Source organism: Nocardia sp. NPDC051750 (assembly GCF_044453135.1).
Lineage (GTDB): Bacteria > Actinomycetota > Actinomycetes > Mycobacteriales > Mycobacteriaceae > Nocardia.
Genome location: NZ_JBITCK010000003.1, coordinates 1,028,956 through 1,085,853 on the forward strand (window position 1 = coordinate 1,028,956; position 56,898 = coordinate 1,085,853).

At 67.8% G+C, this 56,898-nt stretch carries 47 protein-coding genes, 1 tRNA gene and 3 pseudogenes (2 of these 51 cut by a window edge); 20 read left to right on the plus strand and 31 right to left on the minus strand.

Going from position 1 to position 56,898, the window contains the following annotated elements:
- The 3 genes in view from scnC to ACIA75_RS17945 are tightly spaced (at most 7 nt apart) and all read right to left on the minus strand, a layout consistent with a single transcriptional unit that may run on beyond the window.
- On the minus strand, positions 1–156 hold the start of the coding sequence (scnC, locus tag ACIA75_RS17935) for a thiocyanate hydrolase subunit gamma (protein WP_397105109.1). 549 nt of this gene lie to the left of the window's left edge; only the first 156 of its 705 coding nucleotides appear in the window; the start codon lies at positions 154–156; the stop codon falls past the left edge of the window.
- Between the two features lie 7 nt (positions 157–163).
- Positions 164–448, minus strand: coding sequence for an SH3-like domain-containing protein (locus ACIA75_RS17940; RefSeq protein ID WP_397105111.1), 285 nt, complete (start codon positions 446–448; stop codon positions 164–166).
- Positions 445–873 (minus strand): hypothetical protein, encoded by a 429-nt coding sequence (locus ACIA75_RS17945; RefSeq protein WP_397105113.1) that lies wholly within the window; start codon positions 871–873, stop codon positions 445–447. The genes ACIA75_RS17940 and ACIA75_RS17945 overlap by 4 nt, the downstream gene beginning before the upstream one ends.
- A gap of 232 nt (positions 874–1,105) precedes the next feature.
- Between ACIA75_RS17945 and ACIA75_RS17950 the strand changes: the two genes are divergently transcribed.
- Positions 1,106–1,780 (plus strand): hypothetical protein, encoded by a 675-nt coding sequence (locus ACIA75_RS17950; protein ID WP_397105115.1) that lies wholly within the window; start codon positions 1,106–1,108, stop codon positions 1,778–1,780.
- 65 nt (positions 1,781–1,845) lie between these two features.
- On the opposite strand, the gene hrpB is transcribed toward ACIA75_RS17950, so the two are convergent.
- Positions 1,846–4,305, minus strand: coding sequence for an ATP-dependent helicase HrpB (gene hrpB / locus ACIA75_RS17955; RefSeq protein WP_397105117.1), 2,460 nt, complete (start codon positions 4,303–4,305; stop codon positions 1,846–1,848).
- Between the two features lie 290 nt (positions 4,306–4,595).
- On the opposite strand from hrpB, the gene ligA reads away from it, so the two are divergent.
- Positions 4,596–6,587, plus strand: coding sequence for an NAD-dependent DNA ligase LigA (gene ligA / locus ACIA75_RS17960; protein ID WP_397105119.1), 1,992 nt, complete (start codon positions 4,596–4,598; stop codon positions 6,585–6,587).
- 109 nt (positions 6,588–6,696) lie between these two features.
- Here the strand turns inward: ligA and ACIA75_RS17965 are convergent.
- The 3 genes from ACIA75_RS17965 to ACIA75_RS17975 form a co-directional block, all read right to left on the minus strand.
- Positions 6,697–6,770, minus strand: a tRNA-Lys gene (locus ACIA75_RS17965).
- 278 nt (positions 6,771–7,048) lie between these two features.
- Positions 7,049–7,783 (minus strand): hypothetical protein, encoded by a 735-nt coding sequence (locus ACIA75_RS17970; protein WP_397105121.1) that lies wholly within the window; start codon positions 7,781–7,783, stop codon positions 7,049–7,051.
- A gap of 117 nt (positions 7,784–7,900) precedes the next feature.
- Positions 7,901–8,479: a TetR/AcrR family transcriptional regulator gene (locus ACIA75_RS17975; protein WP_397105123.1), complete on the minus strand. Its 579-nt coding sequence runs from the start codon at positions 8,477–8,479 to the stop codon at positions 7,901–7,903.
- 98 nt (positions 8,480–8,577) lie between these two features.
- Here ACIA75_RS17975 and ACIA75_RS17980 point away from each other — a divergent pair, with 98 nt between their 5' ends.
- Positions 8,578–9,717 carry an acyl-CoA dehydrogenase family protein gene (locus ACIA75_RS17980; protein ID WP_397105125.1) on the plus strand — a complete coding sequence of 380 codons (1,140 nt, stop codon included), beginning with the start codon at positions 8,578–8,580 and terminating at the stop codon, positions 9,715–9,717.
- A gap of 219 nt (positions 9,718–9,936) precedes the next feature.
- Here ACIA75_RS17980 and ACIA75_RS17985 read toward each other — a convergent pair whose 3' ends face one another.
- Positions 9,937–10,464, minus strand: a complete 528-nt coding sequence (locus tag ACIA75_RS17985; protein ID WP_397105127.1) for a CGNR zinc finger domain-containing protein — start codon at positions 10,462–10,464, stop codon at positions 9,937–9,939.
- 25 nt (positions 10,465–10,489) lie between these two features.
- On the opposite strand from ACIA75_RS17985, the gene ACIA75_RS17990 reads away from it, so the two are divergent.
- The gene (locus tag ACIA75_RS17990; protein WP_397105419.1) at positions 10,490–10,654 is read left to right on the plus strand and encodes a hypothetical protein; all 165 of its coding nucleotides are present in this window, start codon (positions 10,490–10,492) and stop codon (positions 10,652–10,654) included.
- A gap of 38 nt (positions 10,655–10,692) precedes the next feature.
- Here ACIA75_RS17990 and ACIA75_RS17995 read toward each other — a convergent pair whose 3' ends face one another.
- The 3 genes and pseudogenes from ACIA75_RS17995 to ACIA75_RS18005 form a co-directional block, all read right to left on the minus strand.
- Positions 10,693–10,857, minus strand: a complete 165-nt coding sequence (locus ACIA75_RS17995) for a hypothetical protein (RefSeq protein ID WP_397105421.1) — start codon at positions 10,855–10,857, stop codon at positions 10,693–10,695.
- A gap of 151 nt (positions 10,858–11,008) precedes the next feature.
- Positions 11,009–11,827 (minus strand): annotated as a pseudogene (locus ACIA75_RS18000) (hypothetical protein); the annotation flags it as partial.
- Entirely contained in the window at positions 11,824–12,228 is a 405-nt protein-coding gene (locus tag ACIA75_RS18005) for an ABC transporter permease (protein ID WP_397105129.1), read from the minus strand. The pseudogene ACIA75_RS18000 and the gene ACIA75_RS18005, both read right to left, overlap by 4 nt.
- Between ACIA75_RS18005 and ACIA75_RS18010 the strand changes: the two are divergent.
- Positions 12,182–12,436, plus strand: a pseudogene (locus ACIA75_RS18010) (LLM class flavin-dependent oxidoreductase); the annotation flags it as partial. The gene ACIA75_RS18005 and the pseudogene ACIA75_RS18010 sit on opposite strands and share 47 nt — an antisense overlap.
- Before the next feature lie 333 nt (positions 12,437–12,769).
- Complete coding sequence (locus ACIA75_RS18015; RefSeq protein WP_397105131.1) at positions 12,770–13,966, plus strand: GNAT family N-acetyltransferase; 1,197 nt, start codon at positions 12,770–12,772, stop codon at positions 13,964–13,966.
- Between the two features lie 107 nt (positions 13,967–14,073).
- Here ACIA75_RS18015 and ACIA75_RS18020 read toward each other — a convergent pair whose 3' ends face one another.
- Positions 14,074–14,919 (minus strand): aldo/keto reductase, encoded by an 846-nt coding sequence (locus ACIA75_RS18020; RefSeq protein WP_397105393.1) that lies wholly within the window; start codon positions 14,917–14,919, stop codon positions 14,074–14,076.
- A gap of 616 nt (positions 14,920–15,535) precedes the next feature.
- Here ACIA75_RS18020 and ACIA75_RS18025 point away from each other — a divergent pair.
- The 3 genes from ACIA75_RS18025 (at position 15,536) to ACIA75_RS18035 (ending at position 21,135) form a co-directional block, all read left to right on the plus strand.
- Positions 15,536–16,567 (plus strand): NAD-dependent epimerase/dehydratase family protein, encoded by a 1,032-nt coding sequence (locus ACIA75_RS18025; RefSeq protein ID WP_397105395.1) that lies wholly within the window; start codon positions 15,536–15,538, stop codon positions 16,565–16,567.
- Between the two features lie 69 nt (positions 16,568–16,636).
- Positions 16,637–19,921 (plus strand): protein kinase, encoded by a 3,285-nt coding sequence (locus ACIA75_RS18030; RefSeq protein WP_397105133.1) that lies wholly within the window; start codon positions 16,637–16,639, stop codon positions 19,919–19,921.
- Positions 19,922–20,094: 173 nt separating this feature from the next.
- Positions 20,095–21,135 carry a phosphotransferase family protein gene (locus tag ACIA75_RS18035; protein WP_397105135.1) on the plus strand — a complete coding sequence of 347 codons (1,041 nt, stop codon included), beginning with the start codon at positions 20,095–20,097 and terminating at the stop codon, positions 21,133–21,135.
- 389 nt (positions 21,136–21,524) lie between these two features.
- Here the strand turns inward: ACIA75_RS18035 and ACIA75_RS18040 are convergent, their stop codons facing one another.
- Positions 21,525–22,094: a helix-turn-helix domain-containing protein gene (locus tag ACIA75_RS18040; RefSeq protein WP_397105137.1), complete on the minus strand. Its 570-nt coding sequence runs from the start codon at positions 22,092–22,094 to the stop codon at positions 21,525–21,527.
- Positions 22,095–22,173: 79 nt separating this feature from the next.
- On the opposite strand from ACIA75_RS18040, the gene ACIA75_RS18045 reads away from it, so the two are divergent.
- The gene (locus ACIA75_RS18045) at positions 22,174–23,091 is read left to right on the plus strand and encodes an NADP-dependent oxidoreductase (protein WP_397105139.1); all 918 of its coding nucleotides are present in this window, start codon (positions 22,174–22,176) and stop codon (positions 23,089–23,091) included.
- Positions 23,092–23,252: 161 nt separating this feature from the next.
- Here the strand turns inward: ACIA75_RS18045 and ACIA75_RS18050 are convergent, their stop codons facing one another.
- Both ACIA75_RS18050 and ACIA75_RS18055 read right to left on the minus strand, forming a co-directional pair.
- Positions 23,253–23,750: a VOC family protein gene (locus ACIA75_RS18050; RefSeq protein WP_397105141.1), complete on the minus strand. Its 498-nt coding sequence runs from the start codon at positions 23,748–23,750 to the stop codon at positions 23,253–23,255.
- Between the two features lie 127 nt (positions 23,751–23,877).
- A complete protein-coding gene (locus ACIA75_RS18055; protein WP_397105143.1) occupies positions 23,878–24,873 on the minus strand; it encodes a GlxA family transcriptional regulator in 996 nt (331 codons plus the stop codon).
- A 54-nt stretch (positions 24,874–24,927) separates the two neighbouring features.
- Between ACIA75_RS18055 and ACIA75_RS18060 the strand changes: the two genes are divergently transcribed.
- A complete protein-coding gene (locus tag ACIA75_RS18060) occupies positions 24,928–26,223 on the plus strand; it encodes an MFS transporter (RefSeq protein WP_397105145.1) in 1,296 nt (431 codons plus the stop codon).
- Between the two features lie 127 nt (positions 26,224–26,350).
- Here the strand turns inward: ACIA75_RS18060 and ACIA75_RS18065 are convergent, their stop codons facing one another.
- From ACIA75_RS18065 to ACIA75_RS18080, 4 genes are read right to left on the minus strand one after another with little or no spacing between them, the layout of a single operon-like run.
- Positions 26,351–28,045, minus strand: a complete 1,695-nt coding sequence (locus tag ACIA75_RS18065) for a dipeptide ABC transporter ATP-binding protein (protein WP_397105147.1) — start codon at positions 28,043–28,045, stop codon at positions 26,351–26,353.
- On the minus strand, positions 28,042–28,959 hold the full coding sequence (locus tag ACIA75_RS18070; protein ID WP_397105149.1) for an ABC transporter permease: 918 nt from the start codon (positions 28,957–28,959) through the stop codon (positions 28,042–28,044). Before ACIA75_RS18070 ends, ACIA75_RS18065 begins: the two co-directional genes overlap by 4 nt.
- Positions 28,956–29,915, minus strand: coding sequence for an ABC transporter permease (locus ACIA75_RS18075; protein ID WP_397105151.1), 960 nt, complete (start codon positions 29,913–29,915; stop codon positions 28,956–28,958). The genes ACIA75_RS18070 and ACIA75_RS18075 overlap by 4 nt, the downstream gene beginning before the upstream one ends.
- A 2-nt stretch (positions 29,916–29,917) precedes the next feature.
- On the minus strand, positions 29,918–31,513 hold the full coding sequence (locus ACIA75_RS18080) for an ABC transporter substrate-binding protein (protein ID WP_397105153.1): 1,596 nt from the start codon (positions 31,511–31,513) through the stop codon (positions 29,918–29,920).
- Between the two features lie 328 nt (positions 31,514–31,841).
- Here ACIA75_RS18080 and ACIA75_RS18085 point away from each other — a divergent pair, with 328 nt between their 5' ends.
- The 3 genes from ACIA75_RS18085 (at position 31,842) to ACIA75_RS18095 (ending at position 34,862) form a co-directional block, all read left to right on the plus strand.
- Entirely contained in the window at positions 31,842–32,825 is a 984-nt protein-coding gene (locus ACIA75_RS18085) for a TauD/TfdA dioxygenase family protein (RefSeq protein ID WP_397105155.1), read from the plus strand.
- 119 nt (positions 32,826–32,944) lie between these two features.
- Positions 32,945–33,736 (plus strand): adenylate/guanylate cyclase domain-containing protein, encoded by a 792-nt coding sequence (locus ACIA75_RS18090; RefSeq protein WP_397105157.1) that lies wholly within the window; start codon positions 32,945–32,947, stop codon positions 33,734–33,736.
- Positions 33,737–33,797: 61 nt separating this feature from the next.
- On the plus strand, positions 33,798–34,862 hold the full coding sequence (locus ACIA75_RS18095) for a hypothetical protein (RefSeq protein ID WP_397105159.1): 1,065 nt from the start codon (positions 33,798–33,800) through the stop codon (positions 34,860–34,862).
- Between the two features lie 43 nt (positions 34,863–34,905).
- Here ACIA75_RS18095 and ACIA75_RS18100 read toward each other — a convergent pair whose 3' ends face one another.
- Both ACIA75_RS18100 and ACIA75_RS18105 read right to left on the minus strand, forming a co-directional pair.
- Positions 34,906–35,598 (minus strand): GTP pyrophosphokinase family protein, encoded by a 693-nt coding sequence (locus ACIA75_RS18100; RefSeq protein WP_397105397.1) that lies wholly within the window; start codon positions 35,596–35,598, stop codon positions 34,906–34,908.
- 301 nt (positions 35,599–35,899) lie between these two features.
- Positions 35,900–38,155, minus strand: coding sequence for an MMPL family transporter (locus tag ACIA75_RS18105; protein ID WP_397105161.1), 2,256 nt, complete (start codon positions 38,153–38,155; stop codon positions 35,900–35,902).
- A 177-nt stretch (positions 38,156–38,332) separates the two neighbouring features.
- On the opposite strand from ACIA75_RS18105, the gene ACIA75_RS18110 reads away from it, so the two are divergent.
- Positions 38,333–38,938: a TetR/AcrR family transcriptional regulator gene (locus tag ACIA75_RS18110; protein WP_397105163.1), complete on the plus strand. Its 606-nt coding sequence runs from the start codon at positions 38,333–38,335 to the stop codon at positions 38,936–38,938.
- 18 nt (positions 38,939–38,956) lie between these two features.
- Here the strand turns inward: ACIA75_RS18110 and ACIA75_RS18115 are convergent, their stop codons facing one another.
- The 4 genes from ACIA75_RS18115 to ACIA75_RS18130 form a co-directional block, all read right to left on the minus strand.
- A complete protein-coding gene (locus ACIA75_RS18115; RefSeq protein ID WP_397105164.1) occupies positions 38,957–39,619 on the minus strand; it encodes an STAS domain-containing protein in 663 nt (220 codons plus the stop codon).
- 130 nt (positions 39,620–39,749) lie between these two features.
- On the minus strand, positions 39,750–40,052 hold the full coding sequence (locus ACIA75_RS18120) for a hypothetical protein (RefSeq protein ID WP_397105166.1): 303 nt from the start codon (positions 40,050–40,052) through the stop codon (positions 39,750–39,752).
- Between the two features lie 711 nt (positions 40,053–40,763).
- Positions 40,764–41,468: a PAS and ANTAR domain-containing protein gene (locus ACIA75_RS18125; RefSeq protein ID WP_397105168.1), complete on the minus strand. Its 705-nt coding sequence runs from the start codon at positions 41,466–41,468 to the stop codon at positions 40,764–40,766.
- Positions 41,469–41,573: 105 nt separating this feature from the next.
- The gene (locus ACIA75_RS18130) at positions 41,574–41,864 is read right to left on the minus strand and encodes a hypothetical protein (RefSeq protein WP_397105170.1); all 291 of its coding nucleotides are present in this window, start codon (positions 41,862–41,864) and stop codon (positions 41,574–41,576) included.
- On the opposite strand from ACIA75_RS18130, the gene ACIA75_RS18135 reads away from it, so the two are divergent.
- Positions 41,855–43,387 (plus strand): FAD-dependent oxidoreductase, encoded by a 1,533-nt coding sequence (locus ACIA75_RS18135; RefSeq protein WP_397105172.1) that lies wholly within the window; start codon positions 41,855–41,857, stop codon positions 43,385–43,387. The two genes, ACIA75_RS18130 and ACIA75_RS18135, sit on opposite strands and share 10 nt — an antisense overlap.
- 362 nt (positions 43,388–43,749) lie before the next feature.
- The gene (locus ACIA75_RS18140; protein ID WP_397105174.1) at positions 43,750–44,859 is read left to right on the plus strand and encodes a hypothetical protein; all 1,110 of its coding nucleotides are present in this window, start codon (positions 43,750–43,752) and stop codon (positions 44,857–44,859) included.
- Between the two features lie 9 nt (positions 44,860–44,868).
- Here ACIA75_RS18140 and ACIA75_RS18145 read toward each other — a convergent pair.
- Positions 44,869–46,952: pseudogene (locus ACIA75_RS18145) on the minus strand (xanthine dehydrogenase family protein molybdopterin-binding subunit).
- A gap of 188 nt (positions 46,953–47,140) precedes the next feature.
- On the opposite strand from ACIA75_RS18145, the gene ACIA75_RS18150 reads away from it, so the two are divergent.
- Positions 47,141–49,375 carry an MMPL family transporter gene (locus tag ACIA75_RS18150; RefSeq protein WP_397105176.1) on the plus strand — a complete coding sequence of 745 codons (2,235 nt, stop codon included), beginning with the start codon at positions 47,141–47,143 and terminating at the stop codon, positions 49,373–49,375.
- A gap of 75 nt (positions 49,376–49,450) precedes the next feature.
- Complete coding sequence (locus ACIA75_RS18155) at positions 49,451–50,311, plus strand: LLM class F420-dependent oxidoreductase (protein WP_397105178.1); 861 nt, start codon at positions 49,451–49,453, stop codon at positions 50,309–50,311.
- 75 nt (positions 50,312–50,386) lie between these two features.
- Here ACIA75_RS18155 and ACIA75_RS18160 read toward each other — a convergent pair whose 3' ends face one another.
- From ACIA75_RS18160 to ACIA75_RS18180, 5 genes are all read right to left on the minus strand, one after another.
- The gene (locus tag ACIA75_RS18160; RefSeq protein ID WP_397105180.1) at positions 50,387–50,833 is read right to left on the minus strand and encodes a hypothetical protein; all 447 of its coding nucleotides are present in this window, start codon (positions 50,831–50,833) and stop codon (positions 50,387–50,389) included.
- Between the two features lie 45 nt (positions 50,834–50,878).
- On the minus strand, positions 50,879–51,583 hold the full coding sequence (locus ACIA75_RS18165) for a hypothetical protein (protein ID WP_397105399.1): 705 nt from the start codon (positions 51,581–51,583) through the stop codon (positions 50,879–50,881).
- Between the two features lie 174 nt (positions 51,584–51,757).
- The gene (locus ACIA75_RS18170; RefSeq protein ID WP_397105182.1) at positions 51,758–52,555 is read right to left on the minus strand and encodes a CbbQ/NirQ/NorQ/GpvN family protein; all 798 of its coding nucleotides are present in this window, start codon (positions 52,553–52,555) and stop codon (positions 51,758–51,760) included.
- A 28-nt stretch (positions 52,556–52,583) separates the two neighbouring features.
- Complete coding sequence (locus ACIA75_RS18175) at positions 52,584–54,113, minus strand: nitric oxide reductase activation protein NorD (RefSeq protein ID WP_397105184.1); 1,530 nt, start codon at positions 54,111–54,113, stop codon at positions 52,584–52,586.
- Between the two features lie 463 nt (positions 54,114–54,576).
- Positions 54,577–55,197 carry a TetR family transcriptional regulator gene (locus ACIA75_RS18180; RefSeq protein ID WP_397105186.1) on the minus strand — a complete coding sequence of 207 codons (621 nt, stop codon included), beginning with the start codon at positions 55,195–55,197 and terminating at the stop codon, positions 54,577–54,579.
- 545 nt (positions 55,198–55,742) lie between these two features.
- Between ACIA75_RS18180 and ACIA75_RS18185 the strand changes: the two genes are divergently transcribed.
- Positions 55,743–56,898, plus strand: partial view of an amidohydrolase family protein gene (locus ACIA75_RS18185; protein ID WP_397105188.1) — the 5' portion only. Its footprint extends 59 nt past the window's final position; only the first 1,156 of its 1,215 coding nucleotides appear in the window; its start codon is at positions 55,743–55,745; its stop codon lies off the right edge, out of view.

Sequence of the window (56,898 nt, forward strand, 5' to 3'; positions counted from 1 at the left end):
TTCGGCCCATTCGGAGAAACGCCGGTGATCTTCCTGCGAGAAGAGACCCTTCTCGATGGCGAGTTCCCGGATAGCCCTCTCCATTACCTCGAATTCGCTTATTTCCCCGGTTGTCTCGATCGGTGTGTGCGCCCCGTGGTCGTGGGTACCGCTCACTCGGTTCCTACCTTTCTGGTTCGAGCCAGTGCTCGGAAACCTCGGTTTCCAGGGTGTCGGCATCGAAGCCGGTGTATGCCTGCCAGAGGTCTTTCTGCCGGAATCGCACGACATAGAAGGGTTCGCGGCGGCCGTCGTCGCGTCCCCATGCCTCGTCCTCCGGGATAACCCATTCGGGGCGGTACTCGACGACGACGCCCGTTCGTCCTCGGGTGTAAGCCTGGGTTCGAGTATGGAACATCGTGGTCGCGTTCCGGACCGTGACACGGTCACCGATCGAGAATTTCCTCATCGCTCGCCGGCCTCCAATCGGGTCCGTACGTCGTCGAGTTTGGCCGACAATTCGTCGGGCGTGATGAAACCCTTGCCGACGAGGTACTTCGCCGCCACCGTTACCCAGCGTGCGTAGTACGGGAGTCCGAAATAGAGTGTCGCCCCCAGATCGTTTTCTGCCCGGCGCCGTTCCTCGGAGTTCCAGACGCCGCGCCAGCCGAGGCATTCGCAGGTGATATAGGTGTTCATCTCCCAGGGCTCCTCGGCCTTTTCCTCGTACGGGACCGGGATATCGGGCTGTCCGCCGACGTCGTGGGGCACGTGGCGCAGGGCGATGAACAATTCGTTGGATATGTCGTACGGTGAGTCCAGCGGATCTCGGAGAACCGGGGCGATTCCCGCAACGCGGGCCTGGATATCATCGAAACTGCTGTGTGAACTCATGAGCTCTCCGTAGGTCGGATGCGCGGAACAGGCTGACAGTGCGACTCCAGCGTGCGAAGTACGACCGGTCATTTCACGAATTCAGGGGGCCGAGTCTACTCCCGGAATCCCGGCGGGGATCGATTCGGCGAGGCTCGCGCCGCTCCCGGCGCCCGGATCGGCTGCGCCGGTGAGTGCCGATCCGGGCTCGATCGTTCACCGGGGGAAGTAGAACGTGTGTTAGTTTTCCGCCATGACGAAGCTGATCCTCGCCCTGCACGGCGCCGGTCTCGGTGCCTGGCTGTGTGCTCCTGCGTTCCGGGAGTCGCTGGCCGCGGGGGGAGCGACAGCAGTCCAGGTGAACCTCGACGACGCCGACGTGGCGCCCGCTACGATGCGGTTCGGGCCCGCCGAACCGATCACCGCCCTCGTCTCGGTATGGACCGACGGCGATCCGGCCGCGGCGATCAGCACTGTTGCCCACGCCGCGGACGAACCCGCACTCCACGCCTATCGCGTCGGTGAGCGGGTACGGCTCGACCCGGTGCCGGTGCCGGACGGCAGTCGCTGCGATGCCCTGGTCAACGTCGCCCTACTCCGCAGGCCCGAATCCTTGACCCGGGACGAATACCTGGAGTACTGGCAGATTCACCACACCCCGATCGCCATCCGCACCCAGAACACCGTCGGCTACGTCCAGAACATCGTCGAGGAAACGCTGACCCCGCGGACACCGGAAACAGCGGCCATCGTCGAGGAACACTTCCCGATGGGAGCGATGACCGACCCGCATGTGTTCTACGGCAGCCGCGGTGACGAGAAGGAACTCCACCGCCGAGTTACCGAATTGATGTCCAGCGTCTCCCGATTCGGCGCGGACACCGGTCTGGACCTGGTACCCACCAGTCGCTACCGCTGGAACATCTGAGCCGGTGGTCCGTCGAACGGCTCACCCGTAGGGCGAGGGCTATCGCAGCAGGCGAAATCCGGACGTCAGCGTGGCGGTTTCGGCTGGTCGCGGCCCGCGTTACGGGCGGTGCCCCGGTGGGCGGGCACCGTGGCGGGGTCCTCCGGCCAGGCATGTTTGGGGTAACGGCCGCGGAGGTCGGCGCGGACCTGGGGCCAGCCGGTGTGCCAGAAGGATGCCAGATCCGCGGTGACCGCGACCGGGCGCTGGGCGGGTGAGAGCAGGTGCAGGACGATCGGGACCCGGTCGTGGGCCAGGCGTGGTGTAGCTGTCCAACCGAAGACCTCCTGCACTTTGACCGCGAGCACCGGCGGGTCGGCCGAGTAGTCGAGGCGGGGGCGGCTACCGGAGGGGACTTCGATGCGTTCCGGCGCCAGTTCGTCCATCCGGGCGGCGTCCGGCCAGGGCAGTAGGCGGCGCAGTGCCTGTCCGGCGTCGATGCGTTCGAGGTCGGCGCGGCGCCGGGCGGCGGCGAGTTCGGGGCCGAGCCAGGTGTCGGCGGCGGCGAGCAGTGATTCGTCGTCGACCGGCGGCCAGGGTGCGCCGAGAGTGCGGTGCAGGAAATCGAGCCGCTGACGTAAGGCGGTCGCATCGGAATTCCAGGACAGCAGGCCGAGACCGGTCGAGATCAATCCGCGATGCAACGCTGCGCCCAGCAATTCCCGATCGGGATTGCGAATCGGCTTCTCCGACAACATGATCGCACCCAGGCGTTCGACCCGCCGGGCGACCACATCACCGTCGGCCCACTCTATTTGGTCGACGGTGGTCAGCAGGTTCGCGGCGGCACGGCGCGCGAGCTGTTCGTCGGCGGCCGCGGCCAACCGTATGTACCCCTCGGAACGACCCGGATCGCGTGTCGCGACACCGACCGCCAACCACTCCGGGTCGCCGGTCCCGGAGCCCGGCGGCAACGTGACCGCGGTGCCACCGGCCATGAGGTAGCTCGACGAACCCGGCCCGCGCCGCCGCGCCAGCCGTTCCGGATGAGCCAGCGCGACAACGAAAGCCGGATCGTCGACCCCGTCCGGGCCCTCGACCGATCGGGCCAGCCGGTCGACCTCCCGCCGCCAGCGCGCCGGCCGCTCGCGCCGCAGCACACGCAGACCGGCCGTGAGATCGGCACCGGACGTGTGGGTGTCGTCGTCGAGCACGGTGACGACTTCGGCGGCCGCCCGCGCACCGACCACGGGCGCCCCGTCGAGCAGTGCGCGCGCAAGCCGGGGATGCAGACCGATCCGGGCCATGCGCCGCCCGCGGTCGGTGACTACACCATCGCTGTTGACGGCCCCCAGCACCCGCAGCACCTCCCGGCCGGCCGCCAGCCCACCGGGCGGTGGGGCGTCCCACCAGCTGAGACCGTGTCCGTCGGCCGTGCCCCAGCAGGCCAGCTCCAGCGCCAGCCGGGTCAGGTCCGCCGTCCGGATCTCGGGCTCCGGATAAGCGGGCAGCGTGCCGTGCTCGTATTCGGGCCAGCAGCGCCACACCTGCCCCGGCGCCTCACGCCCGGCACGCCCGGCCCGCTGGCCGGCCACGGCCGCCGAGACCCGGACTGTCGCCAGTCCGGACAGCCCGCGCGCTCGGTCGATCCGGGGGACCCGGGCAAGACCCGAATCCACCACCGCCCGGACACCCGGCACCGTCAGACTGGACTCCGCCACCGCCGTGGACAACACCACTCGCCGCCGCGCACCCGGCCGCAACGCCGTGTCCTGCTCGGCCGCGGCGAGCCGGCCGTGCAGCGGGACGATATCCGCGCCGTCTACGTCGGCCAGAAGTGCTGCTGTCCGCCGGATTTCGGCTACTCCCGGGAGGAAGACCAGCACGTCACCGCCGGTTCCGGCGAGCGCGGCCCGGGTGGCGCGCGCGACGTGTGCTTCGATCCGCTCCCGTGGCAGCGGGGGAACATAGGTCGTGTCCACCGGATGCGTCCGATCTTGGACCTGCACCACCGGCGCAATGCGATCCCCGCCCAGAATCGTCGAAAGGCGTTCGGCCGCAACGGTCGCGGAGGTGGCGAGCACGCGCAGGTCGGGTCGCAATCCGGCCCGGGCATCGAGGAGCAGCGCCAACAGCAGATCCGCGTCGAGGTGCCGTTCGTGGCACTCGTCGAGCAGCACCACATCGACCCCCGCCAACTCCGGATCGCCCTGTAACCGGCGCACCAGCAACCCCGACGTGACCACCTCGATCCGGGTATCCCGGCCCACTCGCCGATCCCCGCGGACCGAGTAGCCGACAGTCCCGCCCACCGATTCGCCCAGCAGGGCAGCCATCCGCCCGGCCGCCGCGCGCGCCGCGACCCGCCGCGGCTCGGCCACGAGCACCCGCCCCGGAACACTCGCCGCCAGCGCCAGCGGCACCAGGGTCGTTTTCCCGGTCCCGGGCGGCGCGACCAGCACAGTGGTGCCGTTCTCGGCCGATACCCCGACCAGTCGATCGAGAATGCCGCGGACGGGTAGATCGGGAAGCTCGGGCAGTTTCATCACCGATCATTCTGAAGCCTCGGCTTCGTACGGCGGCGCCCACCGCCCCCGTACCGGGCGCATCGGTGAGTGCCGCCGGCCGGACTGTGGTCTCCGGAACGGCGCACATATCGATGGTGACCTGGTCGGTCAGGCTTCGGCACCGTGCCCGACGTCGCACTTCGCGGAAGTGGCACGCGACCTCGGGCGTTGTGTCACCGGCCGAACCGGTGTGCGTCTTCCGGGCCCGCGTCGTCCCGCCCGGCCTCGCCGACGCGGTGTGTCGGTGGGTTTCGGTAGCGTCTGGTCCTGTGGAAATCGGGGAATGTATCCAAGAGCTCGCGGACCGCATGGTGGTGCTGCGGGATGCCTATTACCAGGGTTCGCCGTTGGTCGCGGACGCCGAGTTCGACGCGATCGAGGACGAGCTCCGCGGTCTGATCGAGGCGCACCCGGACCTGGCGCCCGACCCGAATCCGCTGGAGCAGGTCGGTGCGCCCGCGGTGCTGCACGCCCCGATCCGGCACGCGCGTCCGATGCTGTCGCTCGAGAAGGCGACCACGCCCGAGCAGGTCGCGGCCTTCTTCGACCGCTTCCCCGGCCAGCCGGTGGTGGTGATGCCCAAGCTCGACGGACTGTCCCTGTCCCTGGTCTTGGAGGATGGGCGCCTGGTGCGGGCGGTGACCCGCGGCGACGGCACCACCGGTGACGATGTGACCATGCTGGTCCGCGCGTTGGTCGACGGGGTGCCCGAGCGGATCGATGTGCCGGGACGTGTGGAGGTACGGGGTGAGGCGGTGATGCTGCGGTCCACCTTCGCCGCCTACAACACCGCACACCCGGACAAGCCGCTGATCAATCCGCGCAATGCCGCGGCCGGCACACTGCGGGCGAAGGATCCGGCTACGGTGTCCGAGCGGCGCCTGCAGTTCTTCGGCTTCGACCTGGACACGTCGGCCGGGGGCGCCGCGATCGACCTGGAAGAGGGGCTGCGCGCGCTGGGGGTCGCGGGGGCGCAGATGCGGCTGTGTACCGACGCCGAGCAGGCGCAGGCGGCGATCACCGCGATCGAGAAAGGCCGCAACGACCTGGATTACGATATCGACGGTGCGGTGCTGCGGCTGGCCGATCGTGCCGCCTACGCGGCGGCCGGGACCCGGTCGAACAGCCCACGTGGTGCGCTGGCGTTCAAATTCGCCGCCGAGGAGAAGACCACCGTGCTGAACGAGGTGGTCTGGGATGTCGGGAAAACGGGCAAGATCGTCCCTGTCGCCTGGCTGCAGCCGGTGTTCGTGGGCGGCACCACGGTCACGAAAGCGACGCTGGCCAACCAGCAGGTGATCCGCGCGCGCGATATCAAGGTCGGTGACACGGTGCTGGTGCGCCGCGCCGGCGACGTGATCCCGTTCGTGGCCGGCGTGCTCGACGCCTCCCGGCGCACCGGCGAGGAGCGCGAGATCGTGCCGCCCACCGCCTGCCCCTCGTGCGCGCAGCCGGTCACCGAACAGGGCAACAGCCGGGAGCTGTTCTGTACCAACGTCGCGTGTCCGGCGCAGACGGTGCGGCGGCTGATCCATTGGGCGTCGCGGGCGGCAGCCGATATCGACGCCATCGGGCAGGTGTGGATCGAACGCCTGGCCGAGGCGGGCATCCTGGAGCGCCCATCGGATTTCTACACGCTGACCAAGGAGCGACTGCTCGAGTTCGACCGGATCGCCGAGGTGTCCGCCGCGCGCATGATCGAGTCGATCGATGCCAGTCGCCAGGTGGGCCTGCGCCGCGCGCTGATCGGTCTGGCGATTCCGATGGCCTCCGACGGCACCGCCGCGCGCCTTGCCCGGGCAGGCTTCGGCTCCCTGGAGGAGGTCGCCGACGCGGGTGTGGAACGACTGGTGGCGGTGGAGGATATCGGGCCGAAGGTGGCCGCCTCGCTCGTCGAGCACCTCACTCGCCTGCGTCCGGAACTGGAGCGGCTGCGCGCCGCGGGCGTCTGCCTGGACGTCCGTGAAGAGGACCTTCCCCCGGTCGTCGCGGCCGGCGCCCCGCTGGCGGGCAAAACGGTGGTGATCACCGGTGCGCTCAGCGATCCGCGCTCCGGCGAGAAGGTCGCCCGCCCGACGTTCCAGCGCCTGTGTGAGAAGGCGGGTGCGACGGCAGCGTCCTCGGTCTCGGCGAACACCGATCTGCTCATCACCGGTGCGGGAGTCGGCGAGAGCAAACTGGTTAAGGCGGAGAAACTCGGAGTCGAGGTCGTCGACCAGGGCGAGATCTGGCAGCTGCTGATCACCGCCAAGGTCATCTGAGCGCCTCGCAGCGGCGGACCTCCGACGGGTGCTTCGCGTCTCGGCACAGGAGCCGAGTCCGGGTGGCGACACAGGCGGAGGGGCCGGGAATACCCTTCCCGGCCCCTCCTGGTTAACGAGTGGGATTCGAACCCACTACCGTCGGATTAAGAGTCCGATGCTCTACCAGATGAGCTACCGTTGCCCCACCTGTGATCGCCGAGTACGCGGGTGTGCGTCATGGTGAGTAACCCCGCGCGTTGCCTTTACGCCACAGCGGCAGGGAGAGCCGCCGCCGGGAATCGAACCCGGATAACAGGGATGCGTCGCGCACACCCAGATGTCGTGCGATCGATGGAGTTGTTGAGCTTGGAGCAAGAATCTGAATTTGACGGCAGACTCTGGCAGCGACTGCCTGTTCAGTTTCAATTTCAGGTTCAGCTTGTGCTCCATCCCCCGGGAGGGGGAGTCTGTGTTCCCGGCTAACCGAACAGGTAGCCGAGAATGGCCTGGCCCGGCTCGACATCCGTGACGGGCGTCGAATTCGCCGTTTCCCGGGCGAAGCGTACCGCGTCGAGCAGCTTGCCGAGCCGTTCCTCGATATCGCCGACTTCCTTCGCGGGCAGGGCGCCGGAGAACTTCGTGGTGTTCCACCGGCCCACCACCACGTCCTCGTGGTACACCTCCACCTGCGCGGGATGCTTATCGGTGGCCGGGGCCAGCACGTGGTTGCGCGGCACCTTCTTGGTGCGCACGGTCTGTGACGGCTGGGTGGCGTAGCAGTCGCTGACCTCGTCGAACGACCACGACTCGGCCGGATCCAGGGTCGGCAGCTTGGCGACGAACCTCTTCAGTTCGGTCAGCTGCTTCTCCAGGAAGAGCAGATAGGTGACCGGCAGGTCCCGCGCAATGGTGACGCCGTCGACGGTGAGATCGGCCTTCGCTGCACAGTTGGTGGAATCCTTGGTCGCGGTCACGTCGAACAGCCGCGTCAGGGTGCGCTGCACATCCGCGATCACCTCGCGCGCCCGCACCTGGACCCGCTTCGATTCCGGCGGCAGCTCTTCACCCATATCGTCGAGCGGCCGGTACGTGCGCGAAATACCCGCCAGCAGATCGACTTTACCCACCCGCTGGTACGCGGCCGTGACATCCGCGTTCGCCTGCGACTTCGCACCCTTTTCGATGGCGATGAGTTGATTCAGCTTGGTGGACAACGGTTTCCCTCCTTCAGTCACCTCGTTGCGACCGGAGATACCGTAACCGGGCGGCGCCGGGGGCCGCCACCGATATTTGCGTCCGGACTCATCGAGGCAGGTCCGCCGGTGGGGCGGTCAGGCGCTGATGCCGTGGGTGAGGACCGCGGCGAGTTCGCGGTAGGCCGCGGCGTCGTCGAGGCCGGTGCTCGCGCGCAGGCCGCCCTGCTGGATGCGCACCATCATGGTGGCGGCGAGGTCGGCGGCGAATGCCGCATGCACACGACGGAATTCGCCGGTGGACACGCCGTGGTCGATCAGTTCCTGGACGCGCCGAGCCGCGATGCGGGTGTTGCGGTCGTAGACCGCGCGCGCGGGGGCGAAGGCGTCCAGGTCGGCCATGAACCGGGCCGAGGCCGCCGACAGTGCCTCGCCGACCGCGGTGAGGTAGGCGGCGATGCGGTCCCGCGGTTCCGTGGTCGCGGCGACGCTCGCCTCGACCGCTTCGGTCGCCTGTTTGAAGAAATGCACGGTCGCGGCGGTGACCAGCTGTTCCTTGCTGTCGGCGAGGGTGTAGAGGGTGGACTTCGAGCATTTGAGACGCGCCGCGACGGCGTCGAGGGTCAGGTGTGCGAAGCCCTCGGTCAGGAACAGCTCGACCAGCTCGTCGAACAGTTTCGTGCGGCGGGCCGTCGCAAAGGCCGAACGTTGCTCCATGGCCGCAAACAGTACTGCAGACGTCCTTGCAGTACTGGTACAGCGACAGTACTGTAGGCGTCAGTCCAGTACTGTCACCCGTTCAGGAGGAGAATCCTGTGGCTGTCGATCGACTCCTGCCCGCCGGCGAGGCACGGGATCTCATCCAGCTCACCCGCGATATCGCCGACAAGGTGCTGGCGCCCATCGTGGACGAGCACGAAAAGGCGGAGACCTACCCGGAGGGCGTGTTCGCCCTGCTGGGGGAGGCCGGACTACTCAGCCTGCCGTACCCGGTGGAGTGGGGCGGCGGGGGACAGCCCTACGAGGTGTATCTGCAGGTACTCGAGGAGATCGCCGCACGCTGGGCCGCGGTGGCGGTCGCGGTGAGTGTGCACAGTCTGGCGTGTCATCCGCTGCTGGCCTTCGGTACCGACGAGCAGAAACAGCGGTGGCTGCCGGAGATGCTGAGCGGCACCACGATCGGCGCGTACAGCCTGTCGGAACCGCAGGCCGGCTCCGATGCCGCCGCGCTCGCGTGCAAAGCCACCGCCGAGGCCGGCGGGTACCGGATCAACGGCGCCAAGGCCTGGATCACCCACGGCGGTATCGCCGACTTCTACAACCTCTTCGCCCGCACCGGTGAGGGTTCCGGTGGGATCTCCTGCTTCCTGGTACCCGCGGACACCGACGGGCTGAGTTTCGGCAAACCGGAGGAGAAGATGGGTCTGCACGCGGTGCCGACCACCTCCGCGCACTACGACAATGCCCATATTCCCGCCGAACGCCGTATCGGCGCCGAGGGGCAAGGGCTGCAGATCGCCTTCAGCGCACTGGATTCCGGCCGTCTCGGGATCGCCGCGGTCGCGGTCGGGCTCGCGCAGGCGGCGCTCGACGAAGCCGTCGCCTACGCCGGAGAGCGAACAGCGTTCGGCCGTAAGATCATCGATCACCAGGGCCTCGGGTTCCTGCTCGCCGATATGGCGGCGGCGGTGGACTCTGCCCGCGCGACCTACCTCGACGCGGCGCGGCGCCGGGACGCGGGGCTGCCGTACTCGCGGAATGCCTCGGTGGCCAAACTCGTCGCCACCGACGCGGCGATGAAGGTCACCACCGATGCCGTCCAGGTCCTGGGCGGGTACGGCTACACCCGGGACTTCCGGGTCGAGCGGTATATGCGGGAAGCCAAGATCACCCAGATCTTCGAGGGCACCAACCAGATCCAGCGCCTGGTCATCAGCCGTCACCTCGCGCGCTGAAACGCCGCCCGGCCGTCGCTCCTCGCGGCCGGCGATTCGCGCCGCCGGCCTGTCCGAGGGGTGTGGGACGAACGAGTCCTACTCGTAGGGGTGTGGGACGAACGAGTCCTACTCGTCGAACAGCCCGAGGCGTCGTCGTTCGAGCTCTGCAGTTCGCCCGGCGGTGCGCCGGGTCGACGATGTGGCGGACAGAATTCGCCCGGCGGCGCGTCTCGGCGGTCATGCTCGCGCCGGCGATGCCATCTGTGGGCGAGTGGATCGTGCCCGGTGCCTGGCGACGTTGACCCGGTTGGCGCACCGATCGGAACAGAAGCGCCGGCGCCCGTTGCGTGAGGTGTCGACGAACACCAGGGCGCAGCCGGGCCGTGCGCACAGCCCGATCCGGTCGGGGGCGGTACAGAACAGCTCCGCGAGCCCGGCGGCGGTGTAGGCCTTGACCCGTTCATCGATCGGGGCCTCCACCGCGGCGTAGTGCAGATGTGGGGCCCGCCCGTCGTGTGTCGATATGTGCGGGCGACTCGTGGTCTCGGCAAGGAGGGCGTTGAGCAGGTCCACGCCGGGTGTGCGGAAGACCTCGGTGAGGCGGCCGGTCCACCGCCGCAGCTCGGCGGCCTGCCGGGGGTCGACGACGCCGACCGGCTTGTATCCGGCGTCGATCAGCAGCGCGGCGAGGTCCTGATCGGGGTCCGCGTTGACGAGCCGGACCGCGAGTTCGGCAGCCAGACCCCCGTAAGGGTTGAAATGCATAGAACCATTACATCAGACTCGGGATATGACAGTCACCTGCTCCGCATGCGCCTGGCCCGCACCGACCCTGCTGTCCGAACACGGCGCGGTACGTTACTGGCGCTGTGTCTGCGGGCAGTGGCTGGTGAGTGAGGCCGATGCGGTGACGGCGGCTCCCGGTGAGAACGATTTCGCCGACGCGCGCGGGTGACGCGGGTATAGCGGGGGCCGGCTCGTGGTCCGCTGAGTTCAGTGTTCCCGTAGGAGAGTCCCGGCCCCGGTGGCGACCCGGTCGTCGAAGCCGTGTTCGCGGAGTGCATGCCACAGAGTGGCGGTATTTATCGCGACGACCGGTTTGCCGAGCTCGGCCTCCAGGTTGTCGGCTTGTGCGACGAAGGACAGATTGGTGCCCACCTGGACGATGGCCTCGGCGTCGGCGCTGTCGATCTCGGTGACGACCTGCCGGATCCGTTCGGGGGTTTCCCGGGCGAATCTGCTGGGCGGTCGGACACCGCAATCCCGTGATGGCGGTGACCTCGAAACCGGCTTCGGTGAAGAACCGGCCGACTTCCTTGTCGGCGACCGGCTGATAAGGCGAGAAGACCGCGATACGGCGGCAGCCGAGCTCGTGCATGGCCGCACGGCAGGCCGAAGCGCCGGTGGTGACCGGCAACCCGGTGCGTTCGCGCAGCCGCCGCTCGAAGGATTCGTTACCGGCCACGCCACCCCAGAAGGTTTCCGCGGACATCCCCATGACCATCCGGTCGGGTTCGGCGCTGAGTACATCGCGCACCGCGGTATCGATGGAGGCGCGGATCTGGCCGAGCAGGGCGCGGAAATCGGCATCGTTGCCCATGACCGGTTCCGGGATGTACATGCTGCCGGCGCGGTAACTGATGCCGGGCAGGTTCGCTCGCCAATAGTCGTGTTCGACAACGGTATTCGTGCTCGGCACGATCACTCCGAAAACGGCGCGGGGGCCGACGGCGTTGGTCACGGCGCACTCTCCTCGAGCTGCTGTATCCGGGCGAGGCAGATTCAGCGGCGCCGAGACCGCCTTCGTGGCCGGACTGGATCCGAGAGTGCCGATATCGATACTGCCCGCGCCGAACGCCTGCACCACATCGGCGCCGGAGGCGAACTGAGTCCAGGTGATCGTCGCGTTCGGCAGGCACGCCTCGAGCAGACCCCGGTCTTTGACGTACAGGTCCGCGTTGGGGATCGCCTGATAAGCAAGGCGCGCCGTGGCGGTGATCCCGGTATCCGGTTCGAACGGGCAGGCCGCGCCGCTCTGCGCGCCGGTATCGCCGCGACCGGACTCCACGCATCCGGCGGCGGCGAGAGCCAGGACCAACGCCAGAACAGTACGCAGTGTGCGTGTCATACCTTGCCCTTCCAGGGAACCGCCGCGTCACCGGCGAATTTGATGACCGAATCGAGAACCAGTGCCGCGCAGCCGATCACGATGATGCAGGCGATGGTCAGCGGTGTGTCCAGCTGTGTTCCGGAGATATAGGCCAGCCCGCCGATCCCGGGTATGCCGTCGGCGGCGACTACGGTGGTCCAGGCGAACGCGGTGGCGATGCGGATACCGCCGATCACCTCGGGCAGGGTCGCGGGGAGCACTACCCGGATGACCACCTGCCCGCGACCGGCGCCCAGCGAACGGGCGGCATCGAGATAGTCCTGCCGGACCCCCGCGACACCGTTGGCGATCGCGATGGGCGGGAACGCGGCCGGCCACTGGTCGGCGGCGGGCACTCCGGAACAACTGGCCGACGCCATCGAGGAACGCTACCGTGCGGGCGTTCTGGACATCATCTCCCTGGGCGGCCTGGACGACCCGCGCACCCGTGATTTCGTCACCAACGGTCTCCTACCGGAGTTGCGCCGCCGGGATATCATCGGCACCTATTATGTCGGCGAGACCTTCCGGGACAATCTGGAGCTGCCACCGCTGCCCGCATCCACGAACGAGCAGGTCGCGGTGTAAATCCGGTGGTTGCGCATCGACACACGACGTGCAGCCACCGGAGGTCGGGGTCATGCCTCGCAGGCCCATGCGCCGCCGGGTCTGCGGCGTCACGACCGGGGTGGCCCTGGTTCTGGACGACAACGAACCGGGCATCCGTTGCGTCGCCGTTCCGGTCCGAGGCGGCTCGAGCAACAGTGGCGAGCCATCGATGTTTCGGTGACCACGCCCCATATGCCGCAGGAGCAGATGCGTGGGCCGGCCCGTCGCCCGGCGGGGCGGGCCCCGGCATCGCTCGACCGCCTGGTGAACTGATCGCAGATATACGACCGACCCGAAACCGGAGCGTTGACCATGCCCGCCGATATCGAAATACTGACCGACGCCGCGGACCTGCGCACCGCGCAGCAGGTATTCCGCACCGCGATGATCGGGGTACCGCAGCTCGATGCCGAGGCCGCGGACGGGTTGAACGAGCCGGGCCGGACCCTGGGCGCCCGGTCCGATGGCGAACTGATCGGGACGGCCAATTCCTATACGAGCTGGCTGGTGGTGCCGGGCGGGGAACGGCTACCGCATGCGGCGGTCACCCATGTCGGGGTGCTGCCCACCCATACCCGCCAGGGAGTCGTGACGGCCCTGCTGCGCCGCCAGCTGGCCGATATCGCGGAGCGGGGCGAGATCGTCGCCTCGCTGCGAGCCACCCAGGGCGGGATCTACGAGCGGTTCGGGTACGGCATCGCCGGGTCGGCGGCGCGCCTCGAGATAGATCGGCGTCGTGCCCGTTTCCGCGATACCGTGCCGGCGGCCGGGCCGGTGCGGCTACTCGCGCCCGCCGACGCCTGGGAGGTCCCCGCCAAGATCTACGCCACCGCCGGGGTCTCCTGGGTCGGAGCGATCGACCGGCCGGCGCAATGGTGGCGGCTACAGCAACTGATGCGCGGCCAGGGGCATGTGGCCGTGCACGGTGACCCCGCCTCGGAGGATGGTTTCGTCCGATACCGCGGGGTCGAATCCGCCGAGTGGTCGCGCAGCCCGCAGCGCACGATGGTGGTGGACGATCTGATCGCCACCACCGATGCGGCCTACGCCGGGCTGCTCCGGCATGTGCTCGCCGCGGATATCGTCGATTCCGTGGTGATTCCGGCGGCCGCCCCCGATGCGCCGCTGCGGCATCTGCTCACCGACGAGCGGGCGGTGGCGGTCACCGAGATCCGGGACGAGACCTGGTTGCGGTTGATCGACGCACCGGCCGCATTGAACCGGCGCGCCTACAACCCCGGCCCACCGGTGGTCCTCGGAATCACCGATCCGATCCTCCCGGCCAACACCGCGACCTACCGGATCACCCAGGACGGAGCGTCGGTGGTGGACGACCCCGCCGACCTCACCACCGATATCGCCACACTCGCGGCCGCCTATCTGGGCGGAACCCCGTGGCGCCACCTGACATTGGCGGGCCGCGTCACCGAGCACCGGCCCGGCGCCGCGGCCGCGGCCGACGTGCTGTTCGCGGTGGAGGATCACCCGTTCAGCGGGACGTATTTCTGACAACGTGTCCGGTCGGCAAACTATCGTTTGCCCAGGGACGGCCGGCCGAACTCAGTTCGAGCGGTTCGAGCCGGACCGACCGCAGCGGTTCCACTTCCCGGGCGAACTCACGCTTCGGGAATCTCGATGCCGAATTGCTCGAGGGTGATGGCGGCAGGCTCGGGGCCACCCCGGACTCCCGTGTCGAGGCCGTCGATAGCGTCGAGCTGCCCGGCGGTGAGTTCGAAGTCGAAAATATCGAAATTCTCCGCGATCCGGGCGGGCCGCACCGATTTCGGGATCGCCTGACGTCCTTGCTGCAGATGCCACCGCAGCATCACCTGAGCGGGTGACTTACCGTGCGCTGTGGCGATCTCGCCGATCACCGGGTCCGCCAGCGTGGATCCGTGCGTCCCGTCCCGGTAGAAGGTGATACCGCCGATCGGTGACCAGGCCTGATTGAGGATGCCGTGCTCGGTGTCGACCGCGAGCAGTTCGGACTGCCGGAAGTAGGGGTGCACCTCGATCTGATTCACCGCGGGCACGATCTCGGTCTCGGCGAGCAGCCGGGTGAGGTGCTCGGGCATGAAGTTGGAGACGCCGATCGCGCGCACCCGGCCGTCGGTGTACAGCTTTTCCAGCGCCTTGTACGCCTGCACGGTCCGGTCGAACTCGCCCGGTAGTGCCTGGTGCAGGATCAGCAGGTCGATCCGGTCGATCCGGAGTTTCCCCGCGGATTTGTCGAAGCCGTGCAGGGTCTCGTCGTAGCCGTAATCGCTGATCCAGATCTTGGTTTCGACGAAGACCTCGTCCCGGGCGATCCCGGAGTGGCGGATCGCCTCGCCGACCTCGCGTTCGTTGCCGTATGCCGCCGCGGTATCGATATGGCGGTAGCCGGTCGCCAATGCCGCGCTCACCGCGGCGATTGTCTCGTCCGGTGGGGTCTGGTAGACGCCGAATCCCAGGGCGGGCATCGTGACGCCGTTGTTGAGAGTGAAAGTATCCACGGGTGTGCTCCTCGGTTTCTCGGACGGGGCCTGGATCCGGTTCCCTCGCCTGAGGGCCATCGCGTCGCTTTTCGATCGTTCGGGGAAGCTGGGGCGCAGACGTCGGCTTTCCACCCTCCCGGACCGTGGCAGGGCGCACAAGCACCTCGCGTGATTTCCGCGAGTTCTCGGCCGTCGCACGGCGTGGTGTCCCTGCCCTGCACCATGATCTCGGTGCGGAGGACGCCGAACGCACAGGTCCGGGTCGCTGGGTTCCGGTGTCGGCCGAGCCGGCCGGCGGCGCGCAGCAGGATCTCGTTGAGGGCGAGGTGCCGGGGCCGGACCGGCGTGAAGGCGATGACCTCGGCGATTTCCTCAGCTACAGCAAGTGGGGGTTGGACAAGGGCGTGGACAGGTGTCCATGGTTTGCCTACTGTTCTTGGCCGGGGCGGCGATCAGTGCTGGTCCGCCGAGCGTAGGAAAACGAACTGAGGTGGTCGACGATGACCGGTTTCGTCACGCGGCAGCGGCATTGCCCGTCGGGGACGGTGGGCAGGCTCCGATCGGCGATCCGGTGACGGCAGCCGATGGCGACCGGGATCCGGTGGCCCGCAAACTGGTGATCGGCGCGAGTGGGTTCCTCGGTTCGCATGTGACCCGCCGTTTGGTGGACAGAGGGGCGCAGGTCCGGGTAATGGTCCGCGAGTCCAGCTCGCTGCGCGCCCTGCAGGACCTGGACGTGGAGATCGTCACCGGGAGTATCGAGGACGCGCAGTCGCTGCGGGCAGCCATGCAAGGCTGCGACATCGTGTACTACTGCGTCGTCGACGCCCGGCCGTGGTTACGCGACCCGGCACCGCTGTTCCACACCAATGTGACGAGTCTGAACACGGTGCTGGAGGTGGCGGTCGAGGCCGGCCTGCGGCGCTTCGTGTTCACCAGTTCCGTAGCGACGCTGCCCATCGGTGCCGACGTGCTCGACGAAACGACCGGGCCGCACAACTGGGCCCGCGCCGGCGGCGCCTACGTGCAGTCCCGAGTCCAGGCGGAGGAACTCGTCCTGCGATACGCACGCGAGCGCGGGTTGCCCGTGGTTGCCATGTGTGTCGCGAACACGTACGGCGACGGTGACTATCTGCCCACACCACACGGCGCCTTCATCGCGATGGCCGCGCGCGGGAAACTGCCGTGTTATGTGCGGGGTGTCGGCGCGGAGGTCGTCGGAATCCGTGATGCGGCGGAGGCTTTGGTGCTGGCGGGGGAGCGTGGGCGAGTCGGGGAGCGCTATATCGTTTCCGCGGGTTTCCGCAGTACCCGCGACCTGCTCGAGATCGCCGCATCGGTGACCGGGGCGGCTCCGCCGAAGTACGGAATACCGCGTGCGGTGCTGCCGGTGGCCGGAATCCTGGGCGAGTTGGTCGCGCGCGTCCGCGGCCGGGACAGTCGGATCACCCGGGTGACGATGCGTCTGATGCATATCATGACCCCGCTCGATCATCGGAAAGCCGAACGGGAACTCGGCTGGCGGCCGCGACCGATCGAGGAGGCGATCCGCGACGCCGCGCTTTTCTTCACCACCCGCCGTCGCGGACGAGACAGTTCTGCCGAGACACCTCCTCGTCGTCCGGCGATATAGTGAAGCTACCGAAAGGCAAACGCATGACCCCTATCGCGCGCGAAGAGATTTGTCCGGCCGGATTCGGCGATGGCCGGTGATGATGGGCTGCGGACCCAGCGTGAGACGACGACGCTCCTCACGGAATTGGCTGCGGTCGGATTCGCGGATGCGGTGGAAATCGGCCGGGGTGGATTCGGGGTCGTCTACCGTTGTAGGCAGGTAGCGCTGGACCGGACTGTGGCTGTGAAGGTGCTGACCGCGGATCTGGATGAGGACAATCGGGCCCGGTTTCTTCGGGAGCAGCGGGCGATGGGCCGGGTGACCGGGCATCCGAACATTGTCATCGTACTCGAGGTGGGCTCGGTCGCCGACGGGCGTCCCTATCTCGCGATGCCGTATCACCCGTTGGATTCCCTCGAAGCCTGGATCCGGCGCCGTGGGCCGCTGTCTCCGGAAAATGTTCTGTGGATCGGAATGAAAATCGCCGGTGCCCTCGAGACCGTGCATCGCCTCGGCATCGTGCATCGAGATGTGAAGCCGGGAAATATCCTTCTCACCGAGTACAACGAACCGGCATTGACCGATTTCGGCATCGCGCATATCGGCGGCGGATTCCGGACGACCGAGGGAACGTTGACCGGTTCGCCCGCGTATACCGCGCCGGAGGTGCTGGAGGGTGCGGCGGCCACGCCCGAGGCCGATGTCTACGGGCTCGGGGCGACGCTGTTCTCCGCGCTCACCGGACATGCCGCCTTCGAACGTCGGCGCGACGAGAATGTGGTGACGCAGTTCCTGCGGATCACCACCCAACCTGTGCCCGACCTGCGGGACAGCGGTATCGCCGACGATGTATCGGATCTGGTGGAGGCGGCGATGAGCCGGGATCGCCGCGCGCGTCCTTCGGCGGCAGCCCTGGGTGAGTCCATTCGGGAGGTGCAGCGTCGCCGCGGGTTCTCGACGAACGAGATCGCGCTGTCGACAGATCCGCCTCCCGAACCCGAGGTCCGCAGTAACCCGGTGCGCGGCAGGCGCCGGCCGGCGGCGGTCGGCCGGAAGGGAGGTGGCAATCTGCCGCTGGAGCTGACCGGTCTCGTCGACCGCCGCGCCGAGTTGGCGGAAGTGAAGAGTCATCTGTCCGGATCTCGTTCGGTGACGCTGACCGGGACCGGGGGTGTCGGTAAGACACGTGTGGCGTTGCGGGCCGCGGCGCAAGCTCGGCGCGATTTCGCGAAAGAGGTGTGGCTGGTCGAACTGGCCGATGTGACCGACTCATCGCTGCTGGTCGGTACGGTGGCGGCGACCATCGGTCTACGGGACGACTCGGCGAGGCCCCTCCTGGAGATTCTGGTCGACTACCTGAGTTCGCGCGAGACGCTGCTCGTCCTGGACAACTGCGACCAGGTCATCGACGGTGTCGCGGAGCTGAACGAAACGCTCCTGCGGTCCTGTCCGGGGGTGCGGTTGATCGTCACGAGCCGGGAGCCGCTGAACACTGCCGGGGAAGCGGTCCTGCGGGTATCACCATTGGGAGTTCCGGATCCCGATCGTGACCCGTCCCTGCAGGGGCTGCCCCGCTTCGACGCGGTGACCTTGTTCGCCGAGCGTGCCGCGGCAGCGGTACCAGGATTCGAGCTCGACGAGAACAACAAGGAGGCGGTGACCAAGATCTGCGCCGGGTTGGACGGGTTGCCGTTGGCGATCGAGCTGGCCGCGGCTCGACTGCGCACGATGTCGCCGCAGCAGATCCTGGACCGGCTGCGGGATCGGTACGCGCTGCTGACCAGCGCCGTCCGGACCGCGCCGGCCCGGCAACGATCACTGGAGCTGTCCGTCGACTGGAGTTACGACTTGTGTTCTGTCACCGAACAGCGCCTGTGGGCCCAGCTGTCGGTGTTCGCGGGTGGCTGCGAACTGGAGGCCGCAGAACAAGTGTGCACCGGTGATCTGGCGCCACACCGCTTTCTCGATGCGCTGTCTTCGCTGGTGGACAAGTCGATAGTGGTCCGGGAAGAAGCGGGTTCGGTCGTACGGTTCCGGATGCTGGAGGTCCTGCGGGCTTACGGCCGGTCGAAGCTGCAGGAATCCGGTGAATATCCTGACTTGCGGCGCCGGCATCGCGATTGGTATCGGCAGTTGGCGCTGACGGCGGAAGCCGGCTGGATCAGTCGTGAGCAGCCGGAGTGGGTCGACCGGCTCGGACGTGAGCAACCCAACCTGCGGGAGGCGCTCGAATACTGCCTGTCCGAGGATACCGAGGAGGCGGGCGAAGCGGGTTTGCAGACCGCCTCGGCGTTGTGGGAGTTCTGGGTTTTTCGTGGCCTGTACGGCGAGGGACGGACTTGGATAGAACGCGTGCTCGCACATCCCGGCGCGCGATCGATACCCGACCGTGTGAAGGCGCTCCGTGTCGGCAGCCAGCTGGCGGCGATGCAAGGCGCCTTCCAGTCTGCGGACATGCTGCTGCGCGAGGGGCGGGAGCTGACCGAACACTCTCCCACACCGATGTTGCGGGCGCAGATGGACCATGCTTCGGGCGCCCTGGCAGTCGCCCACAGCGAACCGGAGCGTGCTGCCACCTACTTGGAACGTGCCATCGACGTGTACAGCGCGGACAGGACAGGGCACCTCCATATCCACGCCTTGAACGCGCTCGGCTGGACCTATGAACTGCGCGGCGACACAACGAAAGCGATCGAGCATCAAAGAAATCTGATCGCCATCACCGAAGAGTGCGGTGAACTGTTCTACCGTTCGGTGGCATTGCGGAGCATGGGCGTGGCCGAATGGCGGCGCGGTGAGGTGAGCCGTGCGCAAGAGCTCATCCACCGAAGCTTGCGCATCGACCAGCCTCTGGACAGTCCGATCGCGGTGGCATTCGGACTGGAGGCGATGGCATGGATCGCCAACGATTGCCACGATACCGAGCGAGCGGCGGTCCTCATGGGTGCCGCCCGCGAAATCTGGCCGGTGCGAAGCAGCCTTACCAGTGTCTTCGCCAATTTCTCACGCTTCCATGCGGAATGTGAGAAATCGGCGCGAACTGCTTTGGGCACAACGAAATTCATGAGGGCATTCCAGCGAGGTCAGGCAATGGATACTGCCGCTGCGAGAGCGTACGCACTGAGTGAAGCGCCGGCCGATGCGGCAGCGGAAAAAGGTTCGACCACGACGTTGACCAGGCGTGAACGGCAGGTCGCCCACCTTGTTGCCCGAGGCCTGAGCAACAAGCAGATCGCCGCCGAGCTGTTCATCTCACCGCGTACCGCCCAAGGTCATGTCGAACATATCCTCACCAAATTGGGATTCACGTCCCGCACCCGAATTGCGGCCTGGATAGTGGATGAAACCGACCGGAGCGGCCCCCGGCCGTGACTCGAGGAGTTGTGAGGTTACTGGCAAGGCAGATCGTGATGCCATGACCCTGCTGCTCGCGAGCCACTAAATATGGAGCACTAGCGAAAAACGTCTCATATGACGCAGACTGGTCGGGCACGGGCCGCCACGCAGTACGGCGCCGGTGGCAGAACCCGAGGAGCGGCAATTCGATGACCCATGACGACAGCGACCTACCGGCAGCCCCGAGCGTCGCCGCCGGTATCGACATCGAGCGGGTCACCGCCTGGTTCGCCGAACACGTCCCCACGGCCGCGCCACCCCTGCGGTTCGATCTGATCACCGGCGGCCGGTCCAACCTCACCTACCGCGTCCACGACGAATCCGGTGCCCGCTGGGTCCTGCGCCGCCCGCCCACCGGACATGTCCTCGCCTCCGCCCATGATGTCGTACGCGAGTTCCGGATCCTCGACCTGCTCGCCGGCACTCCGGTTCCCGTTCCCCCGGTCCTGGCCTGCTGCACCGATCACGCCGTGACCGGCGCCGATTTCTACGTTATGGAGTACGTGGACGGTACCGTCCCCGACGATGCCGCATCGGCCGCCGCCATCCCCCGGGAGAGCCGCGCCGACGCCTCCCGCCATATCGTCGATACCCTCGCGGCCGTCCACGCCGTCGATACCACCATCGGGCCGCTGGCCGAGCTGCGCCGGCCCGGTAGCTATCTGGAACGCCAGCTGCGCCGCTGGCATCGGCAGCTCACCGCCGGAGGTGTCGGGCCCGGACCCCTCTGGGAGGTCCACGACCTCCTCACCCGCCGGATGCCGGGTGAGCGCTGGACCGGGATCGCCCACGGCGACTTCCGTCCGGGCAATCTGCTGATCGGGACCGACGGAACCGTCCGGGCGGTGCTGGACTGGGAGTTGTGGACAGTCGGCGATGTCCTGGCCGATATCGGCTGGCTCACCGCCGCCTGGACCTCGGCCGAACCGTTCGGCTGGGCTCCCGACCCCGCCGCGGGCTACCTCGATATCGACACGGTGCTCGCACGCTACGTCGATGCCACCGGCCGGTCCCTCGACGATCTGCCCTACTACCAGGCCTTCGCGCTGTGGCGGCTGGCAGCCATCGCGGAAGGTGTGGCGGCGCGTTTTCGCGCCGGCGTGATGGGTGAACAGGATATCGATGTGACGGAACTGTCGGAGCGCCCCGCCCGGCTCGCCGAAGCTGCGCGTGCGGTACTGATCGGCTGAAACAAGCAGCGGCACACACGCGCAACTCCTCACCTGTGCGCGCGCTGGGTGAATGATGCGCTCGGCCGGTGGCGGCCGGGCCCGACGCCTCGAACTGCTTGTCGGTCGTCCGGGCCGCCGGCAGCGTTGTTGCCACCCTCGACGTCAGCCGGCCGGGATGGTCACCACGTTGCAGGAGATTGCTGCCGGTGGCCGATGCGCGGTGGATCAGCGGGTGGGTGCTTCCAGGTACGCGGCCAGTGCGATGATCAGAATGGCCAGTGAGAAGATCGCGAGGTCCATGCGGGTGGTGTCGGGTGGGCAGCACTGAACGCCGGCTCTCTGCGCTGGAGCCGTGGGCGTCGGCGACTACTGCGTCCTGCCCGAAATGCGGTCGAGCTTGCGTGTCGTCAGCACAAGGCGGTGGCCGCTCGTACCTCGGTGAGTGCCTGGCGCCCGAGTTCGGCGAAGCTGTCGCCGTTGGCCTCATCGCTCCAGCGCTCGTAGGCGAGCTTCCAGGCGAGCACGCCGAGCTCGGCGGCTACCCGCGCGGTCAGGCCGGGAATGCCGCGGCGCTCGAGCGCCTCGCTCATCGCCGCGGTGAGGCGGAGTCCCTTCAGTGCGTCGCGTTCGCGTAATTCCGGGTTGGCGGCGATCACCGCCGATCTCCGGGTGCCGAAATCGTGGCGGTCGGCGGTGAAGACTTCCCTTCCGGTCGCCTCCAGCACATACGCGACCATGTCGAGTGGACCGGCCCCGGCCGGCGCCGCTGCGATGCCTTCGGCGATCAGCCCGGTCACTGCTCCGCCACCGAACAGCACCTCCCGCTTGTCCGGGAAATGCCGGAAGAAGGTGCTCTTCGTGAGTCCGGCGCGCTCGGCGATCTGGATCACGGTCGTGTTGTCGTAGCCCTGCTGTTCGAACAGTTCGAGGGCAGCGGTAGCGAGTCGCTCGGATGCATGGGGTTGCCAGCGGGCCATGGGAACAGAGTACGGGACTTTGTCTCGTCACTGAGCTACAGTGATGGGACCAAGTCCCATCGCACTGTTGGAGAATTTCATGAGCCGCGCTGTTGTCTACGAAACGTTCGGCGGTCCCGAGGTACTGGAGTTGCGTGAGGTGCCGGAACCGCATGCCGGACCGGGCGAGATCCGCGTCCGCGTCACGGCCTCGAGCCTGAACCCCATGGACTGGGGTATCACCGCGCGACCCGAACTGGCGGCCGGGTTCGGTATCACCCTGCCCGCCGGTTTCGGTTACGACTTCGCCGGGATCGTCGACGAGATCGGGGCCGGTACTACCGGGTTCGCGGTCGGCGAGCGCGTCTACGGCGGCGCACAGGCCAGAGCCGCCGCCGATTTCGTGGTGCTCGGGGCGACCGAATCGGTCTGGCACACACCGGAGGGCATCAGCGACGAGGTGGCCGCGGCAATCCCGGTGGCCGGTCTGACCGCCTCCGCCGCACTTGCGGCCATCGAGTTGCGGCCCGGCGATACCGTCCTGATCGGCGGTGCCGCGGGCGGGGTCGGAGTGTTCGCCGTACAGCTCGCACGGCTCGCGGGTGCCCGGGTGATCGGGACCGCCTCGGAAAGTACATTCTCGTTCCTGCGCAAGCTCGGCGCCGAACCCGTCGCCTACGGCCCCGGACTGGCGGACCGGGTGCGGGCCCTGGCGCCGGAGGGCCTCACCGCGGCCACCGACCTGTTCGGTACCGAAACGACCGAGGCCGCGCTGGCACTCGGCGTACCGCCCGGGCGCATCTCCGCCATCGCCGCCGGCCCCGACCCGGCCGGTGGCGTGCACGCCACCGGCGGCTTCGACGCGGACCCGCAGGCCACCGTGCGAATAACCGAGGCGATCCTGGCCGGCACACTCACCGTGCCGATAGCCGCGACCTTCCCGATCGAGCAGATCCGCGAGGCCGTGACAGTACAAGCCGGGGGCCACGTCCACGGCAAGATCGTTGTCACGCTGTGACGCGGCGGCTGGTAGGAATCTCCACCCTTCAGGGTGGGGAGGACGTCAAATCCGGCTGTTGCTCCCCAAACTCACCGGGACCTTGACAATCGAATTCGCGCACGCCGCCGTGGACAGTGCGCTGCTCAGCGCGACAGGCTGACTGCGCCGAGGGAAGTGGATCAGGTCGCCGAACCGGCGGCGGCGCCCGTCGTCAGGTCGGCGCCCCAGTGGGCGATGGCCGCCTCGAGATCCAAGGGCCGGGGACGCATATCGTCGGTGTCGGGCCAGTCGGCGCGGGGGACGCGCCACATCACCTCGAACTCGTTCCCGTCCGGGTCTTTCGCGTAGAAGGACTTGGACATGAGGTGGTCCGAGGCGCCGACGAGAGCGTTGCGTGCCGTCAGCCGGCGTCCGGTCTCCGCGAGTTCGGTGAGCGTACCGACCTCCCAGGCGAGGTGGTACAGGCCGACGACGCCGGGCGGTGGGCTCGGCGCGTCGTTGCCGAGGGCGAAAAGTCCGAGGTCGTGGTCGTTTTCGGAACCGGCAGCGCGGAGGAAAGCGGCCTGGCCGGGGATGTGATGGGCGATGTCGAATCCCAGGGTGCCGGTGTAGAAGTCGACGGCGCGGTCGAGGTCACGGATGTAGAGAACGGCGTGGTTGAGCCGGCGCACGGTCATATCGCGATCCTTTCTGTCCGTCCACAAGGGTGGGCGGAGTCGGTGACTCGGGGGTGGTGGGAGCCGACCGCCCGCAGGTGGCGGCAGCGTCCTTCGGGCAGCGGTGGATGGGCTCGGGGGTCGCGACTCATGTTCCGGCGAACGTTTTCCGGTATGCCGACGGCGACATTCCGAGACCGCGCCGCATATGGTGGCGGAGGTTGTCCGGCGAGCCGAGTCCGGAGATCTCCGCCACCTCGTCGACCGAGAGATCGGCGGATTCCAGCAGTTCTCGGGCGCGGTCGATTCTGCGGTCGCGGATCCAGGCTCCGGGCGATATTCCGGTTTCGGCCCGGAACCGGCGGCTGAACGTGCGCGGGCTCATCCGGGCCCGCGCGGCGAGCACCGAGACGTTCAGCGGTTCGGCCAGGTGGGCCAGGGCCCAGGCCCGGGTGGCCGCCGTACTCCGTTCGTCGTGGTCGGGTACGTGGTGCTCGATGAACTGGGCCTGTCCGCCTTCGCGCCACGGGGGCACGACACAGTAGCGGGCCACCCGATTCGCGACAGTGGCCCCGTGGTCGCGCCGGATGATGTGCAGGCAGAGGTCGATACCGGCGGCCAGGCCGGCCGAGCTGAGCAGGTTTCCTTCGTCGACGAAGAGCACGGACTCGTCGAGGTCGACCGCTGGGAACAGGCGGCGGAAATCGTCGGCGTATCGCCAGTGGGTGGTCGCACGGTGGCCGTCGAACAGGCCGGCGGCGGCGAGCACGAAAGCGCCGGTGCAGATGGACACGGTGCGGGCACCGGCCGGAATCGTGGCCAGGGCGGCGGCGACCTCCGCGGTGAGTTCACCGGTGTGCCGCGCTGAAAGTAATTTGGTCCCCGGCACGATCACGGTATCGGCGGAGGCGAGCACGTCGGCCGACACCTCGGCGACGAGGGAGTACCCGGACGTGGCGCGGACCGGACCGGGTTCGAGGGCGCAGGTCACGACCTCGTAGAGCGGTGTGCCGTGGTCGTCGGTGGCCTGTCCGAACACCAGCGGGGGGATGGTCGCGTCGAAACCGACCACCGGCTCCAGCAGCAAGACCGCGACACGATGTGGGCGCGGACGCTCGCCGTTGGTGGCATGATTTTCATGCATATTGTCGATTCTGCCACTGGTAGTCCGGTGCGTGCTACCGGATGCTGGATTCTCGTGAAGACAGATATCGATGTCCGCGCGACACCGGGCCGGGGTGGTCGGCGGGCGGGCCTGCACTACGCCTGGATCGTGGCCGGGGTCAGTTTTGTGGCGATCCTGGGGGCGGCGGGCTTCCGGGCGGTGCCGAGCGTCATGATGACGCCGCTGCACGGCGAGTTCGGCTGGTCGCATGCGACCATCGGCGCCGCGATGTCGGTGAACATGGTGCTGTTCGGTGTCACCGCGCCGTTCGCGGCGGCGTTGATGGACCGGTTCGGCGTGCGGCCGATCCTCACCGGAGCGCTCGTGCTGATCGCGACCGGAACCGGCGTGGGTGTGTTCATGACGGCGAGCTGGCAGATGGTCCTGCTGTGGGGTGTTCTGGTGGGGCTCGGCACCGGCTCGATCTCGATGGGTTTCGTGGCCACCGTCTCGACGCGATGGTTCGTCGCCCGGCGCGGACTGGTCACGGGTGTGCTCACCGCGGCGAGCGCGACGGGCCAGCTCATCTTCCTGCCCGTGGTCGCGGAGGCGACCGATCGCCTCGGCTGGCGCTGGGCCTCCCTCATCGTGACCGCCGCGGCACTGGCCGTGATCCCTTTCGTCCTGCTGTTCATCCGCGATCGACCCGGTGATATCGGCGTCACGGCCTACGGCGGCGATCCGGGCGCCCCCGCGGAACCACTACCCAACGGCAGCTTCGGGGCGGCGGCGAGCGGACTGTTCCGGGGCGCCCGGGTGCCGGCCTTCTGGTTGCTCGCGGGAAGTTTCGCCATCTGCGGTATGACCACGAACGGCCTGATCGGGACCCACTTCATCCCCGCCGCCCACGACCACGGCATGCCCACGACACTGGCGGCCTCGCTGCTGGCCACGGTCGGCATCTTCGATGTGGCCGGCACGATTTTCTCCGGCTGGCTCACCGATCGCGTGGATGCCCGCCTCCTGCTGGTGGTCTACTACCTCGGCCGAGGTGCGTCGCTGCTCGTACTACCGGCCCTGCTGTCACCGCAGGCCGGGCCGAGTACTTGGGTGTTCATTGTGTTCTACGGTCTCGACTGGGTGGCGACGGTACCCCCGACGATCGCGATCTGCCGGGCCTGGTTCGGGGCGTCGACGCCGGTGGTGTTCGGCTGGGTGTTCGCCGCCCACCAGCTCGGTGCCGCGGTGGCCGCGTTCGGCGCGGGGTATGTCCGGGATGCGAACGGCTCCTACGATATCGCCTTCTTCGTCGCTTCCGGTTTGTGTGTGGTCGCCGCACTCCTGTGCGCCGGAATCCGGATGCCGAAGCCCATCGCCGAGACAACCTAGCCGAGTATCGACGCATTCTCGCCGCTCCCGTCCGGCATGGTCGCGGCACACGGTGATCGGGTTTCCACGGGCCCGGGAAGGTACGTCTTTCCGATTCGCCGGGTGGTTGCGGCTGGTCGAACCCGTGTCAGGCCGGTACCGCAGGCCTTCCCGTCCGGCGGCGATCCGGGTCGGGTACGGGGACGGCGGCCACCAGATCGCGGGTGTAGTCGGTGGCGGGTCCGGCGAAGAGGGTGTCTGCGTCACCTGTCTCGACGAGCCGGCCGGATTTCAGCACGGCGACGCGGTCGGACACTCGGCGCACCACGGCGAGATCGTGACTGATGAACAGCCCGGCGAAGCCGAACTCCGCCTGCAGGTCGGCGAAGAGTTCGAGCACGCGTGCCTGCACCGAGACGTCGAGCGCACTGGTCGGCTCGTCGGCGATGAGCAAGTGCGGGTTCGCCGACAACGCGCGAGCCAGGGCCACCCGCTGGCGCTGACCGCCCGATAGTTCGTGGGGCAGCCGGGACGCGAACGCGGTGGGCAACTGGACCGCCGTCAGTAGTGTGGCGACACGCTGCGCGCGGGACCGCCGATTCCCGATGTTCTGGACCTCCAAGGGTTCCCGGATCGACTCGGCGACGGTGCAGCGTGGATCGAGCGACGCGGTCGGGTCCTGGGGCACGAAAGCGATGCGCCGGCGCACCTGCTTGAGCTCTGTTCGGGACAGCTGCGACAGGTCGTTGCCGTCGACGAGAATGCGGCCGGCGGCCAGGGGCAGCAACCCGCCGATCGCGCGGCCGAGAGTCGTTTTGCCCGAACCGGATTCGCCGACCACGGCGAGCACTTCGCCGGGCGCCACCCGAAGCGACACCTCCGAGAGGGCGGTATGCGGGGGAGCGCCGAACCGGCCCGGGTGGCGCACGGTGACGAGGTCGACCTCGACGGCCGGCACCTGGCCGTCGAGCCGGCCCGTCTCCGCCGCGACGGCGACCTCGTGGCCGCCGCGGACCGTCGTGTCCAGGCGCGGGACCGCGGCGAGCAACTGCCGCGTATACGGCTCCTTCGGAGCAGCGAAAACGCTGTGCACGTCGCCCTCTTCGATCGTCTCGCCGAGATGTACGACGACGACCCGGTCGGCGATCTCGGCGACCACGCCGAGATTGTGGGTGATCAGCAGGATGCCCGCTCCGGTCCGGTCGCGCAGCCGGACGAGGAGTTCCAGGATCTCCCGCTGCACCGACACGTCGAGCGCGGTCGTCGGCTCGTCGGCGAGAAGCAGCGCCGGATCGCTCGCCAGCGCGAGCGCTATCACGATGCGCTGCTTCTGACCACCGGACAGCTGGTGCGGGTAGTACGAGACGCGAGTCTGCGGATCCGGGATCTCGACGAGCTTCAGCAATTCCACTGCCCGCCCGCGTGCGTCGGCACGCGACAGCTTGCGATGCCGGGTGAGCGCCTGACGCAACTGCCAGCCGATCGTCTGCGACGGATTCAGTGCAGTCTGCGGCTCTTGGAAGATCATCGCGACCCGCTTGCCGCGGATCCGGGTGAGTTCCTGTTCGCTGCGATCGAGGACTTCGACGCCTTCCACGCGAACCGAACCCGTCGCGGTGGCCCCGGCGGGAAGCAGCCCGATCGCGGCGCGCGCCGTGATGGTTTTGCCCGACCCGGATTCACCGACCAGGGCGACGATCTCGCCGCGCCGGACCCGCAGGCTGATGCCCGCGACGGCCGGGCGCGGATAGTCGAACCCGACATGCAGATCGTCGATGACCAGAGCCGGGACATCGGTGTCCGCCGGCTCGGCGGTGGACGGGTGAATGCTCGGCGCGGTCATCGATGGTTCCTCCGGTCGTCGGCGATCGACTGGGCGATCAGGTAGAGGCCCAGGACGAGGGCCGAGATGACGATCAGTGGCCCGATGGCGAACCAGGGGTTGCTCTCCAGGTAGCTGTTACCCGCCGCGACCAGGCCACCGAGTGATGGCGTGGGCGGTACGACGCCGATCCCCAGGTACCCCATGGCCCCTTCGATGAAAACCGCGAGGGACAGTGAGAGCGCGAACTGGACAAAGAGCGCCTCGACCGAGTTCGGCAGCACATGCTTGGCGAGGATGCGGCCGGTGCCCGCACCGCTCACCCGGGCTGCTTCGACATACGGTTGTTCGCGGACGCGGAGCACCGAAGTGCGGACGAGTCGGCCGAAGGTGGGGATTTCGGCGATGGCGATGACGACGGCGACGGTGACCGCGCCGGGTCCGAGGATCGCGGTGAGGGCGATACCCAGGACGATCGCGGGGAAAGCGAGGATCACATCGAAGACACGCTGGGTGATGCCGTCCAGCCCCGGGATCGACACCGAGAGGAGCCCGGCGAGCGTGCCGATGGCCGCACCGATGGGTACGGCGATCGCGATGATCAGCAGGTTCACCTGGATGCCGGAGAGAACACGGGCGAGGACATCACGGCTCAAGTCGTCGGTGCCGAACAGGTGATCGCCACTGGGTGCCAGCAGGTAGGCGCCGTCGATCTGCTGCTGTGGTTCCCACGAGACGAGCAGCGGTCCGATCAGTCCGGCGAGGACAACGCCGAGCACCAGAATCGAACCGACGAGGCCGGACCCGCGGAACAAGCTGCGGAACACGGACCGGCGGGGGTTGCGCTCGTCGCGGTCGGCCGGTGATTCCGGGAGCAGCCCGGGTTCGATATCGTCTGCCGGCTGCTGGTCTACCGGCTGGGTGATGGTGGTCATCGGTTGCCCGCCAATCGGATTCGGGGATCGAGCCAGGCATGCACGATGTCGGCGATGAGTTGGATGAGCACGAAGACCGCGACCGAGATCAGGATCAGGACCTGGACGAGGGGATAGTCCCGCGAGGAGATGCCCTCTTCGGTGAGCAGGCCGAGGCCGGGCCAGCCGTAGATGGCTTCGACCAGGACCGCGCCGCCCAGTAGCGTGCCGATGATCAGGCCGAACGCGGTGATCGTCGACGGCAGTGCGTTGCGCAGAGCGTGCTTGAGCACCACGTCCCGGCGCGACGCACCGGTGGCGATCGCGGTGATCACATATGGCTGTTCGAGTTCGGTGCGCAAGGCCTCGGTGAGGAAGCGGGCGAGCATCGCGCCGGCCGGAAGCCCCAGGGTGACCGCGGGCAGCAGCAGGTATTGGGCGGAGATCCACAGATCGTCGGTGAGGCCGGCCGGTGGGGCGCCGCCCGCGGGCAGCAGCCGCCAGCTGATGCCGAACCCGACGATGAGCAGGGTGCCGACGACGAAGGTGGGCAAGGCGATCGCGACGGCGTTGACCCCGGTGAGCACCGCGTCGAGCACTCGGTTCGGGCGAATGGTGGCCGCCAGGCTCAGCGCCAGACCGAAGACGATCGCGAAGGCCACACCCGCTGCCGTCAGGATGAGCGTGTTGCGGAGGCCGAAGGTGACGAGATCACCGATACTGCCGCCGACCTGGTAGCTGGTACCCAGATCGAAGGTCAGCACCGAACCGAGCCACGAGAAGTACTGCACGAAGAATCCGCGGTCCAGTCCGAGGTCGTGGCGGATTGCCGCGAGCGCCTCCGGCCCGGCATCCGGCCCGGCGAGGGCCACCTCGGGTCCGCCGGGGATGAGCCGGAGGACCGAGAAGATGAGCAGCGATGCGGCGAACAGGACGACGACTGCCGTCGGGATCCGCCGGAGCAGGTAACCGGTCATTGTTATGACCTCCCCTCGGGATCGGTCAGGCTGGTCTTCGCGAAGTGCAGCTGGACGCGGCGGTCCCAGCCCACATCGCGGACACCGGGGGCACTGGTGACACGCGGGATCACGACACCGAGCTCGATGAGGAACAGATCCTCGAGCCAGACCTTGTCGAGGCGGCGGTAGGCGGCAATGGCCTCCGGAGACGCCGGATCCGCTGTCTTCCACGCGGTCTCGGCCGCATCCGCGTATTCCGGACTGATGAAGTTCGATGCGTTCTTCGCCGCGTTGAACGGGTATGCCGACACCGCCAGCGTGGACGGTGTGTACTGGGCGAAGGCGTGTTCCAGGATCCACAGGCCCTTGAAGGTGCCGCCGATCAGCTTGGCCGAATGGGCCGTCTTGTCGTTGGGGACCAGGTTCACGGTGAGCCCGATATCCGCGAGGTTGGACTGCACGATCTCGGCAACGATGCGTGAGGTGTCGCCCGTGGTCCCGTAGTCCAGGTCGATCGGCGGTAGCGGACCGACCTCGGCGAGGATCTTCTTCGCGCGATCGACGTCGCGCGTATAGGTGGTGTTCGCCTGCGCGTCGTAGGCGGGAGAGGTCTTGGGCCACGGCACATTGATCGGGTATCCGGAGCCCCGGAATACGTCGTCGATGATCCGCTCGCGGTCGACGGCGAAGGCGATGGCACGACGGATCCGGACATCGGCGAGAACCGGGTTGGCGACGTTGACGCCGACGTACTGCTGGGCCTCCGCGCCGGTCAGCGGAATATCCACGAAACCGTAACGGCGCGTGGCGATCTGCTGATCGTTGTTGCTGAGGCCGTCCACCACGTCGAGCTGGCCGGTGCGCAGCCGCGTGTACAGCGACTTCGGGTCGCTCGCGATCACGAAAGTGACGGCATCCAGGGGCGGCGGACCGCCCCAGTAGTCGTCGTTCCGGACGATCCGCACCGACGAGTTCGGTGTCCACGAATCGAACCTGAACGGACCGGTGCCGATGAACTTCTTGCCGGCCTTCAACTCGTCGAGGCTCTCGGCGTCCAGGATCGGGGCCGAGTCGAGGAGGTCGAAGATATTGCCGAGCGGATGCTTCAACGACAGGACCACGCGATGTGGATCGCCGATATCGTAGTCCGTGATCGCGGCCGCGGTCCGCTTGAACTGCGGGGCCCAGGGTCCGTCGAGATAGGCGAGGAGCGAGCTCTTCACATCCGCCGAGGTGAACGGGCGACCGCTGTGGAACGTCACGTCGTTGCGCAACTTCAGGTCGAGAGTCCTCCCGTCGGGTGAGAGCGTCCACGAAGTGGCGAGCGACGGACCGGGACGGGGATCCGGAGACTTCGGGTCGACGGTGATCAACGTGTCGAAAACGTTCGACAGCACATGGCCGTTGAGCCCGTGGTTGGCAATCTGAATGAATGTCTTCGGAGACAGATCTCCGAGTACACCGACGCGGAGATCGCCGCCGCGCACGACCGGACCCGCCGGCGTGGCCGAGTCCTGCTGTGCATCGACTGCGCTACGGCAGGCGCTCAGTCCGATGACGGCGACGAGCGTCAGGACGAGCATCCCGCGCCTTCGGGAGCGTAGATGTCGAAACATGGGATCGGCTGCTTTCTGCGGTCGAGAACGTCGCGGGCTCAGCGACGCTCCTGGGATGATTCGTCAATCCGGCGTTTCTGTAACCGGTTGGATTCAGCATGGATCTAATCGTTTGCTACTCGGCCTTCGACGCGGATCTTTGCCGAGCCGGGGAAAACTCCTCTGCCACAACGCCCGTGCGGCCGATCCGGCGGCCTGAACGGCATTTCGCTCAGCGTGAGTGGATACCTCGGCCGGAGCCACCGATGGTGTTTACATGATCAGCTGTGAATTCCCGGCCGGGATGCAGGGACGAACAATCACCTGAACTCGATAAAAGGACTTACCGATGACCGTCACCCCCATTGAGAACCACGCCGATCGTGATCAGGCCGCGCAGGAGGTCTACCGGGCTGCCGGGATCACCGTCGACAAGCTCGGCGAATACATCGGTGCCCGTATCGGCAACGTGCAGCTCGGTGGCGATCTTCCGGCCGAACAGGTCGAGGCGATCCGCCTCGCTCTCGCGGTGAACAAGGTGGTGGTCTTCACCGGACAGGATCACCTCGACGACGACAGCCAGTACGCCTTCGCCGAACTCCTGGGGGAGCCGACCCTGCCGCACCCGACGGTCACCTCGCGCGGCACGCAGCTGCTCACGATCGAGGGCGCCGCGAACAGCTGGCACACCGATGTCTCGTTCGTCGACCGCATACCCAAGGCGTCGATCCTGCGTGCGGTGACGCTTCCCACCTGGGGCGGTGCCACGACCTGGGCATCGACGGTCGCGGCCTACGAACAACTGCCGGTACCGCTCCGGGCGCTGGTCGACAACCTGTGGGCGACGCACTCGAACTTCTACGATTACGTGACCTCCAACTACGGCGAAGACGCGAAGGCGCAGGCGCGCCGCGCGGCGCATCAGAAGGAGTTCACCAGTACGGAATACCAGACCCTCCATCCGGTGGTTCGCGTGCACCCGGAAACCGGGGAGCGGAGCCTGCTGCTCGGTCACTTCGTCAAGGAGTTCTCCGGCTTGAAGTCGGCCGAGTTCGCCCCGCTGTACCAGCTCCTTCAGGCCCGTATCACCAAGCTGGAGAACACTTTCCGCTGGAACTGGAGTCTCGGCGACGTCGCGATCTGGGACAACCGTGCGACCCAGCATTACGGTATAGCCGATTTCGGTGTTCAGGAGCGGAAACTGCACCGCATCACCCTGGCCGGCGACCTTCCGGTGAGCATCACCGGGGAGACCGGCCGCATCATCACCGGGGACGCGTCCCACTACTCGGGCATCGAGCAGCCGTCGAAGCTGGACCTCTACGCGGCCTGATCCATGGTCCGGTAATGGTTGAGGGCGGGCTCACTCCCGCCCTCAACTGCTGCTCGGCTCCGAGACGCTCTAGAGTCGGACTCGCTGTTGTCGGCGACTACCTTCGGCGGGTCCCTGTGATGATCGAAATCGTGGTGACGCTGATCGCCGTGCTGGAAGCCGCCGGACTGGTTGTGCTCTGGCTGTTGCTGGTCCGCGCGCGGCGTGATCTCGAGGAACTACAGCGCCGTGTCGATACCCGGCAGTCGCTGATGAACGGTGGACGCGAGGCCGTGAAAACGGTGTGGGGCGCCGCAAGCCTGCTGCGTAAGAAGGGGTTTCGTGGGGCAGTCCTGACCTCGATCGAGGATCTGGCCGGGTGGGCGCAGGTGGAACGACCGGATCTGGCCCAGCTCACGTCCGCCGGCCATGTCGCGATCGCGTTCTCCGATATCGAAGGATCCACCGCCCTCAACGAACGGCTCGGTGACCGCGCCTGGGTGAAACTGCTGGGCCGCCACGAGCGGCTGGTCGGCAAGTTCGTCACCGCGCACGGTGGACATATCGTGAAGAGCCAGGGAGATGGCTTCATGATCGCGTTCGCCGAGGCCGAGCAGGCGGTGCGCTGCGGTTTGGACGTGCAGGACGCACTCGGCGACAGTGCCGGATCCCTGGGCCGCGAACGTGTCCGGGTCCGAATCGGGATCCATATGGGCAGGTCGGTTCGCCGCGGTGACGATCTGTTCGGGCGGAATGTGGCCATGGCTGCCCGGGTGGCCGGCCAGGCGGACGGCGGGGAGGTCCTGCTCAGTGCGGAAGTGCGGGATGCCGTCGCCGATGAGCCGGGTATCGCGGTCACCGGTGCCCGGGAAGTCGAACTGAAAGGCTTTCACGGCGCGCATCACCTGTATACGGTCGAGCGGGTGCGCTGAAAACGCCGGCGAGAGTGCCGGTCCGGGCGACAGCCCGAACACAACGACGGAAGGAATCACTGTGGTCACCGTCCTCGGAAGTGGTATCGCCGGAACCGCCCTGGCCGGGGCGCTGGCCGGTGCCGGGCGCCCGGTCACGGTGTACGAACAGCGCGACGGCGGGGGCGGCGGGGCTTTCCTGATCCTCGACGGCCGAGGGCACCGCGGACTGATCGACCTCGGGGTGCCGGAGCACGAATTGCACGGTGCGTCCTACGCGCTCGACGAATTGCGGTACACCCCGGATGACGGTGTCACCCGGCGGCGCCCGAACGAGGGGCACCGGTTCTGGCTGCGCAGCGATCTGATGCGGGTTCTGAACCGGTGGGCGGTCGAGGCGGGAGCCGAGATCCGTTATGGCGAACCGGTTTCCGAGGTGCTGGTACATCCCACGGACGGCACCACGCTCCGCTTCGGCGACAGCGTGGTGACCACCCGCGAATTGGTGATCGGCGCGGACGGTATCGATTCGGTGGCACGGGCCGGGATCGAACCGGACCGGATCACGGAATACGCGGGCGACGTGGTGGTCTACGGGATGACGGAACGCGCGGTGGAGTGCCCCACGGATCCATTCGTCCTGCATTTCGACGCGGCATCCGCTTCCGGCACCCGCCCGGCGGCCACCGTCGGGCATATCTGGCGACCCGGGGCCACCGCGGCGCTGTGGTTTCTGCGGATCACCCGGGAGCCGTTGCCGGCCGCGGAGACCGGAATCCTGCCCGTCGGCGGCTGGGCCGAAGCAGTGGTGGCGGCTGCGCCGGGACAGGTCCGTGAATTGACCGCGGCGCTGGTGGCCGCGACCGATCAGGTGCATGTTTCCAACGCGCGCAATGTTCCGCTCGCGCCGGCGGCCGCGCCCGCCCTGCCGGTGGTGCTGGTCGGTGACGCCGACCATGCCATCACGCCCGCGGCGGGTGTCGGGGCCCGGGAAGGTATCGAGGATGTGGTGGCCGTGTACGGGGCGATTGCCGCCGGCGGGTCGCTCGCCGAAGCCATGTCGGCTCGCCGGCGCACGATAGCGGAGGAGCGCGACCGGGTGGCCCGCCGGATGCGGGGCGCCGTGGCGTCCGGCCCGGCGTCGTAGCGCCGGATCCGCATCGGAGGCCAGTGCAGATCGGTTGGCGACGCTATCGGGCGTGCTTCCACAGGTACCGGAGAACCTCGTCGTCGATATCGGTCTGCGGTCCGGTGTTTCTGCCGTCCGCACCGTGGACCTCGGTGTGCAGGCGTTCCATCCGGCGGTCGAGTTCGGCGGCGGTGGCCGCGGCGTCGGTCAGGTCGTCGACGAGCTGCTGGGGGAGGGCGCCGTCGTATTTGTAGAAGATCTTGTGTTCGAGACTGGCCCAGAAATCCATGGCGACGGTGCGTACCTGTAGTTCGACGGTGACGTCCACCGGCCCGGTCGACAGGAACACCGGGATCTGCAGCAGGGCGTGCAGGCTTTTGTAGCCGTTGGGTTTGGGATCGGCGATGTAGTCCTTGACGGTCAGGACCCGGACATCGTCCTGTGAGGTGAGCGCCTCGAGCACCTGGTAGGTGTCGGTGATGAAGCTGCAGGTGATCCGCACGCCGGCGATATCGGTGATGTGCTCGCGCAGCTCGGGCAGCTCAGGGCGGATGTCCTTGCGTATCGCCTTCTGCAGGATGCTGGTGGGCGATTTCACCCGGGATGTGACATGTTCGATCGGGTTGTAGTGGTGCAGGTGCAGGAACTCTTCCCGCAGGATCGTGACCTTCGTGAGGATTTCCTGCACGGCGAACCGGTACTCCATGACGAAGCGGGTCATGTCATCCCGCATCCGGGACATGAAGCCGATCATCGCCGTGTCGCCGGATTCGTGCCGGTCGTGGCTCCGCGCACTGTCTTCTGCCACCGTGTCGACCTTTCGCGTTCGCTCGCAAACCGGAACCGGCCGGGTCCCGGGGGAGGACTCGTGCCGAAAGACAACACACTCCCCGCGTCGACGCTACGCGGCGGGTCCTTCGGCTATCGGCCGGCACCGCCGTCGCTGTCGTGGCCGGCTCCTCGGGTAGCCGCGTCACGCTGGGCCCGGCCGCTCGATCGGCAGCGGAGAGCTGGACCGGCCCGCGGTCCGGCTCTCCGCCGGCGGTCCTGGCCGGTCAGCTCCCGGCCAGGACCCGATCCTCGCCGGTGTCGACACGATGGCCGTCGAGCCGCTTGCTGAGCCCTTCGCCTTCGATATCGAAGGAGGGCACCAGCGGAGCCAGCCATTTCGGCATCCACCAGATCCGCTCGCCCACGATCAGCATGAACGCGGGAACGATGAGCATCCGGACCAGGAACGCATCCGCCAGGACACCCACCGCGAGGGCGAAGCCGATGGATTTCAGGATGACGTCGTCGACCAGAGCGAATCCGGCGAAGACGCCGATCATGATGATCGCGGCGGCCACCACCACGCGGGCACTGTGCGCGAACCCGTCGATGACGGCTTGTCGCGCGGGGGTCCCGTGGACGTAGGCCTCGCGCATCCGGGTGACGAGGAAGACCTCGTAGTCCATGGCGAGACCGAACAGGATGCCGGTCAGCAGGATCGGCAGGATGAACAGCACCGGGCTGGTGGTGTCCAGGCCGATGAGCTGGTTCAGCCAGCCCCACTGGAAGACCGCCACGGTAGCGCCGAGGGAGACCCCGACCGAGAGCAGGAAGCCGAGCGCCGCCTTGATCGGGACCCAGACCGAACGGAACACCGCGATCAGCAGGAAGACCGCCAGCCCCACCACCACGGCGAGGTAGAGCGGGAACACTTCGGTCAGCTTGTTGGCGATATCGACCCCCACGGCGGTTTGACCGGTGACCAGGGCGCGGGCGCCGGTTTCGGCCGGGAGGTCGGCGACGGTGGTGCGGATCTCGGCGACGAGGTCCTTGGTTGCCTGGTCGGAGGGGCCGGAGGCCGGGATGACGGTGACGGTGGCGAACCGGACCGTCTCCAGCTGCTGGGCGAAGATCTGCCGGGCCTGCGGGGTATCGCTGGTGACCGCCGGGACGACGGCGGCGATATCGGAGTCCGCCCGCCCGGCCAGCGTCTGCAGGTCCTCGGTGACGGTCTGCACTGCCGCCGCGGGGTCGGTGGCGTTCGCGGTGTCGACGACCACGATGAGCGGGCCGTTGGCGCCGGCGCCGAAGTTCTCGGAGATCAGTTCGTAGGCACTGCGAGCGTCGCTGCCGGCGGGTTTGCTGGAATCGTCGGGCAGCGCGAGTTGCATGGAGGCCATCGGCAGCGCGGCCACGGCGGCGACGGCGATACCGCCGGCCAGGGCGAGCCACTTGCGCCGGGCGATGCCCTCCACCCAGCGGCGGCCATGGGTGCGGAACTCCGCGCCGCCGGACTGCTGCTTCAGGTAACGCGGCTTCCCCTTCATGACCTTGTCGCCGGCGAAACCGAGGATGGCCGGGAGCAGGGTGAGCGAGATGAGGACCGCGATCGCGACGGTGAAGGCGCCGGCGAGACCCATCTGGGTGAGGAACCCGATATTGCACACCGCCAAGCCGACCAGGGCGATGATCACGGTCGCACCGGCGAAAACGACCGCGGATCCGGCCGTGCCGACCGCCCGTCCGGCTGCCTCCTCCAGCGAACGGCCGGCGCGGACCTCGCTCTGGTAGCGGGACATGATGAACAGGGCGTAGTCGATACCCACGGCAAGACCGAGCATGGTGCCCAGGGCAGGAGTCGTCGAGCCGAGTTCGACGAATCCGGTCAGCGTGGTGATGGCGAGCATGCCGATTCCGACGCCGATGAGTGCGGTGAGCAGCGGCATACCGGCGGCCACCAGCGATCCGAAGGTGATCGCGAGGACCACCAGGGCCACCGCGACCCCGACCACCTCGGCCAGCGGCATCTCGAATTCGGTCAGCGCGTCACCGCCGATCGCGACGTTCAGGCCCGCGTCCTCCGCGTTGTGCGCGGCGGTCTCGAGCGCCGTGCGGTCGACATCGGCGAGTTCGTTGGCCGTTTTGCTGTAGCTCACCGACGCATAGCCGACTCGGCCGTCTTCGGTGAGGGTGCCGCCGGTGAAGGGATCCGTCACCGACTGCACGTTCTCGGTCGACAGTTCCCGCAGGGCCGTGGCGACCGCCGAGTTGTAGGACGGCTCGGTCAGCGAGCGGCCCGCGGGTGCCTCGAACACCAAGCGCGCGGTCGCGCCGTCCGGTGAGGCCTGCGGGCTGCGCTGCTCGATGAGCTCGAAGGCCTGCGTGGACTCGATACCGGGGAGTTCGAATTTATCGCTGGTCTTCCCGGATAACGTCGCCGCTCCGACCGCCAGCAACGCCAGCAGCACGACCCAGATCGCCGCCACCGCCTTGCGGTTCACGAACGACCAGCGGCCGAGCCGGAACAACTGCCACGCCATGTGCATGCCTCCGAGCGGTTATGTGGACCCCGTGGTCCGGTTATGCTTCAGGGTAGAAGCGTGCGGACCCGAGGGGCCACTTCGACGACGAATATGTGCAGCAACTCACCCCGGCCCCGGAATGAGACGTGGGTCTCGATCCGGCAGGGCCGGTACCGATTTCGCGGAGGCGACACCATGAGCGGCAGGACGGCATCGGCGCCGGACGACGCGCAGAACTGGGCGGGCCGGCGGGCCGATGCCCGGCAGAACCACGAACGGGTGCTGGCCGCGGCGATCGAGGTGTTCACCGAGCACGGTATCGGAGCCACCATCCCACAGGTTGCGGCCCGGGCCGGAGTCGGCAAGGCCACGGTCTACCGCAGCTACCCGACCAAATCCGACCTGGTGCAGGCACTGGCACAGTCGCATATCGAATGGTTCCAGGAGCTCACCACCGCGGCGGTTCGCGCGGCGCAGACCGATGCCTACCACGCCCTCGAGGCGCTGCTGGAGCGGATTGCCGCTCGCCTGGCCGAGGACCGGTTGATGATCGAAGTCCTGAGCGGTGTGCAGGGGCTCGGAGACGAACGACTCGAACAGCAACTGGATCAGATGCTGGCGCTGGGGCGCGCGCAGGGAAGCTTGCGCGCGGACGCCACCGGTCTGGATATCCAGGTCCTGGTCTCCGGTGTGGCGCGTGCGCTGATCGATCTCGACATCCGCGATCCCGAAGTCTGGCGCCGCTACGCGCGGCTGGCGCTCGCCGCGCTGCGCGACCCGCCCGCCCCGGCGCAACCGTGACCATGGCGCCGCGGGTTGCTACCGGCGCCCTGGTAACGACGTGGCGGCCGCGGAACCGGAGAAGCCGCCGTGGCCGGGGACGGTTTCACCGGCCCGGAAATGCGTGCGGCCCCGGATAGCGTCCCGCGCGGGCTCCGGGACGATCCGCGGGGGCTGGTACGAGCTCGGCGGGCCGGGCGTCGGTGCGGTTCGGCGGTGGAGTTGGATCGCGGTGAGGGCACCGACCACAGTTGAACGGACGTCCAGGTGTGCGGTCCGGGGATCGGCGGCGGCGATCCGGGCGATGTGCAGGCCGCGGGTGACCAGATAGATCTCGACGCCGTCCCGGCGGTAGGCACGCGCATCCTCGGCCAGGGCGGCGAGAGTGCGCAGCGAGAGGAAGTCGAGCCGGATAGCATCGATGATGACGGCGCCCCCCGCGCCCGATGCCGTATCGGCGGCCGCGCGCACCGTGCGCCGCCACAGCGGCAGCGTGAACGCGTCGGCCTCCCCGCGTGCCGTCAGCACGACAATGTCGCCGCGTCGGCCGATACGGAAGATCAGCTGGTCAGCCGGTGTCCTGGCGCGTGCGGTGGCGGGAACGGAAACGGTCGCGGAAGGGACAGCACTCGATTTCATCTGCACTCGCATCGGGTCGGGATGCCTCGCGGCATCGTCGCCGGGCCGACCCTGGGTGCTCAAGGTGAACGTGTGAGCCCGTGCTTCTGCAGCATAGGTGATGTCGAGAACTCAGCCAATGGTTCTCTTCGCGGGAGGGGACCGTCGGCTCTCGGCGCCAAACCGGGAGGTCGACGTCGGCGGCCGGGAACTCCTACGCGCCCAGCAGCCGGATCTCGGTGTTCAGTTCGGCGGCCTGCGTGGTGAGTGTGTTCTCGTCGGGTGCGGTCCCGACCCGCTCGGCCAATTCGGCACGCGTGAGAACGGTCAGACCCGGCGCATCGGCCCCCGGGTCGCTGTGGATTTCGACGCGGCCCGCCGTGAGTAGCAGCGTTGCCTGTGCGTTCTGTGTCTCGAGTAGTCGGCGTAGGTCACCGGCGGTGACCTGGGTATGCGGATCCGGCACAGCGCCGGAAGCGCTCGGTGAGTTCGCGGTACTCCGCTTTTCGGCATCCATGGGGGCCGGTTGCCCGGTGCGGCCCGAGGGAAACCTGCCCGGGCCACCCTGTACTCCAGGGGCGGGGTGGCGCCGCGTTCGTTCTCGTTGCCGGACAAGCGAGTAGCGTGGGCTTTCGAGGAGGCGATGGGAGCCTGCAGTGGACGATGCGTCATCGGACCGGCCACGTGTGCCGCGTGAGCCCGCGCGGTGGCCCGCGGCGGACTCCGATGATCAGCTTTTCCACGGGATGGGTTCCGTATGCGCGGCAGCGGTTCGGTTGACCGGTGTGGACGGCGCCGCAGCGAGGGGCATCGGCTCTGTCGCGATCTCGCGGTGCACGGGGCTGACCAGCGCTGGCCGGCCTTCACCGCCGATGCGCTGGCACTGGGCGTGCGGGCCGTCTTCGCGTTTCCGGTGCCGGGTGCGCGTCGCACCATCGGGGTTCTCGAGTTGTATCGGAGCAGCCCGGGCGGACTGGGCGTCGTCGAGGAGGAATCGGCGCGCGCCTGCGCGACGGTGGTGGGGCAAGCGTGCGGTCCGGCTGGGAACGCCGGGTCGACGCCGCCGGTGGTCTGGACCCGTTCAGGCCGCGGCGATCGTGCAGGCGCTGGAGTCCTCGCCCGCCGATCCGGGACTGGCCGCGGCCCTGCACCCGCCGGTGGATCTCGCGCCGCCCACCCATATCGACTGACGAACCACTCTCCGGCGTGGTTCACGGGGTGCGACGGCTCAGCGCGGCGAGTGCTCGCCCTCCGTCCGGCTGGTAGCGAGACTCTCGTGCGCGGTCAGCAGGATGTGGTCGAGCTGGGTGCGGAGCCGGACCTCGTTCCCGGCGATCCCCGGTAGTTCCGCGATCACCCGCTCGGCGATCAGGCGCAGCTTGATATTGGTCTCCTGGGAACGCCAGCGTAGAACGTGGAACGCTTGATCGGCGTTGATGCCGTAGGCGAGCATCAGCGCACCCTTCGCCTGTTCGATGACGACGCGGGAGTCCAGCAGCCGCGGCAGCGTGTCGTCGAGGGCCTCGCGGCGGTATTCGGCCGCGGTGGCGGACAGGTCGATGTAGAAGCCCTCCGTACCGATCTTCTCGCCGTGCTCGTCGTACATGGGCTCGGACACCACGAGGATCTCGCGGACGTGTCCGGCCGTATCGATGATGCGGTGCCGGCTGGAGAACGGGCCGCCGTCCTCGACGGAGTCGATGAGAGCTTTGAGCCGGTCGCGGTCCTCGGGATGCTTGTGCGACATGAGCAGCTCGGTAGTGGGCTGCACGCTCGCCGGGTGGCCGTGCATGCGCGCCACCTCGGGCGACCATTCCCAGGTGCGGGTGGCGAACAGATAGTGGAAGCGGCCCACCTCGAGGGGGTCGCCCACTCCGACGACCTTCTCGACCAGGTCGTATTCGGTTGCGGGCAGTTCCTCCTGAGGGTCCATGGCATTGATTATTCCCCGGATGGTTCCGGAGTGCCGGATCACCATCGAGACGGCCCTCCAGGAGGCTGTGGCCCCCGGACGGACGCGCCTGCCCGCTGAAAGCGGTCAATCCATACCGCTCGAGCCGCGCGGCGTCGATTCGTCGGTTTCGATGACTTCGCCCACGGGATGCTCGTCGGCGTGCGTGGGCTCCGCGTGCTCCTCGGCGAAATCCGGTTCGTCCTCGAGGTCGGCCGCTGTCCTCGGGTCGGGGTTCGGTGTGTTCATGTCCGGCCGGGTACCCAGGCCGGACGCGGCGACACAGGCCCGGGCCTGCGGGATATGCCAGGGTCCGGAGCGTTGTCCCGGCCGGGTGTCGACCGGGTAGCCGGGGGTATTCGGGCGCCATGAATTCACCGACCGGAGTGGCCGAGTCCTATTGGATGCATTCGACCGGGCGGACCTCGTATCCGCGCCTGGACGACGATATCGAGGTTGATGTGGCTGTGATCGGCGGCGGAGTGGCGGGGATCTGCAGTGCCTGGGAGATCGCCCGGACCGGCCGGTCGGTGACCGTGCTCGAGGCGGACCGGATCGTCAGCGGCACCACCGGCTACACCACCGCGAAGGTCAGTGCGCAGCACACGCTGGTCTACGACACGCTCGAGTCGTCGTTCGATGCGGAGACGGCCCGGCTGTACGCCCGCTCCCAGCAGGACGCCGTGGAGCATCTGGTGCACACCGCCACGGAACTGGGCATCGACTGCGAGCTGGAGCGGGCTCCGGCGTTCACCTACGTGACAGCGGAGGAGGAGGCCGGCCGGATCCGCGCCGAAGTCGACGCCGCGGCAAAGGCGGGGCTGCCGGCCTCCCTGGTCACCGAGACCGGCCTGCCGTTCCCGGTGGCGGCCGCGATCCGGGTGGCCGACCAGGTCCAGTTCCATCCGCGGCGATACCTGCTCGGACTGGCCGAGGACCTGATCCGGCGTGGCGACCGGATCTTCGAACGCACCCGGGTGCTCGGCCTGGACGAGGGTGACCCCTGCCGGTTGTCCACCGAACACGGCCACACCGTCCGCGCTCGCGACGTGGTGATCGCCACGCACTATCCGGTGTTCGACCGGGCACTGCTGTTCACCCGGCTGCAACCGCGTCGCGAACTGGCCGTCGCGGGCCCGCTGAGTCCCGACGCCGACCCCGCCGGTATGTACATCACCCCGGAGCAGAACACCCGTTCTGTGCGTACCGCTCCGTACGGTGACGGGCGCAGACTGCTCATCGTCACCGGCGAACATCTGCGGCCCGGCACTGTTTCGACGGTGGACCGGTTCGACCGGCTCGCCGCCTGGGCGCGGGATCACTTCCCGGTGGACTCGGTCGACTACCACTGGGGCGCGCAGGACAATACGACCTCCGACGATCTGCCGTATATCGGTCGTTTCCATCCGGGTGCCCGGCATGTCTATGTATCGACCGGATTCGGCGGTTGGGGTATGTCCCACGGAATCATGGGCGGCCGTCTCCTGGCCGCCGAACTGGCCGGCGATCCGTTGCCCTGGGCGCGGATCTACGATCCGCGCCGGCTACATCCCGTCGTCGAGGCCGGGAGCCTGCTGAAATCCGGACTGGAGGTCGGCCGCCACCTCATCGGTGACCGCCTCGCGCCCGGCTCCTTCGTCGATTCCGCCGATGATCTCGCCCCGGGCAGTGGCGCCGTGATGCGGAGATCGGGCCGGCGCAGTGCGGTCTACCGGGACAGCGCAGGTCGCTTGCACGCCGTGTCGGCTGTCTGCACCCATCTCGGTTGCCTGGTTGCGTTCAACGATGCCGAAACCAGCTGGGACTGCCCGTGTCACGGGTCGCGTTTCGCTATCGACGGCGCTGTGCTGGAGGGCCCGGCCACTACACCGCTTCGCCCGATCGAGACGGACGAGGAATGAGGGCCGAGTCAGCCCGGTGCCGGCGCGGAGGCGACCGACCCGACCGTGCTGGGCTCGACGGTGAACTCGAGCCCGTAGTTGTTCAGCGTTGCAGGTAGCGGTTCGCCGGGGAGAGGCGCGGATGCGAGCAGCGCGGCCGAGGGGCGTGCTGTCCCCGAAGGCCGCAACCTTCTCCGACCCGCCGCGACGGGCGGGTACCGCGCCGCGACGGCGGCGTGGACGCCCACCGGATTGCCCGCCGGCCTGAGATCGAAACCGGGACGGGTGATCGAATCACCGGCGTTTAGCGACCGGGAGTCGGGGAAGGGCCTCTTCCGAGGCCGTTTTCGGGCCTCTGACCGGAAAGGAGGCGGGAGGGCGTCGTGACAGAGCAGAACGAATCGGGCACGGTTGTCGTCGGCGTGGTGGCGGATCCGGACCTGCCCGCCCGCCTCGCCCGCGACCTCGCCGAGACCCTGCCCGCGGTATGTGCCCGCCGCGGCGACCGGACACAGTGGCGGGTAGAGGTTTTCGATGATCCGTTCGAAGCGATGTATCCCGATCTGGAGTTTCTGATCGACAAGGCCGGACGACATGTCCGGGACACCTCCTGGGATCTGGCGTTGTGCTTGACCGATCTGCCGATGCGCACCGACGGCCGGATCCTGCTGGCGTCCGTGGACCCGCGGCACCGGGTCGGGCTGATCTCGCTGCCGGCGTTGGGCGGTGTGCGATTGCGGCATCGATTGCGGGAGTCGGCGGCGGGGATCGTCGCCGCATTGCACCGCGGCGCGGCTACGGCAGCGGAGCGGCCGGCCGCCGATGCGGGAGCGGGAGTTCCGTTGCGCGGTATCCGGACAGTCGACGAGGACGACGGTGGTGTCCTGGTCTCCCGCGGGACGCGCAGCGGGTTCTCCGGTTTACTTGCCGGCATGGTGCGGGCGAATCGGCCGTGGCGGTTGTTCATCGGATTGTCCTCGGCCCTCGCCGGTGCGCTGGCCGGTACCGCGTTCGGCGTCCTGTACTCGACGATCTGGCAGTTGGCGACGGCGATGGGCCCGGCGCGGCTCGCGGGGGCCGCCGTCGTGGCGATGGCCGCACTGTCGGTCTGGATCATCGTGGGCCACGGGTTGTGGGAGCGGACAACGTCGGATGAGGCCGTATCCCGCCGCGACGTCCGGCTCCGCAATGCCGGAACAGTGGTCACCGTCGCCATCGGCGCGGTGGTCTTTTTCGGGGCGTTGTTCCTCCTCACGCTTGCGGCGGCGGGCCTGATCGTCCCGCCCGCGTATCTCGCGACCGTGCTCGGCGGCCCGGTGCATATCGGCGACTACCTGACCATTGCGGTGATGGCGACCGCGCTGGGCACGGTGGCCGGCGCTGTCGGGTCCGGACTCGAGGACGATCTCAGTGTGCGCAAGGCGACCTACGGATATCGCGAGCGGGAACGCCGCGAATGGGCCGCGCGGCAGAACGACCCGGGACGGTCCTGACGCACCGGGTCACCGCAGCACGGTATCGGCGGTGATCGGCAGATCGCGCGCGCGCACACCTGTCGCGTGATGGACCGCGTTGGCCACTGCCGCGGCCGCGCCGACTATGCCGATCTCGCCCGCGCCTTTCGATCCCATCGGGTTGGCGTGCTCGTCCACCTCGTCCAGCCAGACGGCGTCGATGTCCTGCACGTCGGCGTGTGCGCTGATGTGGTAGGTGGCGAGGTCCTGGGTGACGATATGGCCGAACCGGTGATCGCGCACGCTCTCTTCGTGCAGGGCTCCGGACACGCCCATCGTCATTCCGCCGATCAGCTGCGAGCGGAGGGTGCGGGGATTGATGACGCGCCCGATCGAGAACACACCCAGCATCCGGGGGACGCGGATCTCCCCCGTGTCCACATGCACTCGGGCTTCGACGAACTGGGCGCCGAAGGAGTGCAATGCGAACGTCTCGGCGTCCGGATTCTCCGGCGCCTGTGCGCGGGTACGGGCCCCGGTGGCCGGGGCCGCGCCGTGTTCCTGCCGGAAGGCACGGGCGGCGGCGACGATCGCCGAACCCCACGACGTGATTCCGGAGGATCCGCCGGCCACCGTCGCTTCCGGCAGATCGGTATCGCCGATACGCAGCCGCACCGAGTCCGGGTGGCAACCGAGTGCGTCGGCCGCGATCTGGGTCAACGCTGTCCAGGTGCCCGTGCCGATATCGGCCGCCCCGATATCGACGGTATAGCGGTCGTCGGTCCCGTATTCGACCTGCGCGGTGTTCCCCGGCATCGCCATCGCCGGGTAGGTGGCCGCCGCGACTCCCGTCCCGATCAGCCAGTCACCGTCCCGGTGGGTGCGCGGGGTGGGATTCCGTCCGGCCCAGCCGAAACGCTCGGCGCCCGTGCGGAGACACTCGACGAGATGCCGTCCGGACCAGGGCTTACCGGTTTCCGGTTCGTTGCGGATCCGCAATTCGATCGGGTCGATCGCACAGGCCGTGGCGAGTTCGTCCATGGCCGATTCGGCGGCGTACATGCCGGGGCATTCACCGGGAGCCCGCATCCAGAACGGCACCGGTACGTCCAGGGCCGCCAGGCGGTGGGAGGTCCGGCGATTCGGCGCGGCATACATCATCCGGCTGGCGACCGCGGTCTGCTCGGCGAATTCCTTGACCCGGGAGGTGGTCTCGACAACTTCATGGGACAGCGCGGTCAGTCTGCCGCCGGAATCGGCACCCAGCCGGATCCGCTGGACGGTCGGCGTCCGGTAGCCGACCAGGGAGAACATCTGCCGGCGGGTGAGCGCGAATTTCACGGGTCGTCCGCCGCTGCACTGCGCCGCCATCAGGGCGAGCACATTGTGCGCGTGCGGTGCTCCCTTGGCGCCGAACCCGCCACCGACATGCGGCGCCACCACACGCAGTTGCGCGGGGTCAAGCCCGAAGAGTGGCGCGAGCGTCGTGCGGACGGTGTGGACGCCCTGGGTGGAATCGTAGAGTGTTACCTCCGGACGCCCGGAAAACTGTCCCACACCGCGATACACGCGTGCGGTTCCATCGGATTGTTGTGTTCGGTCGGCGTCGTGTAGGTCCGGTCGATCGATACGGCCGCCGCGGTGAGCGCCGCGTCGACCTCACCGTCCTCGGTATCGGTGGGGAAGGTGGGGTTCACCTGGTCGGGCGCGTAGAGGTCGGGATCGTCGGGACGCAGCTCGGTGTGATGGGGTTCCTCGACATAGTCGACGCGAACCAGACCCGCCGCGTGTCGCGCGATTTCGGCACTGTCGGCCAGTACCGCCCCGATCAGTTGCCCGCGGAAATGCACGCGGTCGTCCTGCAGGATGCTCAGTTCGCCGTCGGAGGTGTCCGTCAGTTCGGGAGCGTCGAATACGGTCAGCACCGTAACCACGCCGCCGAGGGCGGTGGCAGCGGCGGTGTCCATGGCGCGGACCCGGCCCCGGGCCGTGGTGGCCTGTACCGGATACAGGTAGACCGGGTGGTCCACAGGGTGCTCGACTGCGTACGGCGCGGTACCGGTGACCTTGGCGTGCCCGTCCAGCCGGGTCAGCGGCGTGCCGATCGACTTCGCCGGAACAGTCCGGCGCAAGCCGGCGTCGGCGTGCTGGCTGTCACAGGTGATCCGGCAGGCTTCAGGGGCACTTCACAACCGATCGCGGGCCCGTTTGTGGGATGTCGAGCAGATGACGCACGAGCTGTGGAACCGGCCGGGTTCGCCTATGTTTCGACTGTCCGGGACTCTGCGCCGGCACCGGATTCGCCGAATGGGAGGTGGCTTTGCGCGGCTGGATCGACCTGATCGTCCGGCGCCCGGTCGTCGTGATCGGGGTGGTCGTCGCCGGCCTGCTCGCGCTCGGCGGTTACGGACTCGGACTGAACGATCGTCTCGGCGTCAGCGGCTGGGACGATCCGGGTTCGGAGTCCGCGCACGCCCTTCAGCTGAGGGACGAGGCCTTCGGGCGTAACCACGTCGCCGATGTGATCCTGCTGTTCCACGCCCCCGCGGGCGCGACCATCGACGATCCGGATTTCGCCGCGACCGTGGTCGGTCACCTGAACCGCCTGCCGGAGAACTTCCCGGACGAGATCGCCGGGATCAACGGCGCCTACTGGCCCACCGACACCGGTTTGGCCGTCCCGGATATCTTCGGCACCGAAGAGCGCGACCACGCCTTCGCTTCGGTGGGCATCCGCGGCGGCGACGACACCACGGTCCTGCGCAACTACCGGAAAGTCGCCGATCAGCTGACTCTCCCGGGCATCGATATGGAGGTCGCCGGTGGACAGCCGGTCGCCCTCGCACTCAACGACACCATGGCGCACGACCAGCGGCGGATGGAGCTGGTCGCCGTCCCGGCGGTGGCGGTGCTGCTGTTCTTCCTGTTCGGCGGCGTGGTCGCGGCCGCGCTACCGCTGCTCGTGGGCGGGTTGACGGTGCTCGGAGCCTGGGGGATCGTCCGGTCGGTCACCCACGTCATGGAGGTGAACTCCTTCGTCTCCCCGGTGGTGTCGATGATCGGCCTCGGCCTGGCCATCGACTACGGCCTGTTCATCGTGAGCCGGTTCCGCGAGGAACTGGCCGCCGGGCACGACCCACCGGACGCGGCGCGCCGCTCGGTGGCCACCGCGGGACGCACCGTGGTGTTCTCCGCGACCATCGTGGTGGCCGCATCCAGCGCGATTCTTTTGTTCCCCCAGGGATTTCTGCGCTCCTTCGCACTCGGCGCCATGGTGACCGTCACACTGGCCGCCACCGTCTCGGTGACCGTGCTCCCCGCTGTACTGACCGTGCTCGGCCGTCGGATCGACCGGTTCGGCTTCACCCGGTTCCATTCCCACCGCGCCGGCAGCGACCAGCGGAACAATCCCTGGGGCCGGATCGCCGGATGGGTCATGCGTAAACCTCTGCGGGTGGCGGTGCCGGTGGTGGCCGTCCTGGTGGTGCTCATCGCACCGGTGCGCGACGTGGCGTTCGGCGGTATCTCGGAACGGTTCCTGCCGCCGGAGCATCCGACCCGCACCGCCCAGCAGCATTTCGACGAGACCTTCCCGCTGCGCCAGATCAAACCCGTCGACCTCATGGTGATCACCCGCGACACCAGGGATATCGACGAGGTGGTGGACCGGGCAAACGCGGCCCCCGGACTGACAGCGCCGTTCCCGCCCGCCCTGCAGGCGCCGGCGCACCTCGGCGTTTTCACCACCTCGACCGTGGTGCAGGACGCGCACGAGGCCGGTGAGACCCTCGACTACCTGCGCGCCATGCCGCTGCCGAAGGGGACCACGGTGCTGGTCGGCGGGCAGTCCGCGGTGGAGCGGGACAGTGTGGACGCACTGCTGGACCGGATGCCGCTCATGATCGCCCTGGTCTTCCTGATCACCACCGTGCTCATGATGTTCGCCTTCGGATCCGTGGTATTGCCGTTGCAGGCCGGCTTCCTGAACCTGCTCGGCCTGGGCTCCACGCTCGGTATCCTCACCTGGATCTTCGTGCAGGGGCACGGCGCCGGCCTCCTGGGCTTCACACCGCAGCCGATCATGGCCCTGGTGCTGGTGCTGATCATCTCGGTGATCTACGGCCTCTCCACCGACTACCAGGTGTTCCTGCTCGCCCGCATCGTCGAAGCCCGGGCCGCGGGGGCGCCGACCACCGAGGCGGTGCGCACCGGTATCGTGCGCACCGGCTGGATCATCACCGCCGCTGCCCTCGTGCTGCTGGTGGTGTGCGGTGCCTTCGCGCTGTCCGACCTGGTCATGATGCAGTACATCGCGGTCGGTATGGTGGCGGCGCTCTTCATCGACGCCACGATCCTGCGCGTGCTGCTGGTGCCCGCGACCATGAAACTGTTCGGCGCCGCGTCGTGGTGGCCGTCGAGGCGCTTGCGCCGGGCGCGGCGCGCGGAGCCGGCGGGCCCGGTCGCGAAGCGCGGCGAGACCCCGGCCGAATCCTCCGCGCCCGTCCGGGAATACGCGGAAGCGCTCGTTCCGAGTGGGCGCGTCCACGACCGGTGACACCGCGCACGGTGCCGTAGCATGCTTCGCGCGGCGTCGGTACCGGCGCGCTCGAGCGAGGTCGTAGGAGGTCTTGTGCAGCTGTCGGGTGTGGGAGTGTGGAGTTCTCAACTGCGCTACGGCGACCAGGCCGAGGCGGCCGAGGCGGCCGCCGAACTCGAGGAGCTGGGCTACACCGCCGTATGGATTCCCGACGTCGGCGGTCCGGTGTTCGACGCCGTGGACAATCTGCTGCGCGCGACCGAGCGCATCGTGGTCGCGACCGGGATCCTGAACCTGTGGATGCACGAACCGGCGGAAGTAGCCGCGTCGTACGCGTCCCTGACCCGCACCCACGGCGAGCGGTTCCTGATGGGTGTCGGCGTGAGCCACGCTCCGCTGATCGATTCCCGTGATCCCGGGCGCTACCGTAAACCGCTGGCCGCCACGGAGTCCTACCTCGACAGCCTGGACGCGGCCGATCCTCCCGTTCCCGCCGGCGCACGGGTGCTGGCCGCACTGGGACCCAAGATGTTGCGGCTGTCGGCGACCCGGGCCGGCGGCGCGCACCCATACCTGGTCACACCCCAGCACACCGCCACCGCCCGCGCCGCCCTCGGCACCGGGCCGCTGCTGCTGCCCGAGCAGACCGTCATCCTGACCACCGACGCCGACGAGGCGCGGGCCATCGGGACGGACTGGCTGCGCAATTACCTCCAGCTGCCGAACTACGCCAACAACATCCTGCGGTCCGGGTTCACCCAGGAGGACGTGGATTCCGTCAGCGACCGGCTCTTCGACGCGATCATCGCCTGGGGCGACGAGGCCGCCGTCCTGCGCCGGATCTCCGAGCACCAGGAGGCCGGCGCCGACCACGTGTGCGTTCAAGTACTGGACACCGACCCGCAGGCATTCCCCCGCGAGCAGTGGCGCCGCCTCGCCGCGGCACTGTCCTGACCGAACCCGCGGCGCGGGACCGCTCACGGGAAGGCAGGTCGATCGGCGCGGCCCCCGGGTGTGTCGGGCAGACCGCTAACGAGGTGGTGCTTCCGCCTGTTCCTGTGCGGCCTCGCGGGCGAGGCGGTCTTCGTGGATCCGGATCAATTCGCGGAAGCCGATGCGATCCCATTCGGGTTTCGGCTGAATGCCCCACTCGTCCCGGGCCGTTTTCTGTCCGGCGGCCTCGGGCGGACCTCCGAACGGTGGGCCGGACAGGGGGTACGGGTGTTCGCATTCGAGGGTGTCGTCGGAGTACCGGACCTTCATCAGTTCACTGCAGATCTCGGTGAACGACAGGGTCGGCCAGCCGTACCACAGTGCCAGCGCGGGGACGGTGAACGCGCCTTCGATGACAAGTGCGAACAAGCAGACGAAGATGGCGCGCCGCAGCCATGTGTGCATCCGCGCATAGGGCGCTGTCGTCCCCTGCGGGAGTTCTGATGTCTCGGAATCGCTGGCGGCGGAGGGCGATGTGCTCATATCGGCGTCTTTCGAGCGGAGGGGTCGCTGACCGGAAGGACCCGGTCAGTCGGAGAAGATCTCGCGATTGACGGTGTGCAGGTAGGGAATCGCCAGGAACGGCGTGATGTAGAAGATGTCGTAGAGCCACCAGCCGATTACCGGCAGTACCACGCCGTCGTAGCGCACATCGGCGTACATGGTCATGTTGAACGTGTAGCCGATCCAGATGACCAGCCCGAACCAGCAGGTGACGATCATCCACTGGTGTCCCCAGCGTTTCATCTGCAGGAACGCGATGGCGGCGGCGATACGCATCGGGAACACGGTCAGCATCAGGGCTACTTCCCAGCCCTTTTCACCGGGTGCGCCGGCGCCGCCGATCCACAGTTCGTTGTAGTGCCAGAAATAGCCCGCGTCGAAGAAATTGCCCCACGCGGTGAGGATCACCCGGTTGATCAGGGTGTGGTTGGCGATGAGGTCCAGCGCCCAGCCGAGGCTGTTGAGCGCGGCGTCGAGGATGACCAGATAGCCGATCAGGGTCACGATGATCGGGCGGACCGACAGGCCGGAGCGCTGTGCCCGGCGCTGGAGCCAGACCCCGCGCAGGAAGATCGGCAGGCCGACGATACCGAGCACCAGGGTGCCCATCAACAAGGTGCCGGCGGTGAGCCACCAGTCGGCTTCGCGCTGGGCGCGGCGGGATTCGTCGTGGTGTTCGTCGAGGGCGTCCCCTTTCCCGGCCGCCGGGGTGGCGCCGCGCCAGGGCAGGGTGAGTGTCGGGAGTTTCACGTGTTCTCCTACCAGTCCCGGACCGAGTACATGTGCAGTTGGATGAGGAACATCGCCAGCAGAAATCCGTAGGCGAATATTTGGACGGCGATGAGCGCTCGCCGGCGCCTGCGATCCTCTTCGTTCATGGCTGGTGCTCTCCTTCCGGACCGGCTACGCCGGTGCTGCCGTTGCGGGGGCCAGGGCGGCTGCCGCGATCTCGCGCAGGCCCTCGTTGATCGCGCCGTTGCTGCTCAGCGGCGCCAGGATGCAAGCCTCGGCGGCTTCGTGTTCGCCTGCGCCGGCGGCGATGAGATGCGCGGCGGTGACCAGGACCCGGGTGGAAGGTGGTTCGAAGTGGAACACCGCGTCCGCTTCGCGAATGGTGGCGGCGCAACGGACGAGGCGTTGTGCCACCGGCAGTGGGACACCGGTTTCCGCGACCACCACCTCGGCCTCTCGTTCGGGCGCGAGGTAGCTCATGCTCAGCGTCATGAACCGCTGGCGGAAGGAGGGTTTCAGCTCTTTGAGGGAACTGCGGTAGGCGGGGTTGTAGGAGCAGACCAGCATGAACGATTCCGGCGCCGCCACCACTTCGTCGGCGCGATCCAGATAGAGCGCACGGCGATGATCGGTGAGCGAGTGCAGGATGGCCAGTGAATCGTGACGGGCCTCGACCACTTCGTCGAGGTAGCAGATCGCGCCGTCTTTGACGGCTCTGGTGAGCGGCCCGTCGTGCCAGACGACGTCGCCGCCCGAGACGAGGAAGCGGCCGACCAGATCGGAGCTGGTGAGGTCGTCGTGGCAGCTGATCGTGACCACCGGGCGCTCCAGCAGCCCGCCCATATGCTCGACGAACCGGGTCTTCCCGCACCCGGTCGGACCGGTGAGCATCACCGGAATCTGCCGCTGGAAGGCCTTCTCGAACAGTTCTCTGTCGTTACCGGTCGGGTAATATAGATCGCCGGTCATTTCACCTCTTCGGATAGGGACCGGCCGCCTAGGCGGCGACCAGTTCGCGGTGGACATGGGCCAGAATCCGGGGGAGTTCGTCCACCCGGAGCAAGCGGCGTGAGCGCCGGGCCCCGAAGACGGTGGGCAGTGGGTCGACCCGGACAGGCCCGATGCCGAGGTAGTAGATCGCGACACCCGCGTCCTCGGCTTCTTCGACCGCATGCGCGACATCGGCCCAGGCGTACCGGCCCTCGTAGCCTTCGTCGGAGATCAACCCGTCGCCGATCACGAGCAGTAGCCGCCGCGCCGCGGGCTGGTTCAGCAAGCGGCTGGTCAGATGCCGGATGGGCGCACCGAGGCGGGTGTAGCCGGCCGTAGTCAGGCCCACCCTGCTCGGATCGACGAAATGCGGGTCGTCGAAGTCCTTCAGGCAGCGGACTTCCACTCGATGGCGGGTATTGCCCGTGAAGACGAAGAGGCCGTGCCTTTCCCTGGACAGGGTCATCGCCCGGGACAGCGCATCCGCGCAGGCCAATTCCACCTGGAAGGTGCGGCCGTTGTGGGCGCCGAGGGAGGAACTACCGTCCAGGAGCACGGCGGTCGCGACATCGCGGGAATCGGGTAGCAGATCCCGGAAGACCCGCGGTTCGGGGGTCGCCCCCGTGAGCTGGTCGACGAAGTGGCCCACGTAGCGGTCGATATCGAGGTCCGTCCCGTCTTCGAGCCCGGCTTTCATCGCCCGGTGCGTGCGTTGTTCGAACCAGCGCTGCACCTCCGGGGCGGCCGGAGCCGGTGGGCGCGGCCGGGTCGGATGCTTGCGCTCCAGCACGGCGACGTGGCCGGGCAGGAACCGTCCGGTCCAGAAGTTCCATTCCGGGTAGGGGATACCGGTCCGTTGATCGGATCGGATCTCGATCTCGTCGTTCTCGGGCCTGCTGGGTGGCGGCAAATTGGGATTTCGGACGCCGCCGTCGCCGCCCACCGGTACCGACATCGCGCGGTAGGAGTCCTTGCGGGGGGTGGTCCACGGCATTCTGCCGTACATCCTGCGTACGGCGACCGAAATGCTCCCGCGGGCCGGTGCGGACAACGGTGGTGCTCCCAGCAGCGGATCGACGGAGAGCCGAGGGTGCGAGCGGGAAAGTTCTATGGCACGGTCGATGATGTCGGACGCGGGGAGGTCCGGATCGATCAGCTCGAGATCGGGTAATACCCGGCGTAATTCCGGCACCAGGCCCGGTAGGCGTGCGGCGATCCAGCCCAGTGCGACGCCACCCTCCACCAGGGAGAGACCACCGAGTTCACGCGGTGACAGTTCGTGTATCCGGTAGCGGGCGACACGTTCTTTCGACGGTGCACACTGCAGCGCGATTCCGCATGTCACTGTTCTGCGCGACCATCCGGGCGCCGGTGGGTACGGGACCCGGACCATCGTGTGGCCGGAGTCCAGTCCGAATATGCGGCGCTCACCGGTGATGAGGTGCACGCCTTTCCGTCGCCGGCCGGAGAAGGCCACCGCGGTGAGTGCGCAACTCCGCTCGAGCTCGAGCGCGGGACCGCTGTCGCTACCTGTCATGGCTGCCCTCGTAGGGCGGGTGGTCCACGGCGCTGCCACTCAGAAAGTGCCGATATTGCGCATCACCCAGTACCAGAACCCGATCACGGCGCACATACTGCCCCACGCGACGATCAGGCGAACGATGTCTTGCCACATGATTTTTCCTCCGAACGGCGGCCCTGCGCCTTCTCCCGTGGCGGGGTCATGGGCATGTTTCTACGCAGGAAACTGACTCGTGTCAATGGGATGACTCAGTGACTGAAGTCAGTGTATGGACCTTATCGGACCTTCTACCTGTATGTTCACTGCCATCTCCGCGAGAAAACTGCCATGATTCGGGCGTCGGCGGATGACTGATCGACGGGCGGCGATGCCCGGCGGACGCCCGTGGTCCGTCAGTGGGAAATCGGGGCGAAGGAAGTGCCGGCCGGGAAGCGGTTTCGCGGCCCGGAGCTACGGATCGACCACTCCCGGGTGCGGATCACCGAGGCGCGGGACGGCTCGATTCGTGACCGCACATCCCGTGCAGCGACGTTTCGACATATTTCTGCAGCACCGGTTTGCGGAGTGCGGGTGTGGACGGAATGGTGATGAGCAGGGCGTACAGGCCGAGGAGGAAGAAGACGCCACTGTGGAATGCGTCGGTGTCCGCCGCCAGTTCCCCGCGCTCTCGTGCACGTTCCAGCTCCTCGACCACCGCGATGATGAACGGATGGTGCTGCCATTCCTCATGGGGCGGGCGCGTGGTCGAAAAATGCAGGGCGAGAAAGTCTTTGAAAAGATTGACGCCGAGTCGCCGTTCCAGCGCCTGAACAACGCGAATTATCTCGTTGAGCGTCGCCGGGAGATCGCGCTTTTTTTTGAAGGAGCGACCCAGTTCCTGGGCCATGCGTTCTTCCTCGCGGACCTCGAGTTCCAGCAGCACATGCTCTTTCGTGGGGAAGTGGAAGAAGAACGTGCCGTGTGCGACACCGGCGGCCGAGACGATCTCCTTGATATCGGCCGCGGCCATCCCGTTGCGCTTGAACTCCGCTACGGACGCGTCGAACAACCGCTCCTTCGTCTGCAGCCGCTTGGTGTCACGACTGGAAACCTTGCTCATCGGCGGCGCGCGTCCTCTCCGTTCTCACGAGCCGGTGCGTCCGGCCGAACGGATCGGCCGGCCGCGACAACGACGGAGCGGTTGTTGCCACCGCCGGCTCTGCTCGTCGCCGAGGTGATACCCGAACACTGCGGTACAGCGCGGTCGCCTCGGGCTTCCACCCTACAATCCGGTTGACTGCCACCGGCACCTGCGTACCTCGAGTGGCTTGTTTGCTGATGTTCCGGTTCGCGGGGTCCGGCGGGAGCCGAGTGGTGGAGCGTAGCCGCCGGGCCGGTTATACTGATAGATATACAGTATGCTGTACCGATATCGGATTGACAGTCTGCCGGAGGTCGCGGAGGAACAAGCAGCGTCGTTGCGGCGGGCGGGAAACCGTGTCACCGGAGCAGGCCGGAGGCGCGGACGCGGGCAGCCCCGCCGGCCGGCCGCGATCGATAACAGCACCCGGCCTTGCCGGAGGCTCCTTGCCGATCTTCCCTCCGTTGTCGCGAAGGTCGATACCGAGGCGGGAATCTCGGCCGCAGAGCGAAAGGATCAACGAAATGACGAAGCTGGACTATCGCGCCGTCGACGTCGACAACCACTACTACGAACCGCTGGACGCCTTCACCCGGTACCTGCCCAAGGAGTTCAAGACCCGCGGCGTGCAGATGGTCACCAACGGGCGGCGGACGCTGGCCGTGATGGGGGAGAAGGTCAACCACTTCGTTCCGAACCCGACATTCGACCCGATCGTCGAGCCGGGCTGCCTCGATCTGCTGTTCCGTGGCGAGATCCCCGAGGGTGTCGATCCGGGCTCGCTGATGAAACTGGACCGGCTGCCCGATCACCCGGAGTACCAGAATCGTGAGGCCCGGGTGAAGGTCCTGGACCGGCAGAACCTGGAGACGGTCTTCATGCTGCCGACCTTCGCCTGCGGTGTCGAGGAGGCGCTCAAGCACGATATTCCCGCCACGATGGCCTCCGTGCACGCGTTCAATCTGTGGCTGGACGAGGACTGGGGCTTCGATCGTCCGGACGGGCGGTTCATCTCGGCGCCGATCATCTCGCTCGCCGATCCGGACGGAGCCGTCGCCGAGGTCGAGTCCGTCCTGGACCGCGGCGCGAAGCTGGTGCTGGTGCGCCCGGCGCCCGTTCCCGGCGCGATCAGGCCGCGTTCCCTGGGTGATCCGCTGCACGACCCGGTCTGGGCCCGGCTGGCCGAAGCCGGGGTGCCGGTGGGATTCCACCTCTCCGACAGCGGGTACCTCGCCATCGCGGCACTGTGGGGCGGCAAGGCGACATTCGAGGGTTTCGGCAAGAAGGACCCGCTCGATCAGATCCTGCTCGACGACCGCGCGATCCACGACACGATGGCCTCGATGATCGTGCACCAGGTGTTCACCCGCCACCCGAACCTGAAGGTGGTCAGCATCGAGAACGGCTCGTATTTCGTCCACCGGCTGATCAAGCGCCTGAAGAAGGCGGCCAATACCGCGCCCTACCATTTCACCGAGGATCCGGTGGAGCAGTTGAAGAACAACGTCTGGATCGCGCCGTACTACGAGGACGATGTCAAGCTGCTGTCCGAGACCATCGGTGTGGAGCGGGTGCTGTTCGGCTCGGACTGGCCGCACGGCGAGGGTCTCGCCGATCCCACCACCTTCACCGCGGATATCCCGCAGTTCCCGGAGTTCTCCTACCAGGACACCCGGCGGG

What these genes read in the sequence shown, in the direction of transcription:
- ACIA75_RS17940 (WP_397105111.1), bottom strand. Translation starts at nt 448, where the DNA reads ATGAGGAAATTCTCGATCGGTGACCGTGTCACGGTCCGGAACGCGACC.
- ACIA75_RS17945 (WP_397105113.1), bottom strand. Translation starts at nt 873, where the DNA reads ATGAGTTCACACAGCAGTTTCGATGATATCCAGGCCCGCGTTGCGGGA.
- ACIA75_RS17950 (WP_397105115.1), top strand. Translation starts at nt 1,106, where the DNA reads ATGACGAAGCTGATCCTCGCCCTGCACGGCGCCGGTCTCGGTGCCTGG.
- hrpB (WP_397105117.1), bottom strand. Translation starts at nt 4,305, where the DNA reads ATGAAACTGCCCGAGCTTCCCGATCTACCCGTCCGCGGCATTCTCGAT.
- ACIA75_RS17975 (WP_397105123.1), bottom strand. Translation starts at nt 8,479, where the DNA reads ATGGAGCAACGTTCGGCCTTTGCGACGGCCCGCCGCACGAAACTGTTC.
- ACIA75_RS17985 (WP_397105127.1), bottom strand. Translation starts at nt 10,464, where the DNA reads ATGCATTTCAACCCTTACGGGGGTCTGGCTGCCGAACTCGCGGTCCGG.
- ACIA75_RS17990 (WP_397105419.1), top strand. Translation starts at nt 10,490, where the DNA reads ATGACAGTCACCTGCTCCGCATGCGCCTGGCCCGCACCGACCCTGCTG.
- ACIA75_RS18005 (WP_397105129.1), bottom strand. Translation starts at nt 12,228, where the DNA reads ATGGCGTCGGCCAGTTGTTCCGGAGTGCCCGCCGCCGACCAGTGGCCG.
- ACIA75_RS18015 (WP_397105131.1), top strand. Translation starts at nt 12,770, where the DNA reads ATGCCCGCCGATATCGAAATACTGACCGACGCCGCGGACCTGCGCACC.
- ACIA75_RS18020 (WP_397105393.1), bottom strand. Translation starts at nt 14,919, where the DNA reads ATGCCCGCCCTGGGATTCGGCGTCTACCAGACCCCACCGGACGAGACA.
- ACIA75_RS18030 (WP_397105133.1), top strand. Translation starts at nt 16,637, where the DNA reads ATGGCCGGTGATGATGGGCTGCGGACCCAGCGTGAGACGACGACGCTC.
- ACIA75_RS18035 (WP_397105135.1), top strand. Translation starts at nt 20,095, where the DNA reads ATGACCCATGACGACAGCGACCTACCGGCAGCCCCGAGCGTCGCCGCC.
- ACIA75_RS18040 (WP_397105137.1), bottom strand. Translation starts at nt 22,094, where the DNA reads ATGGCCCGCTGGCAACCCCATGCATCCGAGCGACTCGCTACCGCTGCC.
- ACIA75_RS18045 (WP_397105139.1), top strand. Translation starts at nt 22,174, where the DNA reads ATGAGCCGCGCTGTTGTCTACGAAACGTTCGGCGGTCCCGAGGTACTG.
- ACIA75_RS18050 (WP_397105141.1), bottom strand. Translation starts at nt 23,750, where the DNA reads ATGACCGTGCGCCGGCTCAACCACGCCGTTCTCTACATCCGTGACCTC.
- ACIA75_RS18055 (WP_397105143.1), bottom strand. Translation starts at nt 24,873, where the DNA reads ATGCATGAAAATCATGCCACCAACGGCGAGCGTCCGCGCCCACATCGT.
- ACIA75_RS18065 (WP_397105147.1), bottom strand. Translation starts at nt 28,045, where the DNA reads ATGACCGCGCCGAGCATTCACCCGTCCACCGCCGAGCCGGCGGACACC.
- ACIA75_RS18070 (WP_397105149.1), bottom strand. Translation starts at nt 28,959, where the DNA reads ATGACCACCATCACCCAGCCGGTAGACCAGCAGCCGGCAGACGATATC.
- ACIA75_RS18075 (WP_397105151.1), bottom strand. Translation starts at nt 29,915, where the DNA reads ATGACCGGTTACCTGCTCCGGCGGATCCCGACGGCAGTCGTCGTCCTG.
- ACIA75_RS18080 (WP_397105153.1), bottom strand. Translation starts at nt 31,513, where the DNA reads ATGTTTCGACATCTACGCTCCCGAAGGCGCGGGATGCTCGTCCTGACG.
- ACIA75_RS18085 (WP_397105155.1), top strand. Translation starts at nt 31,842, where the DNA reads ATGACCGTCACCCCCATTGAGAACCACGCCGATCGTGATCAGGCCGCG.
- ACIA75_RS18090 (WP_397105157.1), top strand. Translation starts at nt 32,945, where the DNA reads ATGATCGAAATCGTGGTGACGCTGATCGCCGTGCTGGAAGCCGCCGGA.
- ACIA75_RS18100 (WP_397105397.1), bottom strand. Translation starts at nt 35,598, where the DNA reads ATGATCGGCTTCATGTCCCGGATGCGGGATGACATGACCCGCTTCGTC.
- ACIA75_RS18105 (WP_397105161.1), bottom strand. Translation starts at nt 38,155, where the DNA reads ATGGCGTGGCAGTTGTTCCGGCTCGGCCGCTGGTCGTTCGTGAACCGC.
- ACIA75_RS18110 (WP_397105163.1), top strand. Translation starts at nt 38,333, where the DNA reads ATGAGCGGCAGGACGGCATCGGCGCCGGACGACGCGCAGAACTGGGCG.
- ACIA75_RS18120 (WP_397105166.1), bottom strand. Translation starts at nt 40,052, where the DNA reads ATGGATGCCGAAAAGCGGAGTACCGCGAACTCACCGAGCGCTTCCGGC.
- ACIA75_RS18125 (WP_397105168.1), bottom strand. Translation starts at nt 41,468, where the DNA reads ATGGACCCTCAGGAGGAACTGCCCGCAACCGAATACGACCTGGTCGAG.
- ACIA75_RS18135 (WP_397105172.1), top strand. Translation starts at nt 41,855, where the DNA reads ATGAATTCACCGACCGGAGTGGCCGAGTCCTATTGGATGCATTCGACC.
- ACIA75_RS18160 (WP_397105180.1), bottom strand. Translation starts at nt 50,833, where the DNA reads ATGAGCACATCGCCCTCCGCCGCCAGCGATTCCGAGACATCAGAACTC.
- ACIA75_RS18170 (WP_397105182.1), bottom strand. Translation starts at nt 52,555, where the DNA reads ATGACCGGCGATCTATATTACCCGACCGGTAACGACAGAGAACTGTTC.
- ACIA75_RS18175 (WP_397105184.1), bottom strand. Translation starts at nt 54,113, where the DNA reads ATGACAGGTAGCGACAGCGGTCCCGCGCTCGAGCTCGAGCGGAGTTGC.
- ACIA75_RS18180 (WP_397105186.1), bottom strand. Translation starts at nt 55,197, where the DNA reads ATGAGCAAGGTTTCCAGTCGTGACACCAAGCGGCTGCAGACGAAGGAG.